Here is a 55,906-nt window from a genome sequence, read left to right as displayed (position 1 = left end):
TGACCGCCATCGTGACCCTGCAGCTGGTCGAGGCCGGCAAGCTGAAGCTCGAAGACCCGATCTCGAAGTATGTCGCGGGCGTGCCCAATGGCGACGTTGTGACCCTCCGTGACCTGCTGGCCCACACCGGCGGCCTGTTCAGCGCCAACGAGGACCTCAAGGCCCGCGCCGCCCGCCGCGCCTTCACCCTGGACGAGGACGTCAAGATCATCGCTCGTCACGGCGCCATGGCCTGCCCGGGCGAGCGCTGGCGCTATTCCAACACCGGCTACGCCCTGCTGGGCAAGGTGATCGAGACCGCCGACGGCCGCTCCTGGCAGGAGGCGGTCGACGCTCGCATTATCCAGCCGCTGGGCCTGAAGACGCTGCGGATGCTGGAGGCGGGCGACAAGGCCGAGGACACGGCCCGGCTGGTCTCGGCCAAGGAAGCGCCGATCGAGCCCGCCTGGGCCGGTCCGGCGGGCCCCGCCGTGGGCTCGGCCGGTGACATGGCCCGGGTCTGGGCCGCGCTGCTGGGCGGCAAGCTGCTGAAGCAGGAGACCGTTCAGACGATGTTCGGCAAGCTGTATCCGATGTTCGACGCCGGCAGCTTCTACGGCCTGGGCGTGATGGCCCTGGAGGTCCCCGCGCCGCACGGCGGCAAGGATCTGTGGCTGGGCCATCTGGGCGGCACGCCCGGGGCCAGCGCGATCGTGGCCTATTCGGTCCCCCAGGGGACGGTCGTGGCCGCCGCGATCACCGGTGACGGTTCAGCGGCGGCCGTGGCGAACCTGCTGCTGCGGCAGGTTCTGATCGTTCACTAGAACTCTTCCCACTCCGGCGCTGCGGCGGCGGCCGTGGCGGCCGAGCCCGGGCGGGCGAAGGCCTGGATGCGGGCGCGCTGTTCGGCCACCGCGTTTCGGGCCGGCGCGCGGGGTGCAGCGGCGGCGGCGGGTTGGGGCCGGCGGGCCACGGCGACGTCGCCGACCTGGAAGCGGCCCACTTGGCGGGCCAGGTCCTGGGCCTCGCCGCGCAGATTGGCCGAAGCGGCGTTGGCCTGCTCGACCATGGCGGCGTTCTGCTGAGTCACCTGGTCCATCTGATTGACCGCGGCGTTGACCTGGTTGAGGCCCGTGGCCTGTTCCTGTGAGGATTCCGCGATCTCGCGGATCAGGCCGTTGATCTCACCGACCTTGTTGACGATGCCGGCCAGCGCCGTGCCGGTCTCGCCGACCAGCTTGACGCCGCGATCGACTTGGGCGGTCGAGCTGGAGATCAAGGTCTTGATCTCCTTGGCGGCGTCGGCCGAGCGCTGCGCCAGGGCGCGAACTTCCTGGGCGACGACCGCGAAGCCGCGACCGGCTTCACCGGCGCGGGCCGCCTCGACGCCGGCGTTCAGGGCCAGCAGGTTGGTCTGGAAGGCGATCTCGTCGATGACGCCGATGATCTGGCTGATCTGGGCCGAGGACTTCTCGATCTCGCCCATGGCCGAGACGGCCTCGCGGACAACCTCGCCCGAGCGGTCGGCGTCGGTGCTGGCGGCCGAGGCGGCGCTCAAGGCCTGCTTGGCGCCGTCGGCGCTGCGGCGAACCGTGGCGGTGATCTCGTCCAGAGCCGCGGCCGTCTCTTCCAGGCTGGCGGCCTGCTGCTCGGTGCGCTTGGACAGGTCGTCGGAGGCGCTAGCGATCTCGTTGGCCCCGCTTTCCATGCCGCGCGCGCCCTCGGCGATGGCGGCCATGGCGCTGCGCAGGCTGTCGATGGCGGCGTTGAAGTCCTCGCGCAGCTGGGCGTAGCGGCCGTCGAACTGGGCCTCGATGCGGGCGGTCAGGTCGCCTTGCGCCAGGCGGCCCAGGCTTTGGGCCAGGACCGAGACGACGTGCTCCTGCTCTTGCTGGACCTGTTCGCGTTCACGCTCGACGCGCTGGCGCTCGACCTCGACGTCGGTGATGTCGGCGGCGAACTTGACCACCTTCACCGGCTTGCCGGTCTTGTCGAAGATCGGGTTGTACGAGGCCTGGATCCAGACGGCGCGACCGCCCTTGCCGACGCGGCGGAACTTGTCGGCGAAGAACTCGCCGGCGTTCAGGCGGCGCCAGAAGTCGCGATAATCACTGCTGGCCGCGTACTCGGCGTCCACGAACAGTCGGTGGCTCTGACCCTGGATCTCCGGCAGCGTGTAGCCCAGGGTCTTCAGGAAGTTCTCATTGGCCGTGATCACCGAGCCGTCGAGATTGAACTCGATCACGGCCTGCGAACGCTGCATGGCCGCCACGATGTCCTCGAGGTCGGCCAGGCGGGCCGACGCGTTGCCATCTTCGCGATTGAAGGAGAACAGCGCCATGTAAATCCAGGTCCCGGCCGCAAGAGAAAGGAGAAGTTGCAGCCAAGCTCTCGTTTAGGGTGGTTAACGAGAAACTAATTTTGGATCCAGTTTACACAATGTCACAAAACTACGTTCTTCAATGATCGTTACGGTTGGAATTTCTGTTTTGAAGACAACTTTGAGGTTTATACTGCTTGATAGCGATCACTTTGGAACTTGATCGCTACTAGGCGTCGATCGAGGGTGATTCTTGCCCGCGCTCCTTGAACCGCACCACGCCCTTCGGCGATTCGCGATCGGGGCGCACCAAGTCGACGATGAACGGCACGATGGTCTCGGGGGCGGGGACGGTCTTGGGATCCTCGCCCGGGAAGGCGCCGGCCCGCATCTTGGTGCGCATGGCGCCGGGATCGACGCACAGGGCGCGAACCGAGGTGTTCTCCATCTCGTCCGCATAGACGTCGACTACCGCTTCCAGCGCCGCCTTGGTCGCCGCATAGACGCCCCAGAAGGCCGGGCGGGTCTTGGCGACGCTGCTGGAGAAGAACAGGGCCCGGCCGGCGTCCGACGCGCGCAGCAGCGGGTCCATGGCCCGGATCAGGCGCCAGTTGGCGGTCAGGTTGGTCGACAGCACCATGTCCCAGCCCTTGGGGTCCAGATGGCTGACCGGGGTGAGGGGGCCCAGCAGGCCCGCCGCGCCGATGACGATGTCCAGCTTGCCCCAGCGCTGATGGATGGCGGCGCCCAAATGGTCCAGACCATCGGCCTCGCGCAGGTCCAGCGGCACCAGGGTGGCGCGCTCGCCGGTCGCCTGCAGGATGGCGTCGTCCAGGGCCTCGAGGGCGCCTTGGGTGCGGCCCACGGCGATCACGTGGGCGCCGGCCTCGGCGAGGCCCAGGGCCACCGCATTGCCGATGCCGCGCGTGGCGCCCGTGACGAGGGCGATGCGGCCGGCCAGCGGCTTTTGGGAGTCGGTAGTCATGGCGCGGTTTCTAGAACAGGCCGGGCCAAACGGGAACCTTGGAGGCTCCTTAAGCTTCTGCGGCTTCCGCTTTCTTGGCGTAGTGCTGGGCGATGACCGAGCAGGCCATCAGCTGGATCTGGTGGAAGATCATCAGCGGCAGAACGATGATCCCGGCCGTCGGGCCTGGGAACAGGATGTTGGCCATCGGCACGCCGGTGGCCAGGCTCTTCTTGGAGCCGCAGAAGGTGATGGCCTTCTCGTCCTCGGGCGAGAAGCCCAGGGCCCGCGCGCCATAGGTGGTGGTCGCCAGCACGATGGCCAGCAGCACGCCGCAGACCACCAGCAGGATCGCCAGCTGCCCCGGCGAGATCTTGTGCCAGATGCCGCCGACCACGGCCTCGCTGAACGCCGAGTAGACGACCAGCAGGATAGAGCCGCGATCGACATAGCCGATCAGATCCTTGTGGCGGGCGATCCAGGCGGCGACCAGCGGGCGGGCCAGTTGGCCGGCGATGAACGGCAGCAGCAGCTGGACGACGATGTCGCGCACCGACTCCCAGCCGCCGGCCGCGCCGCCTTGCGTCTGCATCAGCAGGCTGACCAGCACCGGGGTGATGAAGATGCCGAAGAGATTGGAGGCGCTGGCCGCCACGACGGCGGCGGCGACATTGCCGCGCGCGATCGAGGTGAAGGCGATCGAGGACTGCACCGTCGAGGGCAGGCAGCACAGGAACAGAATGCCGGCCGCCAGGGTGGTGGGCAGCACGCCGATCTTGCTGAACACCAGGCCCAGGATCGGGAACATCACGAAGGTGAAGCCCAGGATCAGCAGGTGCAGTCGCCAGTGGGTGAGACCGGCGACGGCCGACTCTCGAGACAGCTTGGCGCCGTGCAGGAAGAACAGCAGGGCGATGGCCAGCTTGACCACCAGATCCAGGCCGTGCGCGACCTCGCCCCGCACCGGCAGGATAGAGGCCAGTACGACCATGCCGAACAGCGCCAGCACATACGGCTCGAGCTTCAGCTTCTCGAGAACGCCCTTCAGCCCCATCCCAGTCGGACGATCTTAGGCGCTGACCAGCAGCGACAGCTGCTTGTCGTTGGTCTCGTTGCGGCCCTCGGCGATTTCGCGGTCCGTCAGACGGGTCGGATAGTCGCCGGTGAAGTAGTGGTCGGTGAACTGCGGGGCGGCCGGGTCACGCGGACCGGCTTCCAGGGCGTCGTACAGACCCTCGACCGAGAGGAAGCCCAGCGAGTCGACTTCCAGGAACTTGGCCATCTCTTCCAGCGACTTGTTGGCCGCCAGCAGCTGCTCACGCTCCGGCATGTCGATGCCGTAGAAGTCGGGCCACTTGATCGGCGGGCTGGCCGAGCGGAGGTGGACCTCCTTGGCGCCGGCTTCGCGGACCATGCGGACGATCTTCAGCGAGGTGGTGCCACGCACGATGGAGTCGTCGATCAGCACCACGCGCTTGCCGGCCAGGATGGCGCGGTTGGGGCTGTGCTTCATCCGCACGCCCAGTTCGCGAACGCCCTGGGTCGGCTGGATGAAGGTGCGGCCCACATAGTGGTTGCGGATGATGCCCATCTCGAACGGGATGCCGCTCTCCTGGGCGAAGCCCAGGGCCGCCGGCACGCCGCTGTCGGGCACGGGCACGATCACGTCGGCCTCGACGCCGGTTTCCTTGGCCAGGTTCCGGCCCATGCGCTTGCGCACGCCATAGACCGAGCGGCCGTTCACGACGCTGTCGGGGCGGGCGAAATAGACATATTCGAAGACGCAGGGCCGCGCGGCCTTGGTCTGGAACGGCTTGGTGGAGGTGATGCCGGTCTCTTCGATGACCACCATCTCGCCATGCTCGATGTCGCGCACGAAGCGGGCGCCGATCATGTCCAGCGCGCAGGTTTCCGAGGCCAGGACCGGCTTGCCGTCCAGGTCGCCCAGCACCAGCGGGCGGATGCCCAGCGGATCGCGCAGGCCGATCATCTTCTTGTTGGTGATCGCCACCAGGGCGTAGCCGCCCTCGATCTGGCCGACGGCGTCGACGAAGCGGTCGACGATCTTGGCCTTCCGCGAGCGGGCGATCAGGTGAAGGATCACCTCCGAGTCCGAGGTCGACTGGAAGATCGCGCCTTCCTGCACCAGGCGCTCGCGCAGGGTCAGGAAGTTGGTCAGGTTGCCGTTGTGGGCGATGGCCACGCCGCCGGTCTCGAGATCGGCGAACATCGGCTGGACGTTGCGGATGCCCGCGCCGCCGGCGGTGGAGTAACGGGTGTGGCCGATCGCCAGGTTGCCGGGGAGGCGCTGCACCAGGTCCGAGCCGGTGAAGGCGTCGCCGACATGGCCCATGTGGCGCTCGGTGTGGAAGCGGTTGCCGTCGAAGGCCGCGATGCCGCAGGCTTCCTGGCCGCGGTGCTGCAGGGCGTGCAGGCCCAGCGCCGCGATGGCGGCGGCGTCCCGGACGCCGAACACGCCGAACACGCCGCACTCCAGGCGCAGCGTATCGTCTTCAGGGTCACGTTGCGGCGTGGACGAATAGCGGTCGGTCGACTGGCCCAGGAAGCTCATCGCGATTTCTCCACCAGGTCGTCGAGTTTGCGACGCTGGTCTGCATCATAGCCTTTTCCGGACGACTTCTCGCCGGACCTATTGTCGCCATCCGCATGGACGGCGTCGGTAATTGCGGGCGCCAGCTTGCCGGCCAGCGCCTTGCCCTTGGGCGCGAAGACCTTCAGCACTTGGCCGCTGGCTTCGGACAGGGGGTAGAACAACGAGTCTTCCACCCAGCGCGGCATCCGATCCGGCGGGGTGGCCAGGTGCAGCAGCAGGTTGAAGACGCCCAGGACCACGCAGGCGCGGATCACGCCGAACGTGGCGCCGACCGCACGATCCAGCGTTCCGGCCGAGGTCTCGTGCAGGCTCGCGGTGACGCGACCGCCGATCAGGCGGAAGATCACGAAGAAGACGACGAACACCACCAGCACCGCCGCGGCGGTCGCCGCCCAGTCGGGGTCCATGAGGTCGCGGAAGATCGGGCCGCTGATCCGCAGGCCAAACAGCGCCACGGCGGCGGCCAGGATGAACGACAGGGCCGAGGTCAGCTCGCGCGAGGCGCCGCGCACCCAGCCCATGACGGCGGAAACCAGCAGCAGAAGTCCGGCGATGATGTCGAACGGCGTCACGCGTGGGTGCTCCAGATCTCGTCGCCGATGCGGCGGACGGCGTCGGCCAGGCGGGCGACCCCGGCCACGGGCAGGACTGTGCCGCCTTCAGGCTGGCCGGCGAGCGGTCCCAGCGCCCGGCCGAATCCCAGTTTCGCGGCTTCCTTCAAGCGTGACTCCATTCGGCTGACCGCCCTGACCTCGCCAGACAGGCTGAGTTCGCCGAACACCACACAGTTCTGGGGCAGGGCCACGTCGAGGGCTGAGGAGGCCAAGGCCGCCGCCGCCGCGAGGTCCGCCGCCGGTTCCGTGATCCGCAGGCCGCCAGCGACGTTCAGATAGACGTCCTTGTCGCCAAAACCAAGGCCGCATCGGGACTCCAACACGGCCAGAACCATGGCGAGGCGTCCGGAATCCCACCCGACGACCGCGCGGCGCGGCGTTCCGTACGCGGAGGGCGCGACCAGGGCCTGGAACTCCACCAGAACGGGCCGGCTGCCCTCGATGCCGGCGAACACCGCTGCGCCCGCCGCGCGCTCGCCGCCTTCGTTCAGGAACAGGGCCGAGGGGTTCTTCACTTCGCGCAGGCCGACGTCGCCCATCTCGAAGACGCCGATCTCGTCGGTGGCGCCGAAACGGTTCTTAGCGCCGCGCAGAATGCGGAACGGATAGCCGCGCTCGCCCTCGAATGAGAGCACCGCGTCGACCAGGTGCTCGACCACGCGCGGGCCGGCGATCTGGCCATCCTTAGTGACGTGGCCGACCAGCAGGATGGCGACGCCTTTCTTCTTGGCCAAGCGCACCAGTTCGGTGGCGCAGGCCCGCACCTGGGTGACGGTGCCAGGGCCGGCCTCGTGGGCGTCGCTCCACATGGTCTGGATGGAGTCGATGACCACCAGGTCGAAGCTGTCGCGCTTGAGGCCATCAAGGATGTCGCGCAGAGAGCTCTCGGCGGCCAGGCTGACATTGGCCTTGGCGAGACCCATGCGCTCGGCGCGGCCGCGGATCTGCTCGACGGCTTCTTCGCCGGAGATATAGGCGCAGGACACGCCTCGCAGGGCGGCGCTGGCGCAGACCTGCAGCAGCAGAGTGGATTTGCCCACGCCCGGGTCGCCGCCGATCAGGAGAGCCGAGCCCGGCACGACGCCGCCGCCGCAGACTCGGTCGAACTCACTGACGCCGGTCAGGATGCGCGGGGGCGGGGGCGTGTCGCTTTCCAACCCGGTGAACTGCAGGCCGCGCACGCGGGTGGCCTTGGTCGACGACAGCGCGCCGGGCGGCTTGGCGCCGACCTCCTCGACCAGGGTGTTCCAGCTCTGGCAGGCAGGGCACTGTCCGGACCACTTGGTCTGGACCGCGCCGCAGGACTGACAGGCGTAGACGGCGCTGTCGCGGGCCATGGGGACTTCCTGATTCTCGAATGACGGGAGACTACAGGGTTGCGGGGCGCTGCGCCAAAGCCGGACGCAGCCAAGGCCCCGCCAGGCGCGTTTGCCTGTGGAGAAGAGGAGAGGCGCATGACCCGAGCTTGGAGCGCGGTCGCCGTCACGGCGCTGATGCTGGCCGGTTGCGGTCCCCAGGGCGATAAGGCCTCGACCGCGCCGGTCGAGGTGAACGGCCAGCAGACCAACCTGCGCGAGCTGGAGAAGGCCTCGGCTCGCGCCGAGAAGGCCGCCGTGAAGGGAACGAGCGCTCTGACGCCTGCGGGGCTCCCGAACCTGCTGCCGGCCAGCGTCGGCCATCATCAGCGCGTCGATGTGCGTAGCGAGACCGGCCCCGAGCCCGACATGACTACGGCGATCGGCCACTACGCCAAGGGGGCGCAGGTCTTCGAGTTGCGAGTCACCGACCTGGGCGCCATCGGCTCCGTCGGCGCCGAGCCCTCGGCCGTGGGCGCGGCCAGCGAACGCAAGACGGCGACCGGCTACGAGAAGGTCTCGACCGCTGCCGGGCGCACGATCACCGAGCAGTGGAGCACGAGCGCCAGGACTGGCCGTTACAGCATCGTCGCCGCCGACCGCTTCGCGATCTCGGCGGACGGGGCGGCGGACGACGTTGACGTGCTGAAGGTCGCTGTCGAGACCGTCAACGGCGCGCGGCTCAAGGCCCTTTCCGCGAAGGACTAGCGGCCGACTGGCTGATCACGACCTTTTGCACGCCCAGGCCTATGCGGCGCTGGTCCTGAGGTGTCGGCAGCTTGGCGTTGGGGATGGCGAAATCCAGCATTACGCCGCCGTCCGGTCCGATCAAGTCGGCCGGGACGATGACGGTGTAGGGCCGCCAGTCGATCCGCTCGACCGTCCAGTCGGCCAGTTTACGGCCAGCCATAGAGACGGCGATCGGCTGCTGGCTTGCGGGAGGCTCGGCGAAGGCCAGGGCGTGCAGTTCGATGACCAGCGGCGCGCCAGGACGGACGCCGGGTGCGCTGAGGCGCATCGCGGCCGCCCCGCCGTCAGACCAGACGCCGGTCGGCTCGGGCACAGACCAGCCCTGGACCAGTTCCGGCGCCTTCTGGCCGGTGTCGAAGCGGATGGTGCCGAGCACGCGCAGGTCGGCCAGCACCGGCGTCAGGCCCGGCAGCAGGCCCAGGTCGCGCCCGCAGATCAGGCCGCGTGGCAGGCGTTGGCAATCGCCGCGCTTGGCGAGGCGCTCGATGTCCGCGCCGAGGCTGGCGGCCAGGGCGACCGTGATCCGGCGGTCGCCCGGCGCGGCGGGGGCGAACAGCTGCGCCTTCGACGTGCAGTCGTGGCCCGGATTCTGGGCCGTATAGGCGCCGTTCGAGGTTCCGCCGGTGCGAGTGGCGGCCAGGGACAGCTGGGCGATCTCCTGCCGGTCGGCGGCGTCGGTCGTGCAGTAGAAGGTCGGGGCGAAAATCCACGGGCGACCTTGCAGGCCCGGCGCGGTCTCCAGTTCCACCGGATGCAGCGGACCGGGCGCGCGCACGAAGCTGTCGCGGGTCCGCAGGCGGATCTGGCTGGTGTCGGCGATCTGCAGGGTCAGGACCAGCACGGTCAGCGCGGCGGCGGTGACGGGCCGTCCCAGCTGCGACAGCCGCAGGGTCGAGACCGCGATCAGCAGATAGGCCACGCCCCAGAAGAACCGGCCATGGGCGCGGAACAGGGCGAGCCACGCCAGCGGCCCGGACGGCTGCGGCCCTTCGAACAGCAGGTGCATGCCCAGGAACGGGCGCGGGCCGATGGCGGCCAGGGTCAAGGCGACGGCGGCCAAGGTCAGGGGCAGCCAGCGTCGCAGCCAGTCGCCGGACGGCTTGGCCACGCGGATCGCCGAGACGATCAGCAGCAGCACGCCCAGGCCCAGATACGCATAGCCCTCGAACGCCTGGCCGCCGCTGGCGTCGACCGTGCCGGTGAACCAGCCGCCGTTGTAGGTCTGACCGAACAGCGCCGAGCCCTGTGGCAGGACCGGGCCCAGGATATTCATCGAGTAATAGCCGATCATCCCGCCGGCGGCGGACTTGGCCGGCGCGGCGCCGTAGCCCAGCACGAAGGCCGAAAGCCCCAGGCTGGCCAGCACGATGACAGCGGCAACGGCCGAGCGGCGTAAGGCGTGGGCGCGGCCCTGGGCGATCTCGGAGACGAGGGCCGCGGCGAAGGCCAGGCCGATCGGTGGCAGGTGATAGGCGTGCAAGCCTGCAGCCGCGGCGGCCAGAGCGGCGAAAGCGGCGATCCGTCGCTTGGTCAGGCCCTCGCGGGCGCTGGCGACCGAAACGGCCAGGGCCAGCAGGATCAGCCAGTGGCCGGTCAGGGCGACGTGACCGTGGCGCAGCAGCCAGGCCGGCAGCAGTAGGGCCAACACTCCGCCCAGGATCTGGAACACGGCCTGGCGCACGCCCAGGGCGCGCAGCAGGGCCAGCATGGCCAGCGGCTGCAGCACATAGGAGGCCAGCAGGAACAGGCCCAGCGGATTGACCAGCTTCCAGGCGCCGGTGGCCTTCAGGACCAGGGTCAGCCAAGGCAGGCTGTCGGTATAGACGACCGAGATCGTCGCCGGGGCCAGCAGCCGGTCCGACAGCGTGAAGGGAAAGCGCCAGGGGCCGTGGAAGATCGCCTCGGCGCCGGCCAGCATGGCGGCCATATCGGCGCTGGGCGCGCGCCAGAACGGCGAGCGGGCGCTGACGATCCCGAGACCGACCAGGTGATGGAAGAGCAGGAGCGCCAGGGCGGCCAGGCCTAGGGCGACGAGGCCGTCACGCTTTTCGATCGCCAGGACGGCCGTCGTGGCGCGGCGCACGCGCTCGCCCAGCGCCCGGATGATCTCAAGCATGGCCTACGTCCCCAAATCGGTGACCGACATAGGGTTGCGTCGGCGGACGCGTCAACCGCGGCCCAGGACCACCTTCCGGGCGCGCGGGGCGATGCGGGTCAGGAGTTCGTAGGCCGAGGTGCCGGCGGCGCTGGCGGCCTCGTCGATCGGCAGATTTGGGCCGAACAGCTCGACCATCGCCCCGGGGCGGGCGACGTCGCAGTCGGTGATGTCGATGGCGATCAGGTCCATCGAGACCCGGCCCAGCATCCGGCGGCGGGCGCCGTCGAACCAGGCCTGGCCGTTGGGGTGGCTCGACCGCAGCACGCCGTCGGCATAGCCGGCCGCCAGGATCGCCACGCGGGTGGTTTCCGACGCCGTCCAGCCGGCGCCGTAGCCGACGCTCTCGCCGCGCGGCACGACGCGGACCTGCAGGATGGGAGCCTCGACCGCCGCGACGGGGCGGATGTCGGGATGCGGGACGCCTTCGGGACCGCCGCCATAGAGGCTGATGCCCGGACGGGCCTGGTCAAAGCGATAGGCCTCGCCCAGGAACAGGCCGGCGGAATTGGCCAGGCTGCGGCGCACGCCGGGCAGCAGGGCCGTGGTCTCCTCGAAGCGCGCCAGCTGGGTGGCGCTCATCGGGTTGTCGGGCGTGTCGGCGCAGGCCAGGTGGCTGATGACCAGCTCAAGATCAAGGCGCTTGAGGCGATCGAACGCGCCCAGCAGCACCTTCAGCTCCTCGGGGCGCAGACCCAGGCGGTTCATGCCGGTGTCGAGATGCAGCGCGGCCTTCAGGCGACCCGATCGGGCCTGGGCGTTCCAGGCCTCGATCTGCGGCAGACTGTTGAGCACCGGCGTCAGACGCGCGCCTTCCAGCGCGTCGCCCGAGCCCGGCGTGGCGCCGTCCAGCACATAGATGGTCGCCTCGCGGTCGCCCAGCGCCTGGCGCAGGGCCACGCCCTCGGACAGACGGGCGACATAGAAGCTGCGCGCGCCGTCCTGCCAAAGGCGGTCGGCGACCAGGGCGGCGCCAAGGCCATAGGCGTCGGCCTTGACCGCCGGTGCGATCTCGGCCCCACCGGCGCGCGCCTTCAGCGTCGCGTGGTTGGCGGCCAGGGCGTCGAGGTCGAGGGTCAGGCGGGCTTCGGTCACGGGTGAGGGGGTAGCTGACGCAGCCCTGGCGTTCAACGCCCTTAAGCGTGATGAGCGGTCAGGAACTTGGCCATCAGGTTCTCGGCGCCCGAGGCGATGATCTGCACGCCGATGCACAGCAGCAGGAACGCCACCAGCCGCGACAGCACCCGGGCGCCGGACGGACCCAGCAGGCGCATGACCCGTCCCGAGGCGCTGTAGAAGCCCCAGACCATCAGGGCGACCACGGCCGCCGCCAGGCCCGCGCCGATGAAGAACGGGGCCACGGCCGCGCCCTCGGTCGGACGCTGCGACGACAGGGCGATGGCGACCGAGATCGAGCCGGGACCAGTCGTGAACGGCATGGTCAGCGGGAAGAAGGCTACGTCCTCATGACTCTGGGCCGGCTCGGTCTGGCTGGCCTTGCGGTCTTCCTGCTCCTGCGGATCCATCAGGAGGCTCCAGGCGCGGATGGCGACCACGAGGCCGCCGGCCACCCGCAGGGCGCCCAGGCTGACCCCGAAGAAGTTCAGGATGTAGCCGCCCAGGAGCAGCGAGCCCAAGAGCACCAGGAAGGCGTAGAAGCCGATCTGCCGCGCCAGCTTGCGCCGCTCGTCGCGCGAGCGGCCGCCCATCGCCTGATGGAAGATCAGCGAGGCCCCGACCGGATTGACGATCGAGAACAGCGCCGGAAACGCCAGCAGGAAGGCGCCGATCAGGCTGGAGGTGGGAAGAGGGCTGAAGTCCATGCGACTCGTCGAACTGAAAGGCGAGGCGGCGACCGTGGCCCTATGGGTCGCCGTTCGTCAAACCACGCTTTACTCGTCCGACGGAATGTTCCGCGCCTGGGCGAAGTAGTGGTCGCGGGCCAGGTTGCCGAAGCGGGTGGTGTCGCTGTTGAACGACAGGCGTACGGTGCCGATGGGACCGTGACGCTGCTTGGCGATGATCACCTCGGCCAGGCCGTGCAGGCGGTCCATCTCTTCCTGCCATGTCAGGTGCTCGGGCGTGCCTTCGCGCGGCTCGGCGCGGCCCACATAGTATGCCTCGCGGTACACGAACCAGACCATGTCGGCGTCCTGTTCGATCGAACCGGATTCGCGAAGGTCGGACAGCTGGGGCCGCTTGTCGTCGCGCTGTTCGACCTGACGCGACAGCTGTGAGAGGGCGATGACCGGGCAGGCCAGTTCCTTGGCCAGGGCCTTCAGACCCATGGTGATCTGCGAGACTTCCTGAACGCGGCTGGCGTTGGACGACAGGTCCGAGCCGGTGACCAGCTGCAGGTAGTCGACCACGACCAGATCCAGGCCGTGCTGGCGCTTCAGGCGACGGGCGCGGGCGGTGAGCTTGGCGATCGAGATACCACCAGTGGCGTCGATGAACAGCGGCGCTTCCTGCAGTTCCATGGCCGCGTCGCGGACCCGGCCGAACTCCGAAGCGTCGATCTCGCCCTTACGCAGCTTGTCACCCGAGACGCCCGAGGCGTCAGCCAGCATACGCAGGGCCAGCTGTTCGGCGCTCATTTCCAGCGAGTAGAAGGCCACCACGCCGCCCTGAACGGTCTTCTTGGTGCCGTCGGGCTGGATCTCGTAGGCGTATTTCTTGGCGATGTTGAAGGCGATGTTGGTCGCCAGCGCGGTCTTGCCCATCGACGGACGGCCGGCCAGGACGATCAAGTCGGAGGGGTGAAGGCCGCCGATCTTCTGGTCCAGGTCCATCAGGTCGGTGGAGACGCCCGACATGCCGCCGTCGCGGCTGTAGGCCTCGGCCGTCATCTCGACGGCGCCGCGCAGGGCGTCGCCGAACGAGACGAAGCCCGACGAGGCGGTGCCGCTTTCGGCCAGGCTGTAGAGCTGCTGTTCGGCCGCCTCGATCTGGTCGCGGGCGGTCTTCTTCTCCTCGTCCTTGCCGACGCCGGCGTGGGCCGTGGTGGCGATGTCGCCGCCGATGCGGATCAGCTCGCGGCGCAGGGAGAGGTCGAAGATCACCCGGGCGTAGTCGCCGGCGTTGGCGGCGGGCGGGGCGCGGTCGACCAGGTCGGCCAGGTAGCGCAGGCCGCCCAGCTCCTCGAACGCGGGGTCCTTCTTGAACTCGTCGGCCAGCAGGATCGGCTCGGCGAGCTGGCCCTTGCGGACGTGGGTCTCGATCGCCTGGAACAGACGCGCGTGGAAGGGCTCGTAGAAGCAGCGCGCCTGCAGGCTGTCGGTCAGACGCTCGTAGGCGGCGTTGTCGTAGAGAAGGATACCCAGCAGCGCTTGCTCGGCTTCCATGTTGTGCGGCGCGACGTTGATCGCGGGCTCGGGAGCGGGGGGCGGGAGCAGGTCGAGGGCAGGCACGAGGGACATCGGCGGAAAATAGCGCGAGGGCGGAGGCAAGAGTCACCGCAGTTACAACAATCCCCAGGACACGAGAGGCTGGGGGTATCCTGTGCATATCTCTGCAAGTGCGAAGATGTGCAAGTGCACCGGCTTTTGTGCGCGACCGCTTCTGACGCAGGTGAAAAGAGGGCGCGGAGATCGCTCTCCGCGCCCAAACGTTTGCAGACCGCCAAGGTGTTGACGGATCTGTGGATAACTACCAGTTGACCGCCAGGCGGGCATAGGCGAAGCGGCCGTTGAAGCCGAACGGCGAGAAGCTGGACCAGGGATTGCCGCCGCTGGTGTTCAGGTTCGGCGGAACCTGGGCGGGATACTGGTCGAACAGGTTGTCGGCGCCGATCGAGACGGTGGTGTGCTGGCCGAAGCGATAGCGCGCCTCCAGGTCGACGATGCCTTGAGCGCCCGTGTACCAGTCGCCGCTGCCGTCGGCGGCGGTGCCGGGCGAAAGGACGTCACCATAGAGCGTGGTGCGCAGGGTGGCGCCCCACGGGCCCTTGCTCCAGTCGCCTTGCAGCGAGACCTTGGTGCGCGGGGTGCCTTCCTCGAAGCGCAGGGTGGCCTGGCGGGCGAACAGGGTGACCGGGGTCGGCAGCACCGTGGTGGTCGGCGTGCGGTTGACCTTGAAGTCGTTGATGTTGGCCGCCGCGGTCAGGTCGAAGTTGCCGGCCTGCTCGTCGGTGATGCGGTAGCGCGCGACGATGTCCACGCCCTTGGTCTTGGTGTCGACGCCATTGGTGAAGAAGCGGCCCGCCGAGGCGCCCGCCGGCGACAGCAGGTCGAAGATCACCCGGGCGTTGGTGCCCGGCGCGGCCGTCGCGCTGCCCGTCAGGGTCTCGGTCAGGACGATGCGGTTGTCGACCTTGATCTGATAGGCGTCGACCGTCAGCTCGAACGGACCCTTGTGGTAGACGAAGCCCAGCGAATAGTTCTCGGACTTCTCGGCTTCCAGCGGCTTGCCGCCCAGGGCGCGGCCCACCAGGCTGACCGACGGATAGGTGCCGGTCTCGAACGGCACGGCCGTCGTCACGCCGCCGACCGTCTGGTTGATGTACAGGATCGAGGTCGAGGTGAAGTACTGCTGCTGCAGGCTGGGGGCGCGGAAGCCCGTCGACGCCGCGCCGCGGATGGCGAAGGCGTCGGTGAAGTCGTAGCGGCCCGACAGCTTCCAGCTCGTATTGGTGCCGAAGTCCGAATAATCCTCGTAGCGGACGGCGGCCGAGCCGGTCAGCTTCTCCGTCAGCTTGCCTTCCAGGTCCAGATAGACGCCCACGGCGTCGCGATCGACGTCGACGACGTTACTGGGCGTGAAGCCGGTGAAGCCGCGCGAGCCGAAGGCCAGCGAGGGCGAGACCGTGCCGCGGGCGTAGGACGCCACTTCGCCGGCGTTGATCTTGTAACCCTCACGGCGGGCCTCGACGCCGAAGGCGACGTTCAGAGGACCGGCCAGGCCGACCTCGAACGCGCGGCTGGCGTCCAGGCCGAACACCAGCTGGTCATAGGTCAGGCCGCCGGCCTGGAAGCTGGTCGGCGAGGTCGGGCCATACGACGGGTTGATGGTGTTCTTGACCCCGAAGTCCAGGTCGTTCTTGCCCCAGACCAGGTTGGTGTCGATCTTGAAGCCGGCCAGTTCGCCGCGCAGGCCGATGGCGGCGGTGGCGTCCTCGGTGTCCGTCGTGATCAGCGGCAGATAGCCGTTCGGATAGACGCTGGGGATGTTCTGGCTGGCGTCGGTCGGCAGGCGATAGGTGGCCGAGGCCTCGGCGTCGCGCTGCTGATAGCCGTACCAGCCATAGGCTTCCCAGGTCTCGCCCAGCGGCTTGCCGGCGTTGGCGTAGAAGCTGACCTGCTCGACTTCCGGATCGCCGAAGCGCGAGGTCACGCGCTGGGGCGTCACGCGGGTGTCGGTGTCGCTGCGGTTTGTGAAGCCGCGGTCCACATATTCGGCCGACAGCGTCAGGAAGCCGTCCGAGCCCAGCTTCAGGCCTTGCCAACCCGAGACCGTCTTGGTCACGCCGTCGCGGCGCTTCTGCTTCTGGCCGGTCTGCAGGCCATCGAAGCTGGTGATGTACTTGCCGGTGGTGACGGTGACGCCGCCGCCGCTGCTGGCTTCACGCAGGCGCAGGTTGATGACGCCGGCGATGGCGTCCGAGCCGTATTGGGCGGCGGCGCCGTCGCGCAGGACCTCGATCCGCTCCAGCGCGACCGACGGAATGGCGTTCAGGTCGACGGCGGCCGAACCGCGGCCCACCGAGCCGTTCAGGTTGACGAGGGCGGTGGCGTGGCGGCGCGTGCCGTTGACCAGCACCAGGGTCTGGTCGGGGCCTTGGCCGCGCAGCACGGCCGGGCGGACCGAGTCGGTGCCGTCGGTGTTGGACGGGCGCGGGAAGTTGATCGACGGGACGGTGGCGGCCAGGGCCGTGGCCAGCTCGGTCGAACCGCGCTGCTGCAGGGTCTTGGCGGTGACCACGTCGACCGGCGCCAGGCTGTCCAGGCGGGTGCGTCCGGCGGTGCGGGTGCCGGTGATGACCAGCTCTTCGACATTGGTGTCGTCGGCGCCGGCGGCCCCGGTCGTCTGGGCTTGGGCCGTGGCGGAGAAGGCCGTCAGCGAGGCGGCGGCCAGCAACAAGCTTCTGTAACGCATGAGAAATCCCCTCTTGGCCGGAGCGCCGACGTCGGCCGTCGCGCTCCGAGGCGGGGGTCTTGATCGCCCCCGACGGAACCATGGATTCCCGTCACAAAAGCTACAAGTGGAACATTTCTAGGCGATAGCGCAGAAAAAAACGGCGCGGATTGCTCCGCGCCGTTTCCTTGAAAGCTTGAAATCCCGAGAGAGGATTAGGCTTCGTAGTGGTCGCCTTCGAACGAGCCGGCGCCGCCTTCCGCCATGTCTTGGGCGGCTTCGGCTTCGGCCGCGCGATCTTCCTCGAACTGCGAGTTGATCACGTTTTCACCGCGCGCTTGACGCTCGGCTTCGTCGGCGCTGCGCGCGATGTTGAGCGTGACCGTGATGGTCACTTCAGCGTGCAGCTTCACCTTCACTTCGTGGACGCCCAGCGTCTTGATCGGCTTTTCCAGCACGATCATCGAGCGGTCGACCTTGCCGCCTTCGGCCTTGATGGCGTCAGAGACGTCGCGACCGACGACCGAACCGTACAGCTGGCCGCTTTCGCCAGCCTGACGGATCAGGACGTACTGGGTGCCGTCCAGCGACTCACCGTTCTTGCCGGCGGCTTCGCGGTTGCGGACGTTGCGAGCTTCGATCTCGGCGCGTTGCGCTTCGAAAGCAGCTTCGTTGGCCTTGGTGGCGCGCAGAGCCTTTTGGCGGGGCAGCAGGAAGTTACGGGCGAAGCCGTCCTTCACGGTGACCACGTCGCCCAGGACGCCGGTGCCTTCAACGCGTTCGAGCAGAATGACTTTCATCGTGGTGTCTCCCTTACTTCACGACGTAGGGGAGCAGAGCCAGGAAGCGAGCGCGCTTGATGGCCTTGGCCAGTTCGCGTTGCTTCTTGGCCGACACCGCGGTGATGCGCGACGGAACGATCTTGCCGCGTTCCGAGACGTAACGCTGCAGCAGCTTCACGTCCTTGTAGTCGATCTTCGGCGCGTTGGCGCCCGAGAACGGGCAAACCTTGCGGCGACGGAAGAACGGGCGGCGAGCGCCACCAGCGGCGGCGGCCGGAGCGGCGGCGCCGGTTTCGGGAGCAGTCGTATCGGTCATGATCTTCAGTCTCCCTTACGCTTGAGCCTGGGGCGCGAAATCTTCGCGCGGGCGGTCCGAGCGTTCCGGACGGTCCGAACGTTCCGGGCGATCGCCACGGTCACGACGGGCCAGAACCGGCGACAGTTCCAGGTCCAGCTCTTCGACGCGGATCGTCATGAAGCGCAGAACGTCTTCATTGATCAGCAGCTGGCGCTCCATTTCCTTCACGGCCGGCGCCGGGGCGTCGATCGCGAGCAGGGAATAGTGGCCCTTGCGGTTCTTCTTGATGCGGTAGGTGAGGTTGCGAAGGCCCCAGTACTCGATCTTGGCGATGTGGCCGCCATTCTCTTCAATGAGGGTCTTCAGTTGCTCGTTCAGAGCTTCGGCCTGTTGCGGCGAGATGTCCTGCCGCGCGATGACCACGTGTTCGTAGAACGCCATGTTTTCCTTCTTCCGTTATGGAAGGCGGCGCAGTCGACGACGGAAGTCCGTCAACCACGATGGATCCTGCAAGCCGAGCGGGGAAATCCCCGGTCCCGGATGGGTGCGTGCAAGACCGCCTTCCGTGAGAACGCGCGCTACTACAGGAGACGCGCGGCGAAGGCAAGCTGCGGTGGGTGTTCGCCGCCTACAAGCGCATCAAAGTGTGGCCTGTCCGACAAATGGCCCGTTCGGGGCTTCAAGCCCGTACCCGATTATGGTAGCTCGCCCCTTATGGTGATTGGGACACGCCATCTTCTGTTCGCGTTTGCGACGGCGCTCGCCGTTGGCGGTCCCGCCTGCGCCGAGATCGTCCAGAAGCCGGTCACGTCGGTTTCGGCCGCCGATGGCCGCTTCACCGGCTATTCCGCCGCCTTGCCGCTGGATCTCTCCACCGACACCGAGAAGGTCAATCTGACGGTCCGCTCGTCGGGCATGATCGAGAGCCCGACCTACGACGTCGATCTGAACCTGCTGCAGAAGCCCAGCGAGGCCAAGGTCGGCCAGCGGTCGATGGCGGTCGGCGCGTCCTGGAACGAGCACGAGGCGCGCCTGCGCTCGTCGATGTCCAAGGCGTTTGGCTTTGGCATGCTGCCCAAGTCGAACTTCGTCAGCGTCTCGATGGACATGAACGCCAGTCAGCCGATGACTGTACCCGGCGCGATCCCTGTGACCCGCGCCAACATCCGCTCGTCTCTGACCCTGGACGGCAAGCCGGTCGGCTCGATCGCCTTCGGCGGCGGCTCGACGGGCGAGGAGGGCGTGGATCTGGCCCTGAACCGGCCGTTCGACATCCCGGCCGAGTTCACCTTCAGTGTGCGTGGGACAAACGCCGGCAGCGAAGCCTGGCGCGTTCAGGACGCCCGCGCGATGGTCAAGCTGCTGAAGACGAACTGGTAAGCCCGCCTTCAGCGGCGCTGTTCCTTACTTCTTACCCTTGTAGGCCTTCACCGCGTCCATGGTCTTGCCGACGTGGCCCATGAAGTTGCCGTCGGTGTGCGACAGCAGGACCTTGCCGTTCGGGGCGATCACGTACGACGTGCGGTTCGACCAGTCCGGCTTCAGGGCCATCGCCACGTCGTAGTTCTTGATCAGGCTGGCGTCGGCGGCGGCGACCGCAAACTTGTCGCGGCAGTGCTCCTTGGAGAAGTCCTTGATGCGGTCGACATTGCCGGCCGTGACGCCGATCACCGTGGCGCCCAGCTTTTCAAACTCGGGCGTGGCCTCGGCGAACTCGTGGGCCTCGGCCGTGCAGCCCTTCGTGTAGGCGGCGGGGAAGAAGTACAGCACCACCGGACCCTTCTTCAGGGCCTGCGAGAGCTTGAAGTCGAAGTCCTTGCCGGCCAGGGCGGCCTTGGCGCTGAAGTCGGGCGCCTTGTCGCCGACCTTCAGGGCGGCCAGGGCGGGGGAGGCGGCGGCCAGCACAAGGGCGGTCGCGGCGATACCAGCGAGCAGACGGGACATCGGAGGCTCCAGGCGGGAGGATGTTTACGGTCCTGTCTTGGATACCCCCATTCTTTCGTCTTCCAAACCGCTACATTGTTCTGGCGCGCCTTTGGCGGCGCGCGGGGGAAAACGTGATGACCGAACCAGCGAACATTCCGACCCTGGCCGCGTGGGCGGGCGGCCCCGAGCGGCTGAAGGCGCTGTTCGAGACCTTCTACGCCAAGGTGCCGAACGATCCCGTCCTGGCCCTGGTCTTCGCGCACATGGACCCTCGCCACGCCCAGCACGTGGCGGACTTCGTCGGCGAGGTGCTCGGCGGACCCAAGGCCTATACCGAGGCAGGTGGCGGCCACGCGTCGATGATCCGCAAGCACATGGGACGGCATCTGACCGAGGCCCAGCGCCGGGCCTGGGTGGCCCTGATGCTGGACACCGCTGACGCCGTGGGCCTGCCCGACGACCCTGAGTTCCGGGCCGCCTTCGTCGGCTATCTGGAGTGGGGCACGCGTCTGGCGGTGATCAATTCGGCCGAGGGCGTTGCCGAGCCGGAAGGCGATCCGCCCATGCCGGCCTGGGGCTGGGGTCCTCCGGGCGGCCCCTGGCTGGGGTGACGGCGACGGGCGGCGAAATGGCGGCGACTTGCCGCCCGGCGGCCTTTGGCCTAACCCTCCCGGCCTTGAATCTACTTAGACGGAGCGGGCTTCGATGAGCATCGCCTTCATTTTCCCCGGCCAAGGCAGCCAGTCGGTCGGCATGGGCGTCGATCTGGCCGAGGCGTTCGCCGCCGCGCGCGAGGTCTTCCAGGAAGTCGACGACGCCCTGGAACAGAAGCTGTCGGTCCTGATGAAGGAGGGGCCCGAGGGCGACCTGACCCTGACCGAGAACGCCCAGCCGGCCCTGATGGCCGTCAGCCTGGCCGTGACCCGGGTCCTGGAGAAGGAATTCGGCCTCGGCATTGACAAGGCCGCCTTCGTGGCCGGTCACAGCCTGGGCGAATACTCGGCCCTGGCCGCCGCCGGCGCCATCACCCTGGCCGACACCGCCCGCCTTCTGAAGCTGCGCGGCCAGGCCATGCAGCGCGCCGTGCCGGTGGGCGAGGGCGCGATGGCTTCGCTGATCGGCCCCAAGACCGATCTGGCCCTGGCCGAAGCCGCTGCTGCGGCGGGTTCGGAAGTCGGCGTCTGCGTCGTGGCCAACGACAACAACAACGGCAATGTCGTGATCTCGGGCGACAAGGCCGCGGTCGACAAGGCCATCGAGAAGGCCAAGGAACTGGGCGCGCGCGCCATTCCGCTGAACGTCTCGGCGCCGTTCCACTGCCCGTTGATGCAGCCGGCCGCCGACGAGATGGCTGAGGCGCTCTCGAAGACCACCATCATCGCCCCGCGTACGCCGCTGGTCGCCAATGTCACCGCCGCCCCGGTCCACGACCCGGACGTCATCCGCAAGCTGCTGGTCGAGCAGGTCACCGGCCGCGTCCGCTGGCGCGAGAGCATGACCTGGCTGGCCACGGACGGCGGCGTCACGCGTTTCGCCGAGGCCGGCGCCGGCAAGGTCCTCTCGGGCATGGCCAAGCGCATCGCCCCGGACGCCGAGGCGACCCCGCTCAACACCCCGGCGGACCTCGAAGCGTTCGCCAAGTCGCTTTAAGCTAAGAAAGACCGTTCAATGTTCGATCTGACCGGCAAGACCGCTCTCGTCACCGGCGCCACGGGCGGCATCGGCGGCGCCATCGCCAAGGCCCTGCACGCCCAGGGCGCCCACGTCGTGCTCTCGGGCACCCGCGAATCGGCTCTCTCGGAACTGGCCGCCCAGTTCGGCGAGCGCGTCTCGTACGTGGCCGCGAATCTCTCGGACGCCGAGGCCGTCGACGGCCTGGTCGCCAAGGCCGAGGAAGCCGCTGGCGCGCCGCTGGACATCGTCATCGCCAATGCCGGCGTCACCCGCGACGGCCTGATCGTCCGCATGAAGGACGAGGACTGGGACACCGTCATCAAGGTGAACCTGGAAGGCTATTTCCGCCTGGCCCGCGCGGCCGCCAAGGGCATGATGAAGCGCCGCGCCGGCCGCATCATCGGCATCACCTCGATCGTGGGCGTCACCGGCAACCCCGGCCAGACCAACTACGCGGCCTCCAAGGCCGGTATGATTGGGTTTTCCAAGGCCTTGGCCCAGGAACTGGCCAGCCGTGGCGTGACCGTCAACTGCGTGGCGCCGGGCTTCATCGCCAGCCCGATGACCGACGCCCTGAACGACCAGCAGAAGGCCGGCATCCTGTCGACCATCCCGGCTGGCAAGCTGGGCGAGGGGAGCGATATCGCCGCGGCGTGCGTTTACCTGGCCAGCGATCAAGGCGGCTACGTCACCGGTCAGACCTTGCACGTCAACGGCGGCATGGCCATGATCTAAAACCGCTGTTCCTCTTTCGGTCTGCCGCTAGCAAGCCGAAAAGGAACGTGATAGGCGGAGCCCGACAATTCCTGCGAATAGCGCGGTTACACCTCGCTGTTCACGGGCCGAAATTTTCATAACGAGGGACTGAACCGAATGTCCGACATTCTCGAGCGCGTGCGTAAGATCGTCATCGAACACCTGGATGCCGATCCCGAGAAGGTCACCGAGAAGGCTTCCTTCATCGACGACCTGGGCGCCGACAGCCTCGACAACGTTGAGCTGGTGATGGCGTTCGAAGAGGAGTTCGACATCGAAATCCCCGACGACGCCGCTGAACACATCCAGACCGTTGGCGACGCCGTGAAGTTCATCACGGAAAAGACCGCCTAATAAGGCGTCGAGTTCGCTAGTCGAACCTGACCATTTCCGCCGCGTCGCACGGGCTCTTGCCATCGTGCGCGCGGCGGTTTTCGTTTGAGGCCAAGATTCGCGGTTGGCATGGCTTTGGGGCGATCCCCACATCCGAGCTCCGCATCGAAGGTTTGGGAGTGATCCATGCGTAGAGTCGTCGTCACGGGTATCGGCCTGCTGACCCCTCTGGGCCAGGGCGTTGACGTTACCTGGAAGAACATCCTCGCCGGCAAGTCCGGCGCGAACCGCATCACGGCGTTCGACCCGACCGACTACGCCTGCCAGGTGGCCTGCGAGGTTCCGCGCGTCGATGGACGCGGCGGCGGCGGCCCCGACGTCGAGGGCTCGTTCGACCCCGACCAGACCATGAGCCCGCGCGACCAGAAGCGCGTGGACGACTTCATCCTGTACGGCATCGCCGCGGCTGATGAAGCCATCAAGGATTCGGGCTGGGTCCCGGAGACCGACGAGGACAAGTGGCGCACGGGCGTCATCCTGGGCTCGGGCATCGGCGGTCTGTCGACCATCGCCGACACCGCGCTGGAACTGGAGGCCAAGGGCCCCCGCCGCGTCAGCCCGTTCTTCATCTCTTCGGCCCTGATCAACCTGATCTCGGGCCAGGTCTCGATCAAGTACGGCTTCAAGGGCCCCAACCACGCGGTCGTCACGGCCTGCGCCACCGGCGCCCACGCCATCGGCGACGCCATGCGCCTGATCAAGTACGGGGACGCCGACGTGATGGTCGCCGGCGGCGCCGAAGCGGCCGTCTGCAAGGTCGGCGTGGCCGGCTTCATCGCCTGCCGCGCCATGGCCACCAGCTTCAACGACACGCCTGAAAAGGCCTCGCGTCCCTATGACAAGGACCGCGACGGCTTCGTGATGGGCGAGGGCGCTGGCGTCTTGGTGCTGGAAGAGTACGAACACGCCAAGGCGCGCGGCGCGAAGATCTACGCCGAAGTGGTCGGCTACGGCTTGTCGGGCGACGCCCACCACATCACCGCCCCGTCGGAAGACGGCGAAGGCGGCGGCCGCGCCCTGGCGGCGGCGATGAAGGACGCGGGCCTCCAGCCCTCGGACATCGACTACGTCAACGCCCACGGCACCTCGACCATGGCCGACGGCCTGGAAGCGGGCGCTGTAGAGCGCTTCCTGGGCGACCACGCCAAGAACGTCGTCATGTCGTCGACCAAGTCGATGACCGGCCACCTTCTGGGCGCAGCCGGCGCGATCGAGGGCATCTTCTCGATCCTGGCCATCCGTGACCAGATCGCGCCGCCGACGATCAACCTCGACAATCCAGACGTGAACGTCGCCATGAACCTGGCGCCGCACAAGGCCGTGCCGATGAAGATCGACGTGGCCGTGTCCAACAGCTTTGGCTTCGGCGGCACCAATGCCACCGTCGTGTTCAAGAAGGTCTCGTGAGCAAAAAGCCGTCGCCCCCCCGCAAAGCAGCCCCTCGGGGTAAAACCTCCCGTCGGGAGACCGCCTCTGTGGGGCGACGGCTGATCCGCGCTGTTCTCGGCGCGATCACGACCCTTGTGGTCATCGGCATGGTCGCCGTTCTCGGCGCGGCCTGGGTCTATAACGGCCCGGGTCCCGCTGCGAAGGCTGGCGACAAGACCTCGGTCGTCCTGCGTCGCGGGGCCAGCCTGCCCGAGATCGCCTCCAGCCTGGAGCAGGGCGGGGTGATCCGCTCTTCCTCGATCTTCATGACCGCCGCCAAGGTCACGGGCGCGGCCCGTACGCTGAAGGCCGGCGAGTACGAGTTCACGAGCCGCGCCTCGATGGCCCAGGTGCTGGACGCCATCCGCCACGGCCGCATCGTGCGCCACTGGATCACCATTCCCGAGGGCCGCACCTCGGACATGGTCATGGACATTCTCAACGCCTCGCCGATCCTGACCGGCAACGCCCCGACCCCGCCGGAAGGCGCGATCCTGCCCGAGACCTACGAGGTCCAGCGCGGCGAGGACCGGGCCGCCGTCCTGCAGCGCATGATGGACGACCGCGACAAGCTGCTGAACCAGCTGTGGGCCAACCGCCAGGCGGGCCTGCCGTTCCAGACCAAGGAAGAGGCCGTCACCCTGGCCTCGATCGTCGAGAAGGAAACGGGCCTGGCCGAGGAGCGCCCGCGCGTGGCCGCGGTGTTCGTCAACCGCCTGCGCACCGGCATGCGCCTGGGCTCGGACCCGACCATCATCTACGGCATCTCGCGCGGTCGTCCGCTGGGCCGCGGTATCCGCATGTCGGAGCTGCAGCGCCTGACGCCGTACAACACCTATCTGATCGACGGCCTGCCGCCGACGCCGATCGCCAATCCCGGACGCCAGGCCCTGGCCGCCGTGCTGGATCCGCCCAAGACCGGCGACCTTTATTTCGTCGCCGACGGCACGGGCGGGCACGTGTTCGCCTCGACCCTGGAGCAGCACAACGCCAATGTCGCCAAGTGGCGCCAGATCGAGCGCGACCGCGCCGGTGAGAACGTGCCCGTGGTCCCGGCCAAGCCGGCGGCGGGGAACTAGGCCATGCCGATCTCGGGGATGACCGGCTTCGCCCGGGTCGAGGGCGCGCACGGCGCCTGGACCTGGGCGGTCGAGGCGCGCAGCGTCAACGGCCGCAACCTGGAGACCCGTTTCCGCGGTCCGCCCAGCTTCGAGACCCTGGAGCGCGCGACCCGTGAGGGCTCGCAGGCCCGCTTTCAGCGCGGCCAGCTGACCGTCAATGTCCAGGCCAAGCGCGCCGAGACCTCGGGCGAGACCCAGGTCAATGTCGCGGTGCTGGAGCGCTATCTGCGCGCTGGCGATCCCTATGTGGCCACCGGCATGGTCGCCAAGCCGACCCTGGACGGGCTGCTGGCCCTGAAGGGCGTTATCGAGGCCCGCGAGGACGAGGACAACGCCGACGAGCGCGCCCTGGTCGAGGCGGCCATGACCCTGTCGATCGCCCAGGCCCTGGACGGGCTGAAGACGGCGCGGCTGGAGGAGGGCGCGGCCCTGGATCCGGTGCTGCACGGCGCGGTCGACCGTATCGAGGCCCTGACGGCCCAGGCCGAGGCCGAGGCCGCCGGTCAGCCGGCGGTGCTGAAGGAGCGCTTCGCCCGCCGCATGACCGAACTGCTGGGCGAAGCCGCCAGCGAGGAGCGCGTCGTCCAGGAAGCCGCCGCCCAGGCCGTGAAGGCCGATGTCCGCGAAGAGCTGGACCGCCTGGTCAGCCACGTCGCCGGCGCCCGGGCGCTGCTGACAGGCGAGGGCGCGTCGGGGCGCCGGCTCGACTTCCTCTCCCAGGAATTCATGCGAGAATCCAATACCCTCTGCTCGAAATCGGCCCTGACCAGCCTGACCGCCATCGGTCTGGAGCTGAAGGCCGTGATCGAGCAGTTCCGCGAGCAGGTCCAGAACGTTGAATAAGCCCCACCATCCCCATCGTGGTCTCCTCCTGATGGTCGTCGCCCCCTCGGGCGTCGGCAAGACCTCGCTGACGCGCCGCCTGGTGGCCGATCACAACGACCTGCACTTGTCGATCAGCGCCACGACCCGCGACCCGCGTCCGGGCGAGCACGACGGCCGCGACTACCACTTCGTTTCGACCGACAAGTTCCAGGGCATGATCCAGGACGAGGCCTTCTTCGAGTGGGCCGAAGTCTACGGCAACCACTACGGCAGCCCGCGCGAGCCGATCCTGGCCTCGCTGGAGCGCGGTGAAAGCGTGCTGTTCGACATCGACTTCCAGGGCGCCATGAAGGTGCACGCCCAGGCCGAGCAGGACAGCGTGCTGGTCTACATCCTGCCGCCGTCGCTGGCCGAGATGAGCCGCCGCCTGCACGCGCGCAGCCAGGACAGCGAGGAAGTCATCCACCGCCGTCTGTCGCGCGCCAAGGACGAGGTCGCCGCCTGGGAGCAGTTCGACTACGTCATTCTGAATGATGATTTCGACCGCGCTTACGCGGATCTGGCCCACATCTATCACGCCGAACGTCTGAAGCGGGCGCGTAACCCGTGGATCGGCGACCTGGTGGGCGATCTTCTGCAAGAAGAGATCTAGCGGCGAGCCTTAGGCCCGCCGCCGAAGCCGTTGGCGCCTAGAGCGCGCGACGGCCGAAGATCAGGTGGTACAGCGCCAGGATCACGACGGCGCCGACCGTGGCCACCAGCAGGCTATAGAGATTGAAGCCGGACACGCCGCTGTTGCCGAACTGGTTGAACAGCCAGCCGCCGACGAACGCGCCGACGATGCCGAGCACGATGTCGAGCAGCACGCCGCTGCCGGAACGATTGACGAGCTTGCTGGCGATGAAGCCGGCGATCAGGCCGAGAAGCAGCCAAGCCAGAATGGACATCTTCGGGACTCCATGAGCGAGCGGCCGCCCTGCGCGGCCTTGCCCAAAGAAGTCCTGAATGGTCTCGTTAGTTCCCGCGCATCCGGCCCTGGACGTACGCGATGAGTTTCTCCGCGGGCGGACGGCCGAACGCAATGAACAGGCCAGAGCCCAGAATGGCTCCGATCAGAAACGGCAGATCCATCGATCAAATCCCCTAAGACGCGAGCGACCTATTGCAGATGCTCCGTGGCCAAGCCAAGGCGACAGTGAGGCGCTGCGACGATCGGTCGTGCGTTGCCTATTCGGCCGCCACAGCGGCGCGGGGCGCGGCCAGGATGGTCAGGGTGCAGGTCAGGCCCTCGGGCGCGTAGTCGAACGCCGCCGAGCCGGCCAGGTCGCCCTTCAGGCTGGCCGCGATCAGGCGCGAGCCGAAGCCGTTGCGCTTGGGTGGCGAGACCGGCGGTCCGCCCCGTTCGCGCCAGACGACGGACAGGCGCGTACGGCCGTCCAGGCTCCAGTTGACCGTGATCCGGCCGGCGTCGGTCGCCAGGGCCCCGTACTTCGACGCGTTGGTGGCCAGCTCGTGGAAGATCATCGCCAGGGCCACGGCCGCGTTGGGCGCCAGGGGCAGGGCGGGGCCGTCCAGGTCGACCTGGGTCTCATAGGGCTCCAGCGCCTCGGCCAGCAGCTCGCCCAGGTCCGCGCCTTCCCAGTTGCGGCGGGTCAGCAGGTCGTGGGCCGTGGCCAGGGCGTGGATGCGGTCGTTGAACTGGGCCAGCCCCCCATATCGGCCAGAATCTTCGCCGCCTTCCCGCAGGCTGTGGCGGGCCAGGGACTGCACGACGACCAGGGTGTTCTTCACCCGGTGATTTAGCTCGTTGATCATCAGCTGCTGACGTTCGGCGGCCTGACGGGCCTCGTCGTCGCGGGCGCGCAGGATCTCGGCGGCGGCCTGCAGCGAGCCGCGCACCTCGGCGATCTCCTGCAGGTGCGACGGGGCTGGATCCAGCGGCCGACCCGCGGCCAGGGCCTCGGCCTCGCCGACCAGGCTGCGCACGTCGCGCGAGATGGGCCGTGAGAAGCCGAACGCCGCCGCCACGCCCAGGGCGATCATCAGCACCGAACCCGCCACGGCCGGACCCAGAGAGGTCAACACAGCCCGGTTCAGCTCGGCCCGCGGCACCCCGACGATGAAGGTCCAGCCATAGGTCGGCGAGCGGCTGAAGGCCGACAGGGTCTGGACCTGATCCAGAGTGTGGGTCTTGACCACCCCGTCATAGGCGCGGGCGATGGCCGCCTGCATGTCGGGGCTGGCGTGCTTGCCCAGCATCTTGTCCTGGTCGCGCGAGCGGGCCACCAGGGCGGCGTTGCGGTCGACGATGCTGGCGGTCCAGCTGCCCGGGAAGGCCTGGGCGGTCATCAGGGCGTGGAAGGCCGCCGGCTGCTGCATGAAGGCCAGCACGCGCACCTCGCCCCTGACCAGCACCGGCACGTTGACGCCCACGATCGGGCCGGCCCCGTGGCGCGGGATCAGGTTACTGACATTGGACTTGCCCGTGGTCATCTCGCGCCAAGAGGCCGGCGTGACGGGGGCGATGGGCGGCGACGCGCCGGGCGGCAGGCGGGTGTTGATCCACTGCCGGTCACGGCTCATCAACACGATCCAGCCTTCGCGGCCCTCCACGGCCTCGCGGGCCTGCTTCTCGAAGGTCGCAAGGTCGCCCTCGGCCAGGGCGGGCGAGACCGCCAGGGCCTGCAGCACGCTCTGGCCCTGGCCGATCTGGCGGTCGGTGGCCAGGGACAGGGCGCGGGTCATCGCCGTCAACTGGGTGGCGAAGCGCCGCTGGCCCTCGGTGTACTGCATGGCGACCAGCGCGCCCATCAGCAGGATGGCCGGCGCCGCCAGGGTAAGCGCCATGAAAAGCAGGCGCCTCGCGACCGTCGAAGGCGCCTTCACCGCACTGTTGGTGGTCACGTTCGCCCCGCTCAGCCCAAGGTCAGGCTGGCCGGGCGCAGCTCAACCGTCAATAGGGTTTGACGTTAGGGTCATCCCTAGTCGTCATACATGTGGCCGGGCCAGCATCCAGACGGCCATGGCGATCATCATCAGGTTCTCCAGCAGCGACACGAAGCCCAGCGGCACGTTGCTGTCGCCGCCCACGCAGGCGCACTTGAGTTCGCGCTTCTCGATGTAGACGGCCTTGAACACCGACACCGCGCCGATGCCGCCGATGACCAGACTGAGGGGCGCGGCCAGGCCGGTCAGGACGCCGGCGGCCATCAGCACACCGGCGGTCAGCTCGGCAAACGGATAGACATAGCCATAGGGGATCCAGCGCTGCGCCAGCAGGTCGTAGTTCAGGAACATGGTCGAGAAGCTCTCGACGTCGCGCAGCTTCTGCTGGGCCAGCAGCACCATGGCGAAGGCCACGAACCACTCGCCGGCCTGCACGGTCAGGGCGCTGCCGAAGGCGGCCTGGCTGGCGGCCAGGGCCAGCAGGGCGGCCATGGCGAACAGCACGATGACCGGCGTGTAGGTGAGGGCCTTGGGATCGCGGACCTGCAGCCCGAAATGCCGCCGCAGGTCATCGTAGCCGCCGATCCGGACGTCGTCGATGAACACCTGGGGCGTGGTCTTGACCTTGTGCAGATCCTTGAAGGCGTTGGTTTCCTCGCGCGTCCTCAGCCACTGGTCCTCGACGGCGTAGCCCTTGGACCTGAGCAGATGCAGCGCCTTGCGGCCATAGGGGCAGACGTGGCTAGGCATCACCATGCGGTAGAGAACAGCCGTCTTGGACGCTGGGGCTTTCATCGCTTCACTCCTGGATTCGCGATCAGACCCATCCCATGTAGGTTCCGTACCATGGTACGGAGTCAAGCATGAGCGGAACGATTGCGAGCCTGGCCCGCGAAGGCGGCGTAGGCGTGGAGACGGTGCGCTACTACCAGCGCCGCGGCCTGCTTCGAACGCCTGAGAAGCCCGGCGGGGTTCGGCGCTACGACGCCGAGGACGTCCGCCGCCTGAAGTTCATCCGCGCCGCCCAGACCGCCGGCTTCACCCTGGAGCAGATCGGCGAGCTGCTGGCCCTGGACGCCGGCCAGGACCATGTGCGGGCGCGAGCCTTGGCCCGCGAGCGGATCGGCGCCCTGGACGACAAGATCGCCGAGCTGCAGGCGGCGCGGGCGGCCCTGACCCGCCTGGCCGACGCCTGTGGCGCGACGGCGGGACCGTGCCCGATCCTCACCGCGTTCGAGACGGCTTGAGACAAATCTGTCCCGCGTTGTCGGCGCGCGTCGTTCTCGCCCGTCCTTGAGCCGCCAACCGCAAGCGGGGAGAACATCATGCGAGAGCTCATTCTAAAGATGGCCATGTCGGTCGACGGCTTCGTCAGCGACCTGTCGGGAACCAACACATGGATGTTCGGAGCCGACGACGAGGCGCGGGCCTGGAACGTCGAGACGTTGTGGAACGCTAGCCTGCACATCATGGGTAGCCGCAGTTTCGAGGCCATGGCCGCCTGGTGGCCGAGCTCGACGGACATCTTCGCGCCGCCGATGAACGAGATTCCCAAGGCGGTCTTTACCCGCCAGGGCGCGGCGATCCTGGACGGCGCGCGGGACAGCTGGGCCCAGGCCCACGTGGCCGGTGGCGACCTCGCCGAGGAGATCGCGCGGCTGAAGGCTCAGGACGGCAAGCCGATCCTGGCGCACGGCGGCGTCACCTTCGCCCGCAGTCTGGTGGCGTATGGCTTGGTCGACCGCTTCGTGCTGGTGGTCGCGCCGGTCGCGCTCGGCGATGGCCTGTCGCTGTTCCCGCCGGTGGAGACGCCGCGGCGGCTCCAGCTGGTCGGTTCAAAGGCCTTCCCCGGCGGCGCGGTGGCCCAGACTTATCGCCCAGGCTGAACCTGTCGCGATTGCGTGATTCCGACGAGCGCCTGTGCGGCCTCCGATAAGGGGCCGCGCGCCATAATTGAGGCGGTCGAAGAGGCCTAGGCGCGCTTGCGCAGGGCGCGGGCGAAGGTTTCCCCGCTCTGGATGAAGCCCGTCGCCAGGCCGAAGGCGCGCAGGTCGTCGGCTGAAGGGGGCGTATCGAGCACAAGATCGCCACATCCGGCCGACCGCGCGGCTTGGGAGGCGGCTTTCAGCAGCAGGCGGGCGATGCCGTTGCGACGACGCTCCGGATCCACGAAGAGCGTGGAAATCGATCCCACCTTCAGGTCGGCCGTCAGGGTGGCGTGCCAGTGCACTACGATGACCCCAGAGGGCGGACCCCATTCCTCGGCGATGAGCAGCGCGCCGGGCTGGTTCAGCACAGCGGTCAGGCGATGCGCAAGCCGGTCCTTGGGGATGGTCTCGCGAGCCGCCGACAGGAGTTCGGCGAGGCCGTCCGCGTCGCTGCTGTGAGCGGTTCTGATCGAGAGGCCGTACCGGTTCGACATGACGTCCGGCTAGGCGAGCGTCGCCTTGGCCAGGGCCAGGAAGCCGGCCAGGTCGACGACCTCGGCGCGGGCGTCGGGATTGATCCCGGCCTTCTCGCACAGCTCGCCGCCGCCCAGCACCTTCAGGCTGGAACGCAGCATCTTGCGGCGCTGGCCGAAGGCGGCGGCGGTGACGCGTTCCAGGGCCGCGATGATCTCGGGCGATGGCGGATCGGCCTTGGGGACCAGGCGCACGACGGCCGAGGCGACCTTGGGCGGCGGGGTGAAGGCCTTGGCCGGCAGGTCCATGACCGTCCGGGCTTCGCACAGGGTCTGGGAGATCACGGCCAGGCGGCCGTAGGCGTCGTCGTCCGTGCTCGCCACGATGCGGTCGGCGACTTCCTTCTGGAACATCAGGGTCATCGACAGCGGCTTGAACGGGCCGGTGAGCCAGTTTATCAGCAGCTGGGTGCCGACGTTGTAGGGCAGGTTCGAAACGACGTGGGCGGGGCCGCCGGCGGCCTTCAACCCGTCGACCTTCAGGGCGTCGCCCTCGACCAGCTCCAGGCGGCCGTCGACGACCTCGGCGACTTCCGACAGCAGGGGCAGGAAGCGGCTGTCCTTCTCGATGGCCACGACGCGGGCGCCGGTCTCGAGTAGGGCGCGGGTCAGGCCGCCGGGGCCGGGACCGACCTCGACCACGGTGTCGCCTTCGCCGATCTGGGCCAGACGGGCGATCTTGCGGGTGACGTTCAGGTCCAGCAGGAAGTGCTGGCCGAAGCTCTTGCGCGCCATCAGGTCGTGGCGTTCCAGGGCCTCGCGCAGCGGGGGAAGGTCGGCGAGGCTCATATCAGGACTCGGGTCAGGACTGGTAAGCCGCGCGGCGAGCGGCGATGTCGGCGGCCATGCGAATGGCGGCGATCAGGCTGTCGGGGCGGGCCACGCCGCGGCCGGCGATGTCGAAACCCGTACCATGATCGGGCGAGGTGCGCACGATCGGCAGGCCCAGGGTGACGTTCACCCCGCTCCAGAAGTCCAGCATCTTGACCGGGATCAGGGCCTGGTCGTGGTACATGCAGATGACGCCGTCGTAGCGCAGGCGCGCTTCCGGGTGGAACAGGGTGTCGGCGGGGGCGGGGCCGAAGCAGTCGACGCCCAGGTCCTTCAGGGCCTGCACGGCCGGCTGGATGACCAGAACCTCCTCGCGGCCGATCGAGCCGCCTTCGCCCGCATGCGGGTTCAGGCCAGCGACGGCCAGGCGCGGGTTGGCGATGCCGAAGTCGCGACGCAGGGCCTGGGCGGTGACCAGGGCGCAGTTGACGATGGCCTCGGCCGACAGGGCCTCGGGGACGTTCTTGAGGGCCGTGTGGATGGTCACCAGGGTGGCGCGCAGGTCGGCGGCGGCCAGCATCATGATCGGGCCGCGCGCACCTTCGAAGCGCTCGGCGGCGGTCAGTTCGGCCAGGAACTCGGTGTGGCCAGGAAACTTGAAGCCGGCCTCGTACAGCGGGGCCTTGGCGATCGGGGCGGTGACCAGGCCGGTGACGGCGCCCGACAGCGCCAGGCCCACGCCGGTCTCGATCCAGCGGATCACCTGCGGCGCATAGGCCGGCGAGGCCTGGCCGGCGACCACGGGCGAGAGCAGGGGAATGTCGATGACCGGCAGGGCGTCCTCGAAGACGCCCACGGCCTCTTCCGGACCCGTGACCGGGCGCACCTTGACGCCGCCGCCGGCCGAGGCCAGTAGCTGGGCGTCGCCGACCACCACGAACCGGGGGCCGTCCTGGCGCAGGGCGCGCCAGGCCTTGGCGATGATCTCGGCGCCGACGCCGGCCGGATCGCCGGCGCTGAGGGCCAGGGGGCGCTGGGGCACCGGCCTATCGGGTCTCGATGGTCGCCTGGTTGCGCAGGTCCCGCAGATAGCGCTTGGCGATCAGCGCCAATTGCTGGCCGCGCAGGCGGTTCTCAATCTGGTCGTGCGACGGGGCGTTGGCGCCGCCCTGGCGCTTGCCGCAGACGGCGATCAGGTGCAGGCCCGCGTCGGTGCGGATCGGATCGGAGATCTGGCCGACGTCCAGCTTGCCGGCGGCTTCCTGGAAGGCCGGGGCCAGATCGGTGATCTCGGCTTCGCCCAGGTCGCCGGCCACCAGGCCGTCGATCTTGCCGGCGGCGGCTTCCAGGTTCGAGCAGCTGCTGATCTTGGGCTTCAGGTCGTTCAGGACCTTGGCGGCGGCGTCGACCTGGGCCTGGGTGGCGTTGGCCGGCAGCGGCGAGGCCACCTGCTTGAGGTCGACGATCGCGGTCTTGGAGCCGGCGCGCTTGTCGCGCAGATAGATGATGTAGACGCCGTCCTTGACCGGGATCGGGCGCGACAGCTGGCCGGGGCGCAGCTGTTCCAGCGCGGAGTCGACCTCGGCCGGCATCTCGCCCTGGCTGACCCAGCCCACGTCACCGCCGTTGGCGGCCGTGGCCGAGGCCGAGAACTGACGGGCGACGGCCGGGAAGGGCGCGCCCTGCTGCATCTGGCCGATCAGCTGGGCGGCGCCGTTGGTGGCCACTTCCATGCCGCCGACGCGGCTGGCGTCCAGGAACACTTCGCTGATCTGGTACTGCGGCTTGGCGGCCGACTCGGCCAGACGGCGCTGATAGGCCTTGATCTGGTCTTCGCCGATGCGCAGGCGCGAACCGTAACGACCCTGGATCCACGACTGCCAGCTCGACTCGGCGCGGATCTGGGCGCGCCAGGTGTCCAGGCCGATGCCCTGCGAGGTCAGCTGCTGCTTCAGCTGGTCGGCGCTCATGCGGTTGCCCTGAGCGATGTCGCCGATCTGCTCGTCGACTTCCTTGTCGGTCGAGATGATCGTAATCTTCTGTTCTTTCTCGACGCGACGTAGCTCCTGCATCTGCAGGCGCTCCTCGATCAGCGAGCGAACGGCTTCCTGCTCGATCTGCGGCAGGTTCTCCTCGGTCGGCTGCATGCCCGAGGTGGCCATCAGCAGGCGCATGCGCTGCATGACGTCGTAGGTCGAGATGATGTCGTCGTTGACCACGGCCGCGACGCTCTCGGCCAGGCCGCGCGGGGCGGCCGCAGCGGCGGCGGGCGCGGCCGCTTGCGGCGCCTGCACCAGCGGCGGCGCGGCGTCTTGAGCCTGGGCGGGCAGGCTGAAAGCCCCCACGGTCAAGGCGAGGATGGACGCGGCGCCGGCCGCGAAAGTCGTCACGCTACGCGCAGACCGCATGGATAGTGTCGTTCCTTTAGGCCCAATCATCGCCCTGACGGGCGCGCGGGTCGTTTATCACGTTTTTGGAGGCGGCGATCGCCGAGTTGGCCCCGCTCGCCCCCCAGGCGCGGTTACTCAAGTTTCGAGCTAGTACCCTGTATCACCCAATGTGGCGAGCGTTAGGCGGAAGACGACCGTTCGATCCGGCTGCAGCCGAATGCCACTGGCCGTCGAGGCGTAGCGATCTTCCTGTTGGTAGATGACGTCGATGCGAATGCAGTCGTCCTGGTAGGCCACGCCCAGGTCGCGGCGACGCCACAGGTCCGAGACCATGTCGCGCGAGCCCAGGGCCGTCAGCGACCACTTCTTGGTCAGCTTCAGCTCGGCGATGGCCTCGAGGCTTTCCTGGCGGTTGCCGTTGGTGTCCAGCTCGTCCTTCAGGTAGCGCACCACAGCCCAGCCGCGGGCGGTCGAGGCGTTCACGCCCGTTTCGATCCGGTGGATCTCCTGGGTCTGGGCGTCGAGGCGGGTGCGCACGAAGCCGGTGATGCCCGCCACCGGCGTGGCCGTCGCGGCCACGACCCAGTCGGACGACCGGCTCTGCAGACCGGCGCGGGCCGGCAGCAGCGGATCGAACTTGGTGCGGAAGCTGCGGCCGACCAGAATGCTGCCGCCGCGGCCCTTCGACAGATTGACCGTGGCCCGACCACCGACGTTCAGACGCTGGCCGCCCTCATAGAGGTCGAAGCCCGGCGACTTGTTGGCCTGGAACAGGTTGGTCTCGTCGAATTCCAGCGTCTGGCTGTCTTCGTTGTAAAGGTACTGGGTCGTGCCGTTGCGGGCCACCACGGTGGGCACGCGCGAGCTTTCCGAGCCGATCGCCACCTGGGCCAGGGGCTCCAGCACCACGCTGCCGCCGCCGCTCAGCGGCTTGTAGAACGGCAGGCTGAAGTCGACGCCGCCGACGCCCAGCGCCCGCGTGTAGTTCTGCTTGGTCTCGTCGCCCAAGGCCGCGGCCTCGGGCGTGACATAGGTCTTGATCGCATAGGCGTCGGCGCGGGCCTGGGCGAAGGGCGAGACCTTCAGGCCGTTGCCGATGATCGCGCTGGTGCGCCAGTCGCCCTGCAGGGTGGCGCGGCTGGAATCGACGCCGCCGCGACCCTTGTAGCTGGGCAGGAAGTAGGGCGCCTCGCCGTACTGCGACTCCGAGCGGTTCAGCATGACGCCGGTGCCCTGCAGGCGCAGCCGCCCGCCCAGGACCGGGGTCGACGGCTCCCAGCGGCCTTCGACCAGCGGGCCGATCAGGGGGAAGGCGCCGCTGTTTTCGAAGGCGTTGGCCGTGCCGGTCGTGGCGTTCAGGCCCACGACGCGCAGGCCCTGCACCGAGACCGCCGAGACCGATAGCCATGAGCGCTCGTCCTGGCGGGTGGTGTACAGCTGCGAGACCAGACGGCGGTCGTCGCTCGTGAACAGGCCGCGCTGCTGGTAGACGTCGTTGATCTTGTACTTGTCGAACAGCACCGCGTCCGAGACGCGTTCGGCCGAGAAGCCCCACTTCCACTTTTCGTCGATGTCGAACTTGCCCTTGGCCAGGATGTAGCTGCGGGCCGTGGACTGGCCGAAACGGTCGCCGCGGTTGTCGAAGTCCTTGTCGTAGGTAAAGCCGCCGCGCGCCTCGACGATTCCCGAGAAGAAGCGCTTGCGGTAGTTCACGTTCAGGAACGGGTTGACCTTGCTGTTGATCTGCGGCGCCAAGACGACATCCGAGGATGGCGAGATCACGTAATAGTACGGTTGATCGTAGGACAGGCCGCGCCCGTTGGAGGCGGTGATCTTCGGCGCCAGGAAGCCCGAGCTGCGCTTGGCCTGGGGGTCGGGGTGCCAGAACAGCGGCATGTAGAGCACCGGCGCGCCCCACAGGCGGATGACGGCGTTCTTGTAGTAGACCAGCTGGCGGGCCTTATCCTGGACGATCTTGTCGGCTTGCACAGACCAGGTCGGGTTCGGCTTTTCGGCGCAGACCTCGCAAGGCGTGTAGATCGCCTGGTTCAGTTCCTGAATGTTCTCGTTGCGGCGCACGGCGGTCACCGCGGCCAGCTTCATGTTCTGGTCCAGGCGCGCGGCGAAGTTGCGGGCGAAACCCGCCTTCATGTCCTTGTCGACTTCCAGGTGGTCGGCGAACTCGGCTGTGCCGTCCGGATTGATCATCTGGACGTGGCCGTTGGCCACCACCGCGCCGGTCTTGCTGTCGTAGACGACCTCGTCGGCGCGCAGGGTGCGGCCCTGATAGCGGGCCTCCACCGAGCCGCGCGCGGTCATCTTCTCGGCCTGCTCGTCGCGGATCAGCAGATCGGCTTCCAGGTAGTAGCCTTCGTCGCCCAGCCCGTCGGACGGGGCGGCCGAGACCACCGGGACCGGCGGAATGTTGACGAGGCTCTGCTGGGCGTTAGCCGCACCGGCGCAGGCGAGCGACAGCCAAGCCGCGCCGCTCAGCAGCAGAGCGCGGCAGACAGCGCTGTGACGCGTTTCAGTCATGAACGACCCTGGCAGCAATGACTCACCCATCTTCCGTATAGCAAAGCAAAGTGAACCCCGCCAAAAGGGCCACGATCGGCGGCGTCCAGGCAGCGATAACCGGAGCCAGAACGTCCGCCTTGCCCAACGTGCTGCAAAGCTCGTTGAAGAAAAAGAACCCGAAGCCCAGCGCGACGCCCGAGCCGGCCAGTGTGGCCAGGCCGCCCAGACGCATCAGGCGCAGCGAGAAGGCCGCCGCCAGCACCGACATGGCCGCAAAAAGCAGCGGCGTGGCCAGGTCCTGCTGCAGGCGCAGCTTGAACGGCGCGGCCGAGAAACCGGCGTCCTCGGTGCGCTTGATCGTCGAGGGCAGGCGCCACAAGGCCACGGCCTGCGGAGTGTTGAAGCGCTCAGAAGCGCTGCGGTCGTCCAGATTGGACGGGATCGACAGGCTGTCCGAGCGGATGGCCCCGGCGCCGGGCGTGGCCTCGCGCACCCCGGTCAGGCGCCAGAAGCCCGGTTCCAGCCGCGCCTCGTTGGCCTCGATGCGGCGGGTGAAGTCCATCACGCCCTTGTTGTTCAGGGCATAGACGAACAGCGACACCCCGCGCAGGCGCACCGAGCCGTCGACCATGTCGCGGGCGCGGGCCCGGATGACGATCTGGGTCTTGTCGTCGCCCTGGCGCAGCCAGGTGCCCTTGGGGACATCCTTGAGATACCCGTTCATCATGTTGTCGCGCTCGGTCTCGAACCGGGCGGTCATGGCCGTGGTCAGCGGGTTCAGCAGGCTGATCGACAGCAGGCCGATCACGAACGAGGCCGTGGCCGCCGGCATGATGAAACGCCAGGCCGAGACGCCGGCCGCGCGCATGGCGATGAGCTCGCTGCGCCGGTTCAGCTCGACGAAGGCCCACATGGTGCCGAACAGGAAGACGAACGGCGCCAACACCAGGATGGTGGCCGGGGCCTGCAGGATGGTCAGATAGAACAGCTGCAGGAAGCCGACGTCCGTGCGCGTGCCGACATTGCGGGCGATGTCGACGAAGGCGATCAGCATCACCATCGCGCCCAGCACCGCCACGGCGCCGACCAGCGAAGCCATGGTGCGGCGCAGGACATAGCGCTCCAGCATCCCCATGCTCAGCATCAGGCGGCTCCCGTCCAGGCGGGCTCGGCCTTGACCGGCTTGCCGGCGCGGCGCGTCGAGACCTTCTGGCGGAAGATCTGCGACAGGCCCCACCACATGGCCGCCAGCGGCACCATGTACTGCAGGACGTTGAGCCAGGCGCCGTCCTCGCACGCGGCCTGCACGCCGAAGCCGACGATACGGACGATGCCGGCGGCTGCGCCCACGGCGGCGATCCGCTTGCCATAGCCCATGCGGCTGAACGAGCCGCCCAGCACGGCGGCCAGGGCCATGGTCATCAGGGCGATGTTGTACAGCGGGCTGGCGAAGCGCGAATGACCCTCGGCCAGCATCTTGTCCTTGTTCCGCTGCTCCCATTCCTGGGTCAGGTCGGGGAAGAACAGCTCGTGCGGATAGCGGTCCGAGATCTTGTAGTGCAGCACCTCGTCACGCTGGACCATGCTGGACAGGTCGAAGGTGTACTCGTCGAACGAGGTGTACTGCAGCACGCCCTGGCGAGAGAACTGCTGGTTGGAGCCGTGGCGCATGATCAGCACCGGCTCGCCGCGCCGCGTGGCGATCTCGGCCTCGCGCGCCGAATAGGTCGAGGCCCCGCCGTTGGGCATGTCCTGGTGGATGAACAGGTTCTGGATCTTGTTGTCGCGGTCGATCGACTGCGCATAGACCGTCAGGCCCGGGGCCGGCTCGGTGAACTGGCCCGGCTGCACCAGGGTGGAGGCGACGTCGGCCTTGATCTCGAACGAGGTCTCGCGGATCTGGCGGGCGCTCCAGGGCTGCAGCCACAGGCCCGAGACCAGCGAGATCAGGGCCGCGATCACCGCCAGGCGCATGGCCGGCGAGATGACGCTCCAGCGACTCATGCCGCCGGCGAAGCAGACGACGATTTCCTGTTCGGTGTGCAGCCGGTTCAGCGCCACCAGCGCGGCCACGAACAGGGCCAGGGGCAGCATGATGGCCAGCAGCTGGGGCAGGGCCAGAAGGATGATCTTCAGGAAAACCAACGCGCTCTGGCGTTGCTCCACCAGAACGTCGAATTCCGACAGGCTGCGCGCCAAGAGGGCGAGCGCCACCAGGGCCGCGGTCGCCAGAAGCGTCGGGCCCAGCAACTGACGGAAGAGATAACGTTCTATGAGGCGCATGCAGAGTCGTTCGGGGCGGATGGATTCGCGGGACGAACCCCGAAGATGGGCCGTTCTACACGGGGGCTTTGTGTCGGCACAACCAGGGACCTAACTTGGCCGTCCGCAGTGGCGACGAACGGAGCCTTTTCTATGGCGCGGCATTGGACTATGCCGCCTAATTCAAGAGAGAGCGGCAGCGCCGTCGCGACGCGCCGTTTCAAGTCGCCCAGATGCAGGAGCGCGGCATGCGTATCGAGTTCGTCCCCGTCGACACCCAGGCCGGCGCCGCCGCCGCCATCGCCGTTCTGGCCCATGAGGGCGCGGCCCTCTCGCCGGAAGCCCGCGCGGCCAATGAGGCCACCGGCGGCGCCCTGGCGCGCGCCATCGCCGGTGGTCGCTTCACCGGCGCCAAGGGCCAGACCCTGGACCTGGTCGCCCCGCACGGCCTGGAAGCCGCCCGCCTGGTGCTGGTCGGCGTCGACGGCTCGGGCGCGGTCGAGCCGGAAGCGGTCGAGACCGCCGCCGCCGCCGCCTATCAGGCTGTGAAGACGACCGGCGTCACCGAACTGGTCCTGAAGCTGGGCGCCGACGCCGAGAGCGCCGCCCGCGCCGCGTTTGGCGCGCGCCTGGCGGCCTACCGTTTCGACCGCTACCGCACCACCGAAAAGGCCGAGAAGAAGCCCTCGGTCCAGGTGGTGAAGGTCGCCGCCGCCGATCCGGTCAAGGCTCAGAAGGCCTATGAGCCGCTGGCGGCCCTGGCCGACGGCATCATCTTCAGCCGCGACCTGGTCTCCGAGCCGGCCAACATCCTGCATCCGGAAGAGTTCGCCGCCCGCGCCAAGAGTCTGGAGAGCCTGGGTCTCGAGGTCGAGATCCTGGGTGAGGCCGAGATGGCCAAGCTGGGCATGGGCAGCCTGCTGGGCGTGGGGCAGGGCAGCGTTCGCGAGAGCCAGCTGGTCATCATGAAGTGGATGGGCGCGGCCGATAAGTCGGCCCAGCCGATCGCCTTCGTCGGCAAGGGCGTCTGCTTCGACACCGGCGGCATCTCGATCAAGCCAGCCGACGGCATGGAAGACATGAAGTGGGACATGGGCGGCGCGGCCGCTGTGACCGGCCTCATGCACGCGCTGGCCGGCCGCAAGGCCAAGGTCAACGCCATCGGCATCCTGGGCCTGGTCGAGAACATGCCCGACGGCAACGCCCAGCGTCCGGGTGACGTGGTCACCTCGATGTCGGGCCAGACCATCGAGGTCATCAACACCGACGCCGAAGGCCGTCTCGTGCTGGCCGATGCGCTCTGGTACTGCCAGGAGCGTTTCAAGCCGCAGTTCATGATCGACCTGGCCACCCTGACCGGCGCAATCATCATCTCGCTGGGGCACGACTACGCTGGTTTGTTCAGCAATAACGATGGTTTGTCAGAGAAACTTCTCGCCGCCGGCAAGGCCGAGCGCGAGCCTCTGTGGCGTCTGCCGCTGCCGGCCGCCTACGAGAAGCAGATCGACAGCCCGATCGCCGACATGAAGAACATCGGCGGCCGCCCGGCCGGCTCGATCACCGCGGGCCTGTTCCTGCAACGCTTCGTCAACAACGTGCCTTGGGCGCACCTGGACATCGCCTCGGTGGCCTGGAAGAAGCCCTCGACCGATCCGACCGTGCCGGACGGCGCGGCCGGATACGGCGTGCGCCTGCTGAACCGCCTCGTCGCCGACGCCTACGAAGGCTGAGCATGACTGCTGGTCCTTGCGAGGTCTGGTTCTACCACCTCGAGCGCTCGCCGCTCGAGGCGGTGCTGCCCGAGCTTCTGGAGAAGACGATGGGCCGGGGCTGGAAGGCGCTGGTGCGCGGGGGCGATCCCCGCCGCCTGGAAGCGCTGGACCAGCACCTGTGGACCTTCCGCGAGGACAGCTTCCTGCCGCACGGCCTGGTCAGCGAGCCGATGGCCGAGCGCCAGCCGGTGCTGCTGACCGGCGAGGACGGCAATCCCAATGCGGGCGATGCGGTGTTCCTGATCGACGGCGCGGATCCTGGAGATCTTTCAGGGGTTTCCCGCTGTATCCTGCTGTTCGATGGCAGGAATGACGAGGCGTTGGCGCAGGCGCGTGGGCGTTGGTCGGTATTCAAGAAGGCCGGGCATCCGGTGTCCTACTGGCGCCAGGGCGTCGAACGTGGTTGGGAGAAGCAGGCATGAAGCGGATCGCATCCATCCTGGCTACGGTCTTGGTTGCCGGGGGCTTTGTCTTGGCGTCGTGCTCCAGCGCGCCCGAGCCGGCTCCGCCGCCGCCGCCCACCACCCCGACTGCGCCGCCCGCCCTGGCCCTGCCGCCCAAGCCGCCGGCCGCCGAGAAGGACCAGTGCGGTCTGAAGGACGCCCAGCAATATGTCGGCAAGCCGCGCACCAGCCTGCCGGCGCCGGTCGATCCCTCGCGCTGGCGCGTGGCCTGCACGACTTGCCCGGTGACGATGGATTTTCGAGCAGATCGCCTGAACATTCTGTTCAATGCTGATACCGGTATCGTTCAGGAAGTTAAGTGCGGGTAGTAACGGTGTTATCCGAGGCTTTGCTGGCGTTTTCGCGCCTCGGATGAAATAAACCGAGTCACCGGACATTCCTGGCCGGTTGGCTCAGTGCATGGTCGACAGCGCGAATATCCGATCCCAACTCGGCGATGATTGGACGGCGACGCTTCTCAGCGGCCTCGTCGCCGCCCTCGGTTTCGGACTTCTCGCCTTCCTGTGCGTCGAGGTCCCCCGTTCGCTGGGGCAGTCCTCGCCGATCTGGCTTTCAAATGGTTTCCTCACCGCCATCTTGCTGACCGCGCCGGGCCGTCGCTGGCCCGTCATCTTTTTGGGCGGGTTGACCGGATCGTGGGTGGCGGGGTGGCATGCCGGCTATGGCCCGTGGTCCTTTCTGCTGATCGGCGGCGCCAGCGTGCTGCAAGGGCTGCTGGCCGCCTATGCCGTGCGGCGTGTGGTCGGCGATGAGATCGACCTGGGCCGGCCGCGTGACATGCTGGCCTTCATCCTGCTGGCCGGCTTCGCGGCGCCGCTGTGCACCGGCCCGCTGACGGCGGGTCTCTACATCTGGTTGGTTGGTCCGGCGCCGTGGGCCGATTTCGCCGGCTGGACGCTCAGCGACATGCTGGGGATGCTCAGCATCGCGCCGGCTCTGCTGGTGCTGATGCGCGCCCCGACCTATCTGCGCGAGCGGCCGCTGACCCGTGACGGTGTGCTGTCGATCCTGATCTGCTGTGTCGTCACGATCTACGTCTTCACCCAGAGCCGCTATCCGCTGCTGTTCCTGGCCCCGCCGGTGATGCTGCTGGTGGCCTGGCGCCAGGAAGTGCTGGGCGCAGCCATCAGCGCGACCCTGGTGGCCGCGATCTCGGTGTCGATGACCATGGCGGGGCTGGGGCCCATCCACATGATCGACGCGGGCCCGGGGCCGCAGTCGATCATGCTGCAGGTCTTCCTGGTGGTCGCCACCTTCGTGACCCTGCCGGTCGCCGCCTTGGAGCGCCATCGCCGCGCCACCCTGGCCATGCTGTTGGAGACCCGCGAGGCCGCCCAGCGCAGCGAGGCCAGCTTCCGCCTGCTGGCCGAGAGCGCGCTCGACATCATCGCCCACAGCGATCTGCAGGGCCGCATGACCTATGTGTCGCCGGCGGCGTGGACGATCACCGGCTATGCGCCCGAGGAACTGCTGGGCCGGGCCTATCTGGACATCGTTCATCGCGGCGACACGCTGCGCCTGGCGGAGGTGGTGCGGGTCCAGCGCGAATGCCCGAGCCTGGACCAGGCCCCCACGGCGGTCACCGTCGAGTATCGCGCCTATCGCAAGGACGGCGCGATGATCTGGCTGGAATCGCGTCCGACCCTGGCTTGTGATCCGGTCACCGGCCAGCCGACCGGCATCACCGACATCATCCGCGACATCACCGCCCGCAAGACGCTGGAGATGGACCTGCGCGCCGCCCGCGCCGAGGCCGAGAAGGCCGCCGCCGTGAAGGGCGAGTTCCTGGCCAATATGAGTCACGAGCTGCGCACGCCGCTGACGGCGGTGATCGGCTTCGCCAACCTGCTGGCCGACGAGCCCGACCTCAGCCCGCGTGGCCGGCGCTATGTCGATCGCATCGCCACCGGCGGCCGCACCCTGCTGGCGACCATCAACGACATCCTCGACTTCTCGCGGCTGGAGCAGGGCCGCATCGCCCTCAATCCGCGTCCGGTGAAGATCACCGACCTGGTGTCCGAGGTGCTGGAGATGCTGGGCCCCGACGCGGCGGCCAAAAACCTGCTGCTGCGCTCGGCCGGCGACGAGATCGCCCCGCCGGAGCTGTATCTGGATCCCGAGCGGGTGCGCCAGGTGCTGCTGAACCTGATCGGCAACGCCGTGAAGTTCACCCAGGTTGGCGAGGTCCGCCTGGACACCGAGTACGACGTCGAGGCCGGCCGCCTGCGTGTGACGGTTACTGACACCGGTCCGGGTGTCACGGCCGAGGACCAGGCGCTGATCTTCGCCCGCTTCGCCCAGATCGACGCGGCCCTGACCCGCGAGCACGGCGGCACGGGCCTGGGTCTGGCTATCTCGCGCGGCCTGGTCGAGCTGATGGGCGGCGAGATCGGCGTCGAGAGCACCATGGGGCAGGGCGCGCGCTTCTGGTTCGAGATCCCGGCCGAGACCGGTCCGCCCCATGACGAGGCCCCGGCGCCGGACGAGGACGGCGACATCCCGCTGCCGCCGCCGGGCAGCCGCGTGCTGGTCGTCGACGACAATCCCGGCAACCGCGAGCTGGTTCGCTCGGTGCTGGAGGCCGTGGGCGTCGAGGTGGTCGAGGCCGTCGACGGCGAGGCCGGCGTCGCCGCCGCGGCCGCCGCGCCCTACGACGCCATCCTGATGGACCTGCGGATGCCCAAGCTGGATGGCGTTTCCGCCGCCCAGCAGATCCGCGCTCAGGACGGTCCCAGCGCCCGGGCGGCGATCATCGCCTTCTCGGCTGATGTCCGCACCGCGCCGCTGGATCCGGTGTTCAACGGCGCCACGCCCAAGCCGCTGACCGTGGCCTCGCTGCTGGCGACCCTGGTCCACGCCCTGGGCGGACCCCGCGCGGCGACCACCTAGACAACGTTGTCAATCTGCGTCACCAAGTGGCCTGACCAGTAGCCGCCCGCGCAAGAGGCGGCCTCTGGACGGGAGAACGCAGCATGAAGTCCTGGCTCGCTTTCGGGGCCGCCGTCGCCCTGGCCATGTCCGCGCCGGCTCAGGCCGAGGGCTGGCTGAAGGCCCACAACGCCCGCATCGTCGACGAGACCGGCCAGCCGGTGATCCTGCGCGGCATGGGCCTGGGCGGCTGGATGCTGCAGGAGGGCTACATGCTGCGCCTGTCCAAACTGGGCCAGCAGCACGTCATCCAGGGCAAGATCGCTGACCTGGTCGGCCCCGAACGCCAGAAGGCCATCCACCAGGCCTGGCTCGACAACCACACGACCAAGGCTGACATCGACGCCATGGCCGCGTGGGGCTTCAACTCCGTCCGCCTGCCGATCCACTACGACCTCCTGACCCTGCCGGTCGACCAGGAGCCGACGCCCGGCGTCGACACCTGGAAGGAGGACGGCTTCAGGCGGATCGACGACTTGCTGGCCTGGTTGAAGGCCAACGGGATCTACCTGATCCTGGATCTGCACGCCGCGCCGAACGGGCAGGGCAACGACCTGGCGATTTCCGACCGCGATCCGGCCAAGCCCTCGCTGTGGGACAGCCCCGAGGCCCGCCGCAAGACCATCGCGCTCTGGAAGAAGCTGGCCGCCCGCTACAAGGACGAGCCGATGGTCGGGGCCTACGACTTGATCAACGAGCCCAACTGGGACTTCGACGGATCCGGCAACAAGAACGGCTGCAAGGACGAGAAGCAGGACGCCCTGTGGGCGTTCTATCGTGAGGCAACGGCGGCGATCCGCGAGATCGATCCGCGCCACATGATCGTCATCGAGGGCAATTGCTGGGGCAACAACTACAAGGGCATGGGCAAGCCTTGGGACGCCAACATGGCGCTCAGCTTCCACAAGTACTGGAACGTCAATGATGACGCCTCAATCGCGGCCCATCTGAAGCTGCGCGAGGAGACCGGCCTGCCGCTGTGGCTGGGCGAGAGCGGCGAGAACTCCAACGTCTGGTTCGCGGACGCCATCCGCCTCGTGGAGAAGCACGAGATCGGCTGGGCGTTCTGGCCGCTGAAGAAGATCGGCTTCAACCAGCCGCTCGAGATCAAGGTCGACCCGGCCTATGACGACGTCGTGGCCACCCTGACCGGGGACGCCAAGACGCCGGTCAGCGCCGACAAGGCCTATCAGGTGCTGATGAAGCTGGCCTCGCACGACGTGCGCTTCGAGCACAACGAGGCCCATCCCGACGTCATCGACGCCATGTTCCGCCAGCCGCACGACACGACGACCCGGCCGTTCGCCAAGCACTTGGTCGGGGCCAAGGGCGCGACGGTCCCAGCCTGGCAGTACGACCTGGGCGTCATCGGCGCGGCCTATCACGACGCCGACGCGGCCAACTATCACGTCTCCATGGGCGGCGAGCGGCAGCTTTGGAACAGCGGCCGCACGGGCCGCAACGACGGCGTCGACCTGGCGCGCACGCCCGAAGGCTGGCTGAAGGTCGTGGACTTCAAGCCGGGCGAGTGGCTGCGCTACACGGTCTCGGCGACGGGAGGACACTACGATGTCAACGTAGTGGGCTCCGGACCGACGGATATCGTCGTCAACGGCGGCGCGGCGGTGAAGAGCGGCGCGGTCGTCAGTCTGCTGTCGGGGACCAACACCCTGGTGCTGAAATCGACGGGGTCTGCGGAGGTGTCGGCTATTCAATTCAGATCCTCCCCCTAGCGGGGGAGGTGGCGCGAAGCGCCGGTGGGGGAAGATCTGCTGAGCCGGTTTCTTCCCTCTCCGTCGGCTGCGCCGACACCTCTCCCTTGGGGAGAGGATTGAGAGTTACCGCTTGCCGACGCCCGGGAACATCGCCGGTTCGCCGTCGAACACGCCCAGATAGCCCAGCTCGCCCAGCAGCGGCGTCAGGTCTTCGACCAGGTCGCCCGATTGCGGCAGGTGGCTGGGACGGCCGGCCTGATCATGCAGGCGGTAGACGGTCCACAGCTTGCCCTTGGGCGCGGGGGCGCCGGGCTGGATGAACTTGTGCTCCCAGCCGACCAGGGCCGGGCTGCGGCCGGGTTCGATATCGAACGGACGGTCGCGGAAAGCCAGGTCCATCTCGACCCGCATGGCCTCACCGATCCGGGCGTTCACCCAGGCGGCGAACGCCTCGAGGACGACGTGAGCGGACAATCCTTCCGGATTGGCCACGACGTGGTTGCGGGGATGGGCGGGACTGCTCATGAGCCCACCATGCGACGATAGGTGTCGCGGAAGCGCTAAACTTCTTGGTTGACAGAGGTTTACCACAACCTGGCCGACTCTCGCCGGGAAGGCGGTCTTATCCCTCGGCTTCCGCTAGCTCTTCGGCCAGTTCCATCCAGGCGGTTTCGGCCTCGTCCAGCTTGGATTTGGCGTTGTCGCGGCGCTTGGTCAGTTCGGCGACCTTGGCGGGGTTCTTGACGTAGAGGTCCGGGTCCTCGAGCTGGGCGTCCAGTTCGGCCAGGTTGCGGGTGCAGCGGTTCATGACCTGCTCGGCGGCCTCGACCTTGCGGCGCAGCGGCTCGACGGCGGCCTTCTTCTTGACCGGCTCGGCCGCAGTCGTCGCCGCAGCCGGCTCGCGGGCGACCTGGGTCGGCTTCACGGCCTGCTTGGCGCGGTCCAGCACGAACTTGGCGTAGTCGTCCATGTCGCCGTCGAACGGCTTCACCGTGCCGTCCGAGGCCAGCCACAGGCGGTCGGCGACCAGCTCCATCAGCGAGCGGTCGTGGGTGATCAGGATCACCGCGCCCATATAGTCGTTCAGCGCGTCCAGCAGGGCGCGGCGGCTGTCGATGTCCAGGTGGTTGGTCGGCTCGTCGAGGATCAGCATGTGCGGCGCGTCCATCGCCACCAGGTTCAGCAGCAGGCGGGCGCGCTCGCCGCCGGACAGAGCGTCGACCTTGGTCTCCTGCTTCTCGAAGCCCAGGCCGAACTGGGCCAGCTTCGAGCGGCGTGAGCTTTCAGAGGCGTCCGGCATGGCCCGGCGGATGATCTCCAGCGGGGTGTCGTTGGGATCCATCGCCTCGATCTGGTGCTGGTGGAACCAGCCGACCTTCATCTTCTTGTCGCGGTGGAACTCGCCCTTCTGCACGCCCAGGGCGCCGGCGATCATCTTGGCGAAGGTCGACTTGCCCGCGCCGTTGACGCCCAAGAGACCGATGCGGTCGTCCAGGTCCATGCGCAGGTTCAGGTTCTTGAGGATCGCGCGGTCCGCCTCATAGCCGACGAAGGCCTTTTCCAGTCGGATCAGCGGCGGGGGCAGGGGCTTGGGCGGCGAGGGCAGGGTGAAGGGCGCGACGCGCTCCTCGATCGTGGTGGCGACCGGCTCCATCTTGGCCAGGCGCTTCATGCGGGACTGGGCCTGGGCGGCCTTGGAGGCCTTGGCCTTGAAGCGGTCGACGAAGGCCTGCAGGTGGGCGCGCTCGGCGTCCTGCTTGGCCTTGGCCGACAGTTGCAGGCGGGCCTTCTCGGCGCGGCGCTTCTCGAAATCGTCGTAGCCGCCCGTGTAGAGCTCCAGCTTGGCGTTCGCCAGGTGCAGCATGTGGGTGCAGCTGTTGTTCAGCAGTTCGCGGTCGTGACTGACGATCAGGGCGGTGTGCGGGTACTTCTGGAGCCTCGCCTCAAGCCACAGCGCGCCTTCCAGGTCGAGATAGTTGGTCGGTTCGTCCAGCAGCAGCATGTCGGGCTCGGCGAACAGCGCCGCGGCCAGGGCCACGCGCATGCGCCAACCGCCGGAGAACTCGCTCATCGGTCGCGCAAGGTCGTCCTGGGTGAAGCCCAGGCCGATCAGGATTTCGGAGGCGCGGGAGGGGGCGGCGTCGGAGTCGATCTCGATCAACCGGCCCCAGATCTCGCCCATCTCCTCCGGATCGGCGGTCTCCAGGCGAGTCAGCAGGCTGTGACGCTCCTCGTCGGCCTCCAGCACCGTCTCCAGCAGGGTGAAGGGCGTGGCCGGGTGTTCCTGGTCCACCGAACCGATGCGGGCGTTCTTGGGCAGGCTGATCTCGTCGTCGCTGACGGCCAGGTGACCCAGGATCAGCTTGAACAGGGTCGACTTGCCCACGCCGTTGCGGCCGATCAGGCCCACCTTCGCGCCCGGCGGCAGGCTGACGCTGGCCTGGTCGAAGAACTTCCGCCCCCAGGCGCTGAAGGTCAGGTCACGGATCTGAAGCATTTTATGAAGGTTACGCGTCGGGGTTGGCGGGGAGGAGGCGCCCGGCTATAAGCCCGCAACCTTCTAATTCACAACTCTTCTGTGAGACCTCTCGTGACCGAACGCACCTTCTCGATCATCAAGCCGGACGCCACCCGCCGCAACCTGACCGGCTCGGTCAATGCCGTGATCGAGGCCGCCGGCCTGCGCATCGTCGCTCAACGTCGCGTGAAGCTGACCGAAGCCCAAGCCAAGAAGTTCTACGAAGTGCACGCCGAGCGTCCGTTCTACGGCGAACTCGTCGGCCAGATGACCGCCGAGCCGGTCGTCGTCCAAGTGCTGCAAGGCGACAACGCCGTGGCCAAGTACCGTGAAGTCATGGGCGCCACGAACCCGAACGACGCCGCTGAAGGCACCATCCGCAAGCTGTTCGCCCTGTCGATCGGCGAAAACTCGGTCCACGGCTCGGACAGCCTGGAGAACGCGGGCATCGAAATCGCCCAGTTCTTCACCGAAGACGAAATCGTCGGCTAAGGCTCACGCCTTATCGACTGCGAGAAGGCCGGGGCGAAAGCTCCGGCCTTTTTGTTTGGGCTGATCCGGGAAACCGCTTCGCGGCGGAAGCGCTATCTCCTCGTAGATTACAGCGCGAGGACCCCATGCCCCTGACGAGAAGCAAGGACATCCTGGACCAGGATCTGATCGGTACGGGAGACAGTAAGCTGGGGACCATCCGCGAGACCTTCGTCGATCTCGACACCGGGCGGATCGAGTTCGTCGTCGTGGAGGCGGGGGGCTTGCTCGGCGGCTCCGGCAAGTACCATCCCGTGCCCTGGTCGATCGTCCGCTACGATCCGATGGCGAAGGAATTCCGGGCCGAGATCTCCAAGGACCAGTTCAAGGGCTCGCCCAGCTATGACCGGGCCCAGATCGCCAGCGCCGACTATGCGTGGGACGAACAGTCGAACCGCTATTTCGACGCGCCTACGGACGTCGTCGTCAGGCCCTGACGGATCTTCTGGATTTCCAGGTTTGCGAGGAGGCCGGGGCGAAAGCTCCGGCCTTTTTGTTTCGACTGTGGCTATGGTTTCGCCCATTGGGGAATCGTCGCGAGGGGGCGATGGCGAGCGTGCGCGAGATCATCGGGGGCAGTGCTCTGGCGGCTGCTCTGTGGCTGGCTGGAGCGCCGACGACGGCCCTGGCCCAGGCTCAGGTCGCCATGGATGACGTGCTGGTGTCGCCCCAGGCCAGCGGTCGATGGCTGCGCGCCGAGAGCGACCACGTCATCGTCTATTCCGACGAAAGCCCTGAGGTTCTGCGCCGCGTGGTCGCCGATCTCGAGGCCTTGGAGCAGACCCTGCGGTCGCTGTACGGCAAGCGCGACGGACCGCCTCCGCGCAAGTATCCGATCTATCTGGTTCGACCCGTCGAGCCCGGCGAGACCGAAAACTGGTCCTATCGCCGCTTCCTGCCGGGCGCGCCGATCAGTTCGCTGTCGATGAACGTGGCCGAGCCCGACGATATCTTCGCGGTCGTGGTGCGGGACAATTTCAGGTTCTTCGGCGCCGTGGACCAGACCGCTGGCGACGACAGCATCCTGGGCGCCTATGCGCTGCATTTCTTCAGCGAGACCTTCCCGTTCCGCCAGCCGCGATGGCTGATCAAGGGCGCGGCGATCTACTACAGCGCCATCGACATCCAGCCTGACAAGGTGGTGGTGGGCCAGACGCCCGCCCTCTACGACGAGCGGCGGATTGCCGGCAGCCTGAAGGGCGTGGCCAACGTTATCGCCGAGACCGGCTATGGCGAGAGCCCCGCCAACCGCCGCCGCTTTGACGAGCGGGCTGCGCTGCTGGTGCGCTACCTCTGGGCGGATGCGGGACGCAAGGCGCGGTTGGACGCCTATCTGAAGCGTCTCGACGAGGGCGAGCGCGATGTCACCGCCGCCTGGACGCAGGCGTTCGGCGAGCCGCCCGAGGCGCTGGAAGCTCGGCTGAAGGCCTTCCTCAGCGCCGAGCCGAGCCTGACGGTCCTGCCGCGGCCGGCCGCGCCCGCGATCAAGATCCGCCGCGCGCCCGGCGGCGCCGATCGGTTGATCCTGGAAATTCAGCAGGTGAAGGCCGGGGCGCCGAGCGCCAACCGGGCCAGCCTGCTGCATCGGTTCCGCACCGCCGCGGCGCGCTCACCGGGGGATCGCTATGTCCGCCAAGGCCTGGCCCGCGCCGAGATCACCCTTGGTGATCGCGACACGGGCGAGCGCCTGTTGGAGGGGCTGCTGGCCGAGGATGGCGGCAATCTGGAAGCCCTGCGGCTGATGGGGACCAGCAAGCTCTATCGCGCCCTGCTCGAGCCCGCGCATCGTCTGGACATGCTGGCCTCCGCGCGGGGATATCTGAGGCGCGCCGACGCGGCCGAGCCGAACGACTACCAGACGCTGTTCTTGCTGGCCCAGACCATGACGGCGGATGAAAAGCCTTCGCCCGAGCGGCTGGCCCTGCTGCGTCGCGCCGTAAACCTGGCGCCGGAAGTGGCCAAGATCCGCCTGGTCGCTGCGGTGGCGTTCCTGTCGGCCGATGACGCCGACACGGCGTTCCAGCTCCTCAAGCCGATGGCGGCCGATCCGAACGGCGGCGAGGCGTCGCGGCAGGCCCGGCGCGTGCTGGAGTTGATGGAGGGCGTTGAGCCCTAGGCCGCGGCCTGGACGCGCTGGCCGCGCTTGAACAGCATGACACCCAGGCCGATGGCCAGGATCAGGCCCAGGGCCAGGCCGCTGGCCAGGGCCGGGTCGCTGCCGAACAGTTGCAGATTGCGGGCGGCCAGATAGCCGGGGGCCAGCAGGGAGATCACCCAGATCGGCGCCGACAGTACGTTGGCGATCTGGAAACTCCACGGACGGCTGCGCGAGACGCCCGCCAGGATGGGGATCAGGGGACGGGCCGGGCCCAGATAGCGGGCGGCGGCGATGGCCAGGGCGCCGTGGCGGCGGGTCAGCAGCTTGGCGCGGGCCAGCAGACGACGCTGACCGGCGAACAGCAGCTTGGTGGCGCGACGGCCGCCCAGGCGGTGGCCCATGAAATACGAGACGGCGTCGCCGGCGGCCGCGCCGGCGCTGCACCACAGGATGGCTTCCACCGGATGCAGGGCGCCGTTGGCCACCAGCGCGCCGGCCGCCAGCATGACGCCGACGATCGGGATCAGCAGGCCCACGACCAGCAGGGCTTCCAGCAGCGTCAGCACGAACAGGATCGCGCCGACGAGGGCGTTGTTGTCCGCGGCGGCGCGGAAAAGGTCGGCGGTGAAGGCGTCCATGGAGACCATCATTGCCCGAAGATAGTGACGAAGTTCTGACCGGACAGCGTTCGCCGATGCGACACGCCGTCTCAGTGGGTCGTCAGCCTATACCGAGAATCGCTGTTCGACGAAATCAGCCAGGGTCGCGGCGTAGAGCTTGTGCTCCTGCTCCAGCACCCGGGCGGCCAGGGCGTGCTCGTCGTCGCCGGGAAGGATGGCCACGCGGGCCTGACCCAGGATCGGGCCCTCGTCCACGCCGGCCGTGACCAGATGGACGGTGCAGCCGGCCTCGGCCTCGCCGGCGGCGATCGCGCGGTTGTGGGTGTCCAGGCCCGGATAGGCCGGCAGCAGGGACGGGTGGATGTTCAGCATCCGGCCCTCCCAGGCGTCGACCAGGAACGGGGTGAGGATCCGCATGTAGCCGGCCAGGGCGATGACCTGAACGCCGCGCGCGCGCAGGGCCGCGTCGATGGCACGCTCGTGGGCCTCGCGGTCCTTGCCGAACGGCTTGCTATCGACGCACAGCGCTTCCACACCGGCCGCGGCGGCGATCTCCAGTCCCTTGGCGTCGGGCTTGTTGGCCAGCACCAGGGCGATCTCGAACGGGCAGTCTGCCGCCTGGGCTGCGCGAACCAGGGCCTCCATGTTGGAGCCCCGGCCCGAGATCAGCGCCGCAACTTTCGTGCGGCTCATCAAGCCTTGACCAGCTGGCCGCAGATGAAGGCGTCTTCGCCGGCGTTCAGCAGAGCGGCCAGAACCGGCTCGGCGTCGGCCTGGGCGACGATGATGATGAAGCCCACGCCGCAGTTGAACGTGCGGCGCATCTCGTGCTCCGACACGCCGCCGACTTCGGCCAGCCAGTCGAACACGGGCGGCTGGGCCCAGGCGTTCCAGTCGAACTCGGCGGCCAGGCCTTCGGCGATGGCGCGCGGCGGGTTCTCGATCAGGCCGCCGCCGGTGATGTGCGCCCCACCTTTCACGCGACCAGACTTAAGAAGCGGCAGCAGCGACTTCACATAGATGCGGGTCGGGGCCATCAGCGCCTCGGCCAGGGTCTTGCCGTCTTCGAACGGGCAGGGGGAGTCCCAGGCCAGGCCCGAGCGCTCGACCACGCGGCGCACCAGCGAATAGCCGTTCGAGTGCGGGCCCGACGAGCCCAGGCCGATGATGATGTCGCCGGCGCGCTGCTTGTCCAGCTTGGGCAGGACCTTGTCGCGATCGACCGCGCCGACCGAGAAGCCGGCCAGGTCATACTCGCCGTCGCTGTACATGCCCGGCATCTCGGCGGTCTCGCCACCCACCAGGGCCGAGCCCGACAGCTTGCAGCCCTCAGCGATGCCGGCGACCACGCTCTTGGCGGTCTCGATGTCCAGCTTGCCGGTGGCGAAGTAGTCCAGGAACATCAGCGGCTCGGCGCCCTGGGCCAGCAGGTCGTTGACGCACATGGCCACCAGGTCGATGCCGACCGTGGCGTGCATGCCCGAGTCGATGGCGATGCGCAGCTTGGTGCCGACGCCGTCGGTCGTGGTGACCAGCAGCGCGTCCTCATAGCCGGCGGCCTTGAGGTCGAACAGCGCGCCGAAGCCGCCGAGGCTGGCTTCCGCGCCCGGACGCCGGGTCGCTTTGGCCAGCGGCTTGATGGCGTCCACGAGGGCGTTGCCCGCGTCGATGTCGACGCCGGCCTGGGCGTAGGTGAGGCCGTTCTGCTGATCGCTCATGTGCGCTCTGGAGCTCGCTTTGGTCTATCGGAAGGCGACGAGACCCTCCGAACACGCGGAAAATTTGCTTTCCCGGTACGCTGGGCGCGTCTTGACGCTTGCAGACTCGGGGGTGCGCGAGGCTATTAGCAGCGGATGAAGCCGATCACCACCACCGCCGAGCTGGCGGCGTTTTGTAATGAGCTTAAGGGCGAGCCTTTCGTCGCTGTGGACACCGAGTTCATGCGCGAAACGACGTACTGGCCCAAGCTGTGCCTGATCCAGGTCGCGTCCCCCACCCATGAGGCGGTCATCGACCCCCTGGCCGACGAGATCGACCTGGAGCCGCTGCTGGCGGTCATGCGCGACGAGAGCATCCTCAAGGTGTTCCACGCCGCCCGTCAGGACGTCGAGATCTTCAACAACCTGAAGGCCATGCCGCGGCCGCTGTTCGACACCCAGGTGGCGGGCATGGCGGCGGGCTTCGGCGAGCAGATCGCCTATGACGCCCTGGTCCGGCAGATGCTGCGGATCGAGATCGACAAGTCCAGCCGCTTCACCGACTGGGCCCGCCGTCCGCTGACCGAGGCGCAGCTGAGCTACGCCCTGGCCGACGTCACCCACCTGGCCAAGCTGTTCCCGACCCTGCGCGAGCGCCTGGAGACCTCGGGCCGCCTGGCCTGGGTGGAAGAAGAGATGACCGCCATCTCGGACCCGGCCGCCTATGACGTGGATCCGGAAAAGGCCTGGCGTCGCCTGCGTCCGCGCAAGACCGCCCCGAAGTATCTGGCTGTGTTCAAGGCCGTCGCCGCCTGGCGCGAGCGCACCGCCCAGAACCGCGACCAGCCGCGCGGCCGCATCCTTAAGGACGAGGCCATCGACGAGCTGGCCACCCAGGCCCCGACCAGCCTGGACGCCCTGAACAACCTGCGTGGCGTGCCCAAGGGCTTCGGCGGCAGCAAGTTCGGTCCCGACCTGCTGGCCGCGATCAAGGCCGCCCTGGCCGATCCGGAAGGCTACGCCCCGGTCGTCGACAAGCCCGGTCCGCCGCCGCCCCAGAACGCCGGCGCCGTCGTCGAGCTGCTCAAGGTGCTGCTGAAGGCCCGCGCCGAGGAAGCCGGCGTGGCGTCCAAGCTGATCGCCACCGTCTCGGACCTGGAAAAGATCGCCGCCGACGACAACGCCGCCACTCCGGCGCTGACGGGTTGGCGCCGTGACGCCTTCGGGGCCGACGCCCTGAAGATCAAGCGCGGCGAGCTGGCCCTGGTGCTGGACGGCGCCAAGGTCCGCGTCGTCGAGGTCCGTCGGGCGGCCAAGGCCGACTGATCCAACGACGCGATGTGGAACCGGACACTGTCCGGATCCTTTGCAGATCAAAATCCCGCGTCTGCGTGGGGTCGTGTTGTCGCTGCGTCAACTCTTGGCGTAATAAGCGGCGGGCGCGGCTCCTCGAGGGCGAGTAGGCCTTGCGGGGGTTAGCGTTGAGTGAGTTCTGGGAGCGTCTGGCGGTCGCGTACCGACCTGCGGCCGTTTCGCGGCGCAAGCAGGTGCCTCTTCGACTCTTCGTCGTTCTGGTGTTGGTGCTGCTGGCGCTGTTCAAGCCCGGCATGAACTTCGTCTTCGCCTGGTGCGGCGTCTATCTGGTCGCCCAGCTGATCGAAGTTCTGGCCCTCAACCGCTATCTGGGCCAGGCGCGCCCCCGCCAGGCGGTCGCGCTGAACCTCTTCGCCGACGTGCTGCTGGCGGTGATCTTCGGCTGGCTTGCCATCCCGGTCTGGGCCTCCGGAACCCCGGTGGGCGCCGCCGGCGCGGTCCTGCTGCTGTGCGGCTCGATCATCACCGCCCTGATGGGCGCCGAGGGCTGCATCGCGGCCTTCCTGGCGTCGGCGGCGCCGCACGTGACCTATCTGGTCGCGACGCCGCTGATCGCGGCCGATCGCGACGACCCCATCCTGCCGTTCTTCCTGGCGGGCGGCGGCCTCTTCTGTCTGACGCTGTCGATGGTCTTCCTGTGGTCCAGGCGCGCCATGGAGGCCGAGCGCCGGGCCCGCCGCGCGGCCGAGGCCCAGATCGCCGCAAAGTCGGCCTTCGTGGCCATGGTCAGCCACGAACTGCGCACGCCGATCAACGCGATCGTCAACGGCGCAGCGGCCCTGGCCAATCCTGGCGAGCGCCCTGGCGAGACCGACC

General features: G+C 68.2%; 53 protein-coding genes (2 of these 53 only partly in view). 23 read left to right on the top strand and 30 right to left on the bottom strand.

Annotated features, from left to right (window positions below; genetic code table 11):
- Positions 1-803: the 3' portion of a serine hydrolase domain-containing protein gene (locus ABDW31_RS16420; protein WP_184719195.1), read on the top strand. 334 nt of this gene lie to the left of the window's left edge; 803 of the gene's 1,137 nt are visible here — the last part of the coding sequence; its start codon lies beyond the left edge, outside the window; its stop codon occupies positions 801-803.
- On the opposite strand, the gene ABDW31_RS16415 is transcribed toward ABDW31_RS16420, so the two are convergent.
- From ABDW31_RS16415 to radA, 6 genes are all read right to left on the bottom strand, one after another.
- Positions 800-2,320 (bottom strand): methyl-accepting chemotaxis protein, encoded by a 1,521-nt coding sequence (locus ABDW31_RS16415; RefSeq protein WP_343699104.1) that lies wholly within the window; start codon positions 2,318-2,320, stop codon positions 800-802. The genes ABDW31_RS16420 and ABDW31_RS16415 overlap by 4 nt on opposite strands.
- 208 nt (positions 2,321-2,528) lie before the next feature.
- Entirely contained in the window at positions 2,529-3,284 is a 756-nt protein-coding gene (locus ABDW31_RS16410) for an SDR family NAD(P)-dependent oxidoreductase (protein WP_184719199.1), read from the bottom strand.
- Between the two features lie 49 nt (positions 3,285-3,333).
- Complete coding sequence (locus ABDW31_RS16405) at positions 3,334-4,317, bottom strand: bile acid:sodium symporter family protein (protein ID WP_184719201.1); 984 nt, start codon at positions 4,315-4,317, stop codon at positions 3,334-3,336.
- 15 nt (positions 4,318-4,332) lie between these two features.
- Positions 4,333-5,835: an amidophosphoribosyltransferase gene (gene purF / locus ABDW31_RS16400; RefSeq protein ID WP_184719203.1), complete on the bottom strand. Its 1,503-nt coding sequence runs from the start codon at positions 5,833-5,835 to the stop codon at positions 4,333-4,335.
- Positions 5,832-6,449: a CvpA family protein gene (locus ABDW31_RS16395; protein ID WP_184719205.1), complete on the bottom strand. Its 618-nt coding sequence runs from the start codon at positions 6,447-6,449 to the stop codon at positions 5,832-5,834. The genes purF and ABDW31_RS16395 overlap by 4 nt, the downstream gene beginning before the upstream one ends.
- The gene (radA, locus tag ABDW31_RS16390) at positions 6,446-7,828 is read right to left on the bottom strand and encodes a DNA repair protein RadA (protein WP_184719207.1); all 1,383 of its coding nucleotides are present in this window, start codon (positions 7,826-7,828) and stop codon (positions 6,446-6,448) included. Before radA ends, ABDW31_RS16395 begins: the two co-directional genes overlap by 4 nt.
- A gap of 117 nt (positions 7,829-7,945) precedes the next feature.
- Here radA and ABDW31_RS16385 point away from each other — a divergent pair, with 117 nt between their 5' ends.
- Positions 7,946-8,554 carry a hypothetical protein gene (locus ABDW31_RS16385; RefSeq protein ID WP_184719209.1) on the top strand — a complete coding sequence of 203 codons (609 nt, stop codon included), beginning with the start codon at positions 7,946-7,948 and terminating at the stop codon, positions 8,552-8,554.
- On the opposite strand, the gene ABDW31_RS16380 is transcribed toward ABDW31_RS16385, so the two are convergent.
- The 8 genes from ABDW31_RS16380 to rpsF all read right to left on the bottom strand — a co-directional run bounded on the left by ABDW31_RS16380 (position 8,529) and on the right by rpsF (position 18,344).
- Entirely contained in the window at positions 8,529-10,712 is a 2,184-nt protein-coding gene (locus tag ABDW31_RS16380) for a hypothetical protein (protein ID WP_184719211.1), read from the bottom strand. The two genes, ABDW31_RS16385 and ABDW31_RS16380, sit on opposite strands and share 26 nt — an antisense overlap.
- Positions 10,713-10,763: 51 nt before the next feature.
- On the bottom strand, positions 10,764-11,846 hold the full coding sequence (alr, locus tag ABDW31_RS16375) for an alanine racemase (RefSeq protein WP_184719212.1): 1,083 nt from the start codon (positions 11,844-11,846) through the stop codon (positions 10,764-10,766).
- Positions 11,847-11,887: 41 nt separating this feature from the next.
- On the bottom strand, positions 11,888-12,574 hold the full coding sequence (locus ABDW31_RS16370) for a MarC family protein (protein ID WP_184719214.1): 687 nt from the start codon (positions 12,572-12,574) through the stop codon (positions 11,888-11,890).
- A gap of 69 nt (positions 12,575-12,643) precedes the next feature.
- Positions 12,644-14,170 (bottom strand): replicative DNA helicase, encoded by a 1,527-nt coding sequence (locus ABDW31_RS16365; RefSeq protein ID WP_184719216.1) that lies wholly within the window; start codon positions 14,168-14,170, stop codon positions 12,644-12,646.
- Between the two features lie 229 nt (positions 14,171-14,399).
- Positions 14,400-16,844, bottom strand: a complete 2,445-nt coding sequence (locus ABDW31_RS16360) for a TonB-dependent receptor (protein ID WP_184719218.1) — start codon at positions 16,842-16,844, stop codon at positions 14,400-14,402.
- Positions 16,845-17,038: 194 nt separating this feature from the next.
- The gene (gene rplI / locus ABDW31_RS16355; protein WP_184719220.1) at positions 17,039-17,623 is read right to left on the bottom strand and encodes a 50S ribosomal protein L9; all 585 of its coding nucleotides are present in this window, start codon (positions 17,621-17,623) and stop codon (positions 17,039-17,041) included.
- A gap of 13 nt (positions 17,624-17,636) precedes the next feature.
- On the bottom strand, positions 17,637-17,921 hold the full coding sequence (gene rpsR / locus ABDW31_RS16350; protein WP_101712927.1) for a 30S ribosomal protein S18: 285 nt from the start codon (positions 17,919-17,921) through the stop codon (positions 17,637-17,639).
- A gap of 15 nt (positions 17,922-17,936) precedes the next feature.
- Positions 17,937-18,344: a 30S ribosomal protein S6 gene (gene rpsF / locus ABDW31_RS16345; RefSeq protein WP_184719221.1), complete on the bottom strand. Its 408-nt coding sequence runs from the start codon at positions 18,342-18,344 to the stop codon at positions 17,937-17,939.
- 273 nt (positions 18,345-18,617) lie between these two features.
- Between rpsF and ABDW31_RS16340 the strand changes: the two genes are divergently transcribed.
- Positions 18,618-19,283: a hypothetical protein gene (locus tag ABDW31_RS16340; protein WP_184719223.1), complete on the top strand. Its 666-nt coding sequence runs from the start codon at positions 18,618-18,620 to the stop codon at positions 19,281-19,283.
- Between the two features lie 24 nt (positions 19,284-19,307).
- On the opposite strand, the gene ABDW31_RS16335 is transcribed toward ABDW31_RS16340, so the two are convergent.
- Positions 19,308-19,847 (bottom strand): peroxiredoxin, encoded by a 540-nt coding sequence (locus ABDW31_RS16335; RefSeq protein WP_184719225.1) that lies wholly within the window; start codon positions 19,845-19,847, stop codon positions 19,308-19,310.
- 116 nt (positions 19,848-19,963) lie between these two features.
- Between ABDW31_RS16335 and ABDW31_RS16330 the strand changes: the two genes are divergently transcribed.
- From ABDW31_RS16330 to gmk, 8 genes are all read left to right on the top strand, one after another.
- Positions 19,964-20,440, top strand: coding sequence for a group II truncated hemoglobin (locus tag ABDW31_RS16330; RefSeq protein WP_184719227.1), 477 nt, complete (start codon positions 19,964-19,966; stop codon positions 20,438-20,440).
- Positions 20,441-20,534: 94 nt separating this feature from the next.
- On the top strand, positions 20,535-21,479 hold the full coding sequence (gene fabD / locus ABDW31_RS16325) for an ACP S-malonyltransferase (protein ID WP_184719229.1): 945 nt from the start codon (positions 20,535-20,537) through the stop codon (positions 21,477-21,479).
- A gap of 18 nt (positions 21,480-21,497) precedes the next feature.
- Positions 21,498-22,238: a 3-oxoacyl-[acyl-carrier-protein] reductase gene (gene fabG / locus ABDW31_RS16320; protein ID WP_184719231.1), complete on the top strand. Its 741-nt coding sequence runs from the start codon at positions 21,498-21,500 to the stop codon at positions 22,236-22,238.
- A 138-nt stretch (positions 22,239-22,376) separates the two neighbouring features.
- Positions 22,377-22,613, top strand: coding sequence for an acyl carrier protein (locus ABDW31_RS16315; protein ID WP_004615098.1), 237 nt, complete (start codon positions 22,377-22,379; stop codon positions 22,611-22,613).
- A gap of 165 nt (positions 22,614-22,778) precedes the next feature.
- Positions 22,779-24,059, top strand: a complete 1,281-nt coding sequence (fabF, locus tag ABDW31_RS16310; RefSeq protein ID WP_184719233.1) for a beta-ketoacyl-ACP synthase II — start codon at positions 22,779-22,781, stop codon at positions 24,057-24,059.
- Entirely contained in the window at positions 24,056-25,159 is a 1,104-nt protein-coding gene (gene mltG / locus ABDW31_RS16305) for an endolytic transglycosylase MltG (RefSeq protein WP_184719235.1), read from the top strand. Before fabF ends, mltG begins: the two co-directional genes overlap by 4 nt.
- Positions 25,160-25,162: 3 nt before the next feature.
- Positions 25,163-26,044: a YicC/YloC family endoribonuclease gene (locus ABDW31_RS16300; RefSeq protein ID WP_184719237.1), complete on the top strand. Its 882-nt coding sequence runs from the start codon at positions 25,163-25,165 to the stop codon at positions 26,042-26,044.
- Positions 26,037-26,678 (top strand): guanylate kinase, encoded by a 642-nt coding sequence (gmk, locus tag ABDW31_RS16295; protein ID WP_184719239.1) that lies wholly within the window; start codon positions 26,037-26,039, stop codon positions 26,676-26,678. The genes ABDW31_RS16300 and gmk overlap by 8 nt, the downstream gene beginning before the upstream one ends.
- Before the next feature lie 37 nt (positions 26,679-26,715).
- Here the strand turns inward: gmk and ABDW31_RS16290 are convergent, their stop codons facing one another.
- The 3 genes from ABDW31_RS16290 to ABDW31_RS16280 all read right to left on the bottom strand — a co-directional run bounded on the left by ABDW31_RS16290 (position 26,716) and on the right by ABDW31_RS16280 (position 29,767).
- A complete protein-coding gene (locus ABDW31_RS16290; protein WP_184719241.1) occupies positions 26,716-26,973 on the bottom strand; it encodes a GlsB/YeaQ/YmgE family stress response membrane protein in 258 nt (85 codons plus the stop codon).
- A gap of 280 nt (positions 26,974-27,253) precedes the next feature.
- Positions 27,254-28,930 (bottom strand): HWE histidine kinase domain-containing protein, encoded by a 1,677-nt coding sequence (locus ABDW31_RS16285; RefSeq protein WP_184719242.1) that lies wholly within the window; start codon positions 28,928-28,930, stop codon positions 27,254-27,256.
- An 84-nt stretch (positions 28,931-29,014) separates the two neighbouring features.
- Complete coding sequence (locus ABDW31_RS16280) at positions 29,015-29,767, bottom strand: glutaredoxin (RefSeq protein ID WP_184719243.1); 753 nt, start codon at positions 29,765-29,767, stop codon at positions 29,015-29,017.
- Positions 29,768-29,835: 68 nt separating this feature from the next.
- Between ABDW31_RS16280 and ABDW31_RS16275 the strand changes: the two genes are divergently transcribed.
- Both ABDW31_RS16275 and ABDW31_RS16270 read left to right on the top strand, forming a co-directional pair.
- On the top strand, positions 29,836-30,219 hold the full coding sequence (locus ABDW31_RS16275) for a MerR family transcriptional regulator (protein ID WP_184719244.1): 384 nt from the start codon (positions 29,836-29,838) through the stop codon (positions 30,217-30,219).
- A 78-nt stretch (positions 30,220-30,297) separates the two neighbouring features.
- On the top strand, positions 30,298-30,858 hold the full coding sequence (locus tag ABDW31_RS16270; protein WP_184719245.1) for a dihydrofolate reductase family protein: 561 nt from the start codon (positions 30,298-30,300) through the stop codon (positions 30,856-30,858).
- 86 nt (positions 30,859-30,944) lie between these two features.
- Here the strand turns inward: ABDW31_RS16270 and ABDW31_RS16265 are convergent, their stop codons facing one another.
- The 7 genes from ABDW31_RS16265 to lptF all read right to left on the bottom strand — a co-directional run bounded on the left by ABDW31_RS16265 (position 30,945) and on the right by lptF (position 39,394).
- Positions 30,945-31,394, bottom strand: a complete 450-nt coding sequence (locus tag ABDW31_RS16265) for a GNAT family N-acetyltransferase (RefSeq protein WP_184719246.1) — start codon at positions 31,392-31,394, stop codon at positions 30,945-30,947.
- Between the two features lie 9 nt (positions 31,395-31,403).
- A complete protein-coding gene (rsmA, locus tag ABDW31_RS16260; protein WP_184719248.1) occupies positions 31,404-32,222 on the bottom strand; it encodes a 16S rRNA (adenine(1518)-N(6)/adenine(1519)-N(6))-dimethyltransferase RsmA in 819 nt (272 codons plus the stop codon).
- Positions 32,223-32,235: 13 nt separating this feature from the next.
- Positions 32,236-33,246, bottom strand: coding sequence for a 4-hydroxythreonine-4-phosphate dehydrogenase PdxA (pdxA, locus tag ABDW31_RS16255; RefSeq protein WP_184719249.1), 1,011 nt, complete (start codon positions 33,244-33,246; stop codon positions 32,236-32,238).
- A 4-nt stretch (positions 33,247-33,250) separates the two neighbouring features.
- Complete coding sequence (locus ABDW31_RS16250) at positions 33,251-34,612, bottom strand: peptidylprolyl isomerase (protein WP_221444673.1); 1,362 nt, start codon at positions 34,610-34,612, stop codon at positions 33,251-33,253.
- Between the two features lie 129 nt (positions 34,613-34,741).
- Entirely contained in the window at positions 34,742-37,159 is a 2,418-nt protein-coding gene (locus ABDW31_RS16245; protein ID WP_184719253.1) for an LPS-assembly protein LptD, read from the bottom strand.
- A complete protein-coding gene (gene lptG, locus ABDW31_RS16240; protein ID WP_184723873.1) occupies positions 37,152-38,258 on the bottom strand; it encodes an LPS export ABC transporter permease LptG in 1,107 nt (368 codons plus the stop codon). Before lptG ends, ABDW31_RS16245 begins: the two co-directional genes overlap by 8 nt.
- A complete protein-coding gene (lptF, locus tag ABDW31_RS16235) occupies positions 38,255-39,394 on the bottom strand; it encodes an LPS export ABC transporter permease LptF (protein ID WP_184719255.1) in 1,140 nt (379 codons plus the stop codon). Before lptF ends, lptG begins: the two co-directional genes overlap by 4 nt.
- A 227-nt stretch (positions 39,395-39,621) precedes the next feature.
- Between lptF and ABDW31_RS16230 the strand changes: the two genes are divergently transcribed.
- From ABDW31_RS16230 to ABDW31_RS16210, 5 genes are all read left to right on the top strand, one after another.
- The gene (locus tag ABDW31_RS16230) at positions 39,622-41,103 is read left to right on the top strand and encodes a leucyl aminopeptidase (protein WP_184719257.1); all 1,482 of its coding nucleotides are present in this window, start codon (positions 39,622-39,624) and stop codon (positions 41,101-41,103) included.
- Positions 41,104-41,105: 2 nt separating this feature from the next.
- Positions 41,106-41,567, top strand: coding sequence for a DNA polymerase III subunit chi (locus tag ABDW31_RS16225; RefSeq protein WP_184719259.1), 462 nt, complete (start codon positions 41,106-41,108; stop codon positions 41,565-41,567).
- Positions 41,564-41,917: a peptidase inhibitor I78 gene (locus tag ABDW31_RS16220; protein ID WP_184719261.1), complete on the top strand. Its 354-nt coding sequence runs from the start codon at positions 41,564-41,566 to the stop codon at positions 41,915-41,917. Before ABDW31_RS16225 ends, ABDW31_RS16220 begins: the two co-directional genes overlap by 4 nt.
- Positions 41,918-42,008: 91 nt before the next feature.
- The gene (locus ABDW31_RS16215; protein WP_184719263.1) at positions 42,009-44,498 is read left to right on the top strand and encodes an ATP-binding protein; all 2,490 of its coding nucleotides are present in this window, start codon (positions 42,009-42,011) and stop codon (positions 44,496-44,498) included.
- A gap of 83 nt (positions 44,499-44,581) precedes the next feature.
- Positions 44,582-46,270 carry a cellulase family glycosylhydrolase gene (locus ABDW31_RS16210; RefSeq protein ID WP_184719265.1) on the top strand — a complete coding sequence of 563 codons (1,689 nt, stop codon included), beginning with the start codon at positions 44,582-44,584 and terminating at the stop codon, positions 46,268-46,270.
- 105 nt (positions 46,271-46,375) lie between these two features.
- Here ABDW31_RS16210 and ABDW31_RS16205 read toward each other — a convergent pair whose 3' ends face one another.
- Together ABDW31_RS16205 and ABDW31_RS16200 are read right to left on the bottom strand one after the other, a co-directional pair.
- Entirely contained in the window at positions 46,376-46,777 is a 402-nt protein-coding gene (locus ABDW31_RS16205; RefSeq protein WP_184719267.1) for a hypothetical protein, read from the bottom strand.
- A 97-nt stretch (positions 46,778-46,874) separates the two neighbouring features.
- A complete protein-coding gene (locus ABDW31_RS16200; protein ID WP_184719269.1) occupies positions 46,875-48,749 on the bottom strand; it encodes an ABC-F family ATP-binding cassette domain-containing protein in 1,875 nt (624 codons plus the stop codon).
- 93 nt (positions 48,750-48,842) lie between these two features.
- On the opposite strand from ABDW31_RS16200, the gene ndk reads away from it, so the two are divergent.
- From ndk to ABDW31_RS16185, 3 genes are all read left to right on the top strand, one after another.
- Entirely contained in the window at positions 48,843-49,262 is a 420-nt protein-coding gene (gene ndk, locus ABDW31_RS16195) for a nucleoside-diphosphate kinase (protein WP_184719271.1), read from the top strand.
- Positions 49,263-49,387: 125 nt separating this feature from the next.
- Positions 49,388-49,738 (top strand): PRC-barrel domain-containing protein, encoded by a 351-nt coding sequence (locus ABDW31_RS16190; RefSeq protein WP_184719272.1) that lies wholly within the window; start codon positions 49,388-49,390, stop codon positions 49,736-49,738.
- A gap of 110 nt (positions 49,739-49,848) precedes the next feature.
- Positions 49,849-51,417 carry a hypothetical protein gene (locus ABDW31_RS16185; protein ID WP_184719274.1) on the top strand — a complete coding sequence of 523 codons (1,569 nt, stop codon included), beginning with the start codon at positions 49,849-49,851 and terminating at the stop codon, positions 51,415-51,417.
- Here the strand turns inward: ABDW31_RS16185 and ABDW31_RS16180 are convergent.
- From ABDW31_RS16180 to purM, 3 genes are all read right to left on the bottom strand, one after another.
- The gene (locus ABDW31_RS16180; protein WP_184719276.1) at positions 51,414-52,037 is read right to left on the bottom strand and encodes a DedA family protein; all 624 of its coding nucleotides are present in this window, start codon (positions 52,035-52,037) and stop codon (positions 51,414-51,416) included. The genes ABDW31_RS16185 and ABDW31_RS16180 overlap by 4 nt on opposite strands.
- 87 nt (positions 52,038-52,124) lie before the next feature.
- Positions 52,125-52,715, bottom strand: a complete 591-nt coding sequence (purN, locus tag ABDW31_RS16175; protein ID WP_184719277.1) for a phosphoribosylglycinamide formyltransferase — start codon at positions 52,713-52,715, stop codon at positions 52,125-52,127.
- Positions 52,712-53,737, bottom strand: a complete 1,026-nt coding sequence (gene purM / locus ABDW31_RS16170) for a phosphoribosylformylglycinamidine cyclo-ligase (protein WP_184719279.1) — start codon at positions 53,735-53,737, stop codon at positions 52,712-52,714. The genes purN and purM overlap by 4 nt, the downstream gene beginning before the upstream one ends.
- Before the next feature lie 135 nt (positions 53,738-53,872).
- Here purM and rnd point away from each other — a divergent pair, with 135 nt between their 5' ends.
- Both rnd and ABDW31_RS16160 read left to right on the top strand, forming a co-directional pair.
- Complete coding sequence (gene rnd, locus ABDW31_RS16165) at positions 53,873-55,042, top strand: ribonuclease D (protein ID WP_184719282.1); 1,170 nt, start codon at positions 53,873-53,875, stop codon at positions 55,040-55,042.
- 221 nt (positions 55,043-55,263) lie between these two features.
- Positions 55,264-55,906: the 5' portion of a response regulator gene (locus ABDW31_RS16160; RefSeq protein WP_343699103.1), read on the top strand. 992 nt of this gene lie beyond the right edge of the window; 643 of the gene's 1,635 nt are visible here — the first part of the coding sequence; its start codon is at positions 55,264-55,266; the stop codon falls past the right edge of the window.

It is taken from the genome of Caulobacter sp. (genome assembly GCF_039596335.1).
Lineage (GTDB): Bacteria > Pseudomonadota > Alphaproteobacteria > Caulobacterales > Caulobacteraceae > Caulobacter.
The sequence above is the reverse complement of the archived record's forward strand: the minus strand, read 5'-3'. Positions and strand labels throughout refer to the sequence as shown.

Coding starts and splice junctions, on each gene's coding strand:
- ABDW31_RS16200 (WP_184719269.1), bottom strand. CDS start 48,749: ATGCTTCAGATCCGTGACCTGACCTTCAGCGCCTGGGGGCGGAAGTTC.
- ABDW31_RS16380 (WP_184719211.1), bottom strand. CDS start 10,712: ATGCTTGAGATCATCCGGGCGCTGGGCGAGCGCGTGCGCCGCGCCACG.
- ABDW31_RS16385 (WP_184719209.1), top strand. CDS start 7,946: ATGACCCGAGCTTGGAGCGCGGTCGCCGTCACGGCGCTGATGCTGGCC.
- ABDW31_RS16330 (WP_184719227.1), top strand. CDS start 19,964: ATGACCGAACCAGCGAACATTCCGACCCTGGCCGCGTGGGCGGGCGGC.
- ABDW31_RS16410 (WP_184719199.1), bottom strand. CDS start 3,284: ATGACTACCGACTCCCAAAAGCCGCTGGCCGGCCGCATCGCCCTCGTC.
- ABDW31_RS16275 (WP_184719244.1), top strand. CDS start 29,836: ATGAGCGGAACGATTGCGAGCCTGGCCCGCGAAGGCGGCGTAGGCGTG.
- radA (WP_184719207.1), bottom strand. CDS start 7,828: ATGGCCCGCGACAGCGCCGTCTACGCCTGTCAGTCCTGCGGCGCGGTC.
- lptF (WP_184719255.1), bottom strand. CDS start 39,394: ATGCGCCTCATAGAACGTTATCTCTTCCGTCAGTTGCTGGGCCCGACG.
- purM (WP_184719279.1), bottom strand. CDS start 53,737: ATGAGCGATCAGCAGAACGGCCTCACCTACGCCCAGGCCGGCGTCGAC.
- ABDW31_RS16415 (WP_343699104.1), bottom strand. CDS start 2,320: ATGGCGCTGTTCTCCTTCAATCGCGAAGATGGCAACGCGTCGGCCCGC.
- ABDW31_RS16315 (WP_004615098.1), top strand. CDS start 22,377: ATGTCCGACATTCTCGAGCGCGTGCGTAAGATCGTCATCGAACACCTG.
- ABDW31_RS16205 (WP_184719267.1), bottom strand. CDS start 46,777: ATGAGCAGTCCCGCCCATCCCCGCAACCACGTCGTGGCCAATCCGGAA.
- ABDW31_RS16300 (WP_184719237.1), top strand. CDS start 25,163: ATGCCGATCTCGGGGATGACCGGCTTCGCCCGGGTCGAGGGCGCGCAC.
- ABDW31_RS16185 (WP_184719274.1), top strand. CDS start 49,849: ATGGCGAGCGTGCGCGAGATCATCGGGGGCAGTGCTCTGGCGGCTGCT.
- rpsF (WP_184719221.1), bottom strand. CDS start 18,344: ATGGCGTTCTACGAACACGTGGTCATCGCGCGGCAGGACATCTCGCCG.
- rplI (WP_184719220.1), bottom strand. CDS start 17,623: ATGAAAGTCATTCTGCTCGAACGCGTTGAAGGCACCGGCGTCCTGGGC.
- ABDW31_RS16370 (WP_184719214.1), bottom strand. CDS start 12,574: ATGGACTTCAGCCCTCTTCCCACCTCCAGCCTGATCGGCGCCTTCCTG.
- ABDW31_RS16265 (WP_184719246.1), bottom strand. CDS start 31,394: ATGTCGAACCGGTACGGCCTCTCGATCAGAACCGCTCACAGCAGCGAC.
- ABDW31_RS16220 (WP_184719261.1), top strand. CDS start 41,564: ATGAAGCGGATCGCATCCATCCTGGCTACGGTCTTGGTTGCCGGGGGC.
- ABDW31_RS16335 (WP_184719225.1), bottom strand. CDS start 19,847: ATGTCCCGTCTGCTCGCTGGTATCGCCGCGACCGCCCTTGTGCTGGCC.
- rsmA (WP_184719248.1), bottom strand. CDS start 32,222: ATGAGCCTCGCCGACCTTCCCCCGCTGCGCGAGGCCCTGGAACGCCAC.
- ABDW31_RS16210 (WP_184719265.1), top strand. CDS start 44,582: ATGAAGTCCTGGCTCGCTTTCGGGGCCGCCGTCGCCCTGGCCATGTCC.
- fabD (WP_184719229.1), top strand. CDS start 20,535: ATGAGCATCGCCTTCATTTTCCCCGGCCAAGGCAGCCAGTCGGTCGGC.
- fabG (WP_184719231.1), top strand. CDS start 21,498: ATGTTCGATCTGACCGGCAAGACCGCTCTCGTCACCGGCGCCACGGGC.
- ABDW31_RS16180 (WP_184719276.1), bottom strand. CDS start 52,037: ATGGACGCCTTCACCGCCGACCTTTTCCGCGCCGCCGCGGACAACAAC.
- ABDW31_RS16245 (WP_184719253.1), bottom strand. CDS start 37,159: ATGGGTGAGTCATTGCTGCCAGGGTCGTTCATGACTGAAACGCGTCAC.
- ABDW31_RS16290 (WP_184719241.1), bottom strand. CDS start 26,973: ATGTCCATTCTGGCTTGGCTGCTTCTCGGCCTGATCGCCGGCTTCATC.
- ABDW31_RS16230 (WP_184719257.1), top strand. CDS start 39,622: ATGCGTATCGAGTTCGTCCCCGTCGACACCCAGGCCGGCGCCGCCGCC.
- rpsR (WP_101712927.1), bottom strand. CDS start 17,921: ATGACCGATACGACTGCTCCCGAAACCGGCGCCGCCGCTCCGGCCGCC.
- ABDW31_RS16215 (WP_184719263.1), top strand. CDS start 42,009: ATGGTCGACAGCGCGAATATCCGATCCCAACTCGGCGATGATTGGACG.
- purF (WP_184719203.1), bottom strand. CDS start 5,835: ATGAGCTTCCTGGGCCAGTCGACCGACCGCTATTCGTCCACGCCGCAA.
- ABDW31_RS16190 (WP_184719272.1), top strand. CDS start 49,388: ATGCCCCTGACGAGAAGCAAGGACATCCTGGACCAGGATCTGATCGGT.
- ABDW31_RS16225 (WP_184719259.1), top strand. CDS start 41,106: ATGACTGCTGGTCCTTGCGAGGTCTGGTTCTACCACCTCGAGCGCTCG.
- rnd (WP_184719282.1), top strand. CDS start 53,873: ATGAAGCCGATCACCACCACCGCCGAGCTGGCGGCGTTTTGTAATGAG.
- ABDW31_RS16270 (WP_184719245.1), top strand. CDS start 30,298: ATGCGAGAGCTCATTCTAAAGATGGCCATGTCGGTCGACGGCTTCGTC.
- ABDW31_RS16365 (WP_184719216.1), bottom strand. CDS start 14,170: ATGTCCCTCGTGCCTGCCCTCGACCTGCTCCCGCCCCCCGCTCCCGAG.
- fabF (WP_184719233.1), top strand. CDS start 22,779: ATGCGTAGAGTCGTCGTCACGGGTATCGGCCTGCTGACCCCTCTGGGC.
- ABDW31_RS16250 (WP_221444673.1), bottom strand. CDS start 34,612: ATGCGGTCTGCGCGTAGCGTGACGACTTTCGCGGCCGGCGCCGCGTCC.
- ABDW31_RS16360 (WP_184719218.1), bottom strand. CDS start 16,844: ATGCGTTACAGAAGCTTGTTGCTGGCCGCCGCCTCGCTGACGGCCTTC.
- ABDW31_RS16340 (WP_184719223.1), top strand. CDS start 18,618: ATGGTGATTGGGACACGCCATCTTCTGTTCGCGTTTGCGACGGCGCTC.
- ABDW31_RS16405 (WP_184719201.1), bottom strand. CDS start 4,317: ATGGGGCTGAAGGGCGTTCTCGAGAAGCTGAAGCTCGAGCCGTATGTG.
- ABDW31_RS16280 (WP_184719243.1), bottom strand. CDS start 29,767: ATGAAAGCCCCAGCGTCCAAGACGGCTGTTCTCTACCGCATGGTGATG.